Genomic DNA, 57,671 nt, shown 5'->3' with positions numbered 1-57,671 from the left:
GAGCGCGCTGCATAGCTGGCACTGTACTCCTGCGTCCACCTGGCACGCGCGGAGTGGGGAGCAAATTCACACCGAGGGTGGGGTCGGCGTGGTCGACTGTGCGCATGACAGCACAGCTCGACGCGGCCCGTTCGTACGTCGCCGCCCTGCTCAGCCACGACGGCGACTCGGTGCCGTACGCGCCGAACGCGGTGCGCCACGAGGTGGGTATCAAGACCGGCTTCTCGGGAAACCACCTGCGCCGCAGCCTTTCGCGTGGCCCGCAGTTCCGGGTGATCCGCGCCATCCGCGACGAGCAGTACCGGGTCGAGGGTGACGAAGTGGTGGCCGACTACCTGATCGACGCCGGCCTGTTCGGTCGCACGCTCGTCACCGCGCGCGTGCACGAGACGTTCGTCATCCCCGCCGAGGACCCGCGCATCCACCGGATCGACGCCAAGATCCGGCTGGTCGGCAAGGACAACCTCATCCGTCGGGAGTGAGGACGCCGCGCGTCGGGCACCGCAGACTGCCCCGCATGGGCCGAGTGAGTGAGGCGGTACGGGGCTGGGCGCGGGCCAGGCTCCCGGACAAGCGATCGTTCAAGGCCGACTTCGTCGCGGGGATCCCCGGCGCCATCAGCAGCGTGCCGGACGGTATGGCGTCCGGCGTGCTCGCCGGCGTGAGCCCCGTCCACGGGCTCTACGCGAGCTTCGCGGGCCCACTCTTCGGTGGGATGCAGACCAGCACCAAGCTGATGGTGATCACCACCACCAGCGCGGCCGCCCTGGCAGCGGGGTCGGCGGTGGCCGACGTCCCCGAGGCGGACCGTTCCGGTGCACTGATCCTGCTGACATTGATGGCCGGGCTGGTCATGGTCGCGGCGGCGCTGCTGCGGTTGGGTCGCTACACCCGCTTCGTCTCGCACTCGGTCATGACCGGTTTCCTCACCGGCATCGCGGTCAACATCGTCCTCGGCCAGGTCCCGGACCTGACGGGCGCCGACGCGAGTGGTTCGATCGCGCTCACCAAGTTCGTCGACGTGGTGTCGAACCCGTCGAGCATCGGCTGGCAATCGCTGGTGACCGGTGCGACGGCGCTGCTGCTGTCGGTGGTCCTGGCTCGCACGCGGCTCGCACTCTTCGGCTCGCTGGTTGCACTGGTGGTGCCGAGCGCCGTGGTCATCGGCTTCGGCTGGGACAGCGTGGCCCGCGTGTCCGACGTCGGGACCATTCCGACGGGGCTGCCGCTCCCGGGGCTGCCGGACTTCGGGGCGTTCACCCCGGAGCTGGTGACCGGCGCGCTCGCGGTTGCGGTGATCGTGCTGGTACAGGGGGCGGGGGTGGCGGAGGCGGCGCCCAACCGGGACGGCAGTCGCTCCGCGCCGAACACCGACTTCTCGGCGCAGGGCATCGGCAACATCGGCTCCGCGCTGTTCGGGGGGATGCCGGTCGGCGGCTCGGTGGGGCAGACGGCGCTGAACGACGCGGCGGGGGCGCGCACTCGATGGGGTGCGGTGTGGTCGGGCATCTGGATGCTGATCATTCTCGTGGTGTTCTCCGGGCTGGTCGGCAAGGTGCCGATGCCGACGCTGTCGGCGGTGCTCGTGTTCGCGGCGGTCGGATCGATCCGGCCGGGCCGCATCCGGACGATCCTGCAGAGCGGACCGAGCTCGCAGATCGCACTGGTGACCACTTTCGTTGCCACACTGCTGCTTCCGGTGACCGCTGCCGTCGGGATCGGCGTCGCGCTGTCGCTGCTGCTGCAGCTCAACCAGGAGGCGATCGACCTCTCGGTGGTCGAACTCGTTCCCGGCGAGGACGGCACCCTCCGCGAGCAGCCCGCGCCGCGAACCCTCACCGACGGACAGATCGTCGTGCTCGACGTCTACGGCAGCCTGTTCTATGCGGGCGCCCGAACCCTCCAGGCGAGGCTCCCGGATCCGAACGGCGCCTCGGGCGCCGAAGTGATTCTGCGGTTGCGCGGCCGCACCACCCTGGGGGCCACGTTCTTCTCCGTCGTCCGCGACTACGCGAAGCGCCTCGATGCGATCGATGGAAGGTTGTTTCTGAGCGGCGTCGGTGAGACGGCCTCGCAATACTGGGACGACGAGCGCCTGGCGGGTCAGGGCGTCGCGCTCGAGGTTTTCCCGGCGACCGACACCCTCGGCGAATCGACCCGCAGCGCTTTCGACGCGGCGGAGCGGCGTCTGGTGAAAGTGACCGACCGGGCGGACAGCTGAGTAGTCGTGAGCCGGGCGAGCGTCAGTCCGGAAGCCGCCTCATCTCGATCAGCGTCAGCCCCAGCGAGTCGAAACGTGCGAGCATCCCCCGGAGCTCGGTCGGGTTCCGGACCGGGCCGTACAGCGTGGTGTGCGCGCGGGCGGTCTCGGACACCCTGAGTTCGGGGAACGCCGCCAACACCCGCTCGGACAGTTCGCCGCCGACCAGGAAGGCGTAGCGCACGGACGCCGGCCAGCCCGCGTCGGAAGTGGCCATCACGCCTCCTCGGCGTCTAGTCGGGTGTCGAGCACCGGGGCACATTCCACGGTGCTGTCGAGCATTCCGGGCCGCGAACGCCTCCGCCTCACCCGTCGATGGTGAATCCGGAAATCAGAGGAGCCCGTGGGTGTGCGCGGCGGTGACCGCGTCGCGCCGCGTGGTGACACCCAGCTTGCGGTAGATGCCGCGCAGGTGTGTCTTGACGGTGTTGATCGAGACGCACAGGTCGGCGGCGATCTCCTCGGCAGTGCGCCACGTGGGAAGTTCGGCGAGCAACTCGAGTTCGCGGCGCGTCAGCTTCTCGGCGGTGGTGGGCGCACTGGTCGGAAACGATGCCCAGATCTGCTCTGCAAAGGTACTTTGCGAACCGAAGCGCCCGTAGTTGGCGGACAACAGCTCTCGCGTCGCCGGTGCCATGTCGTGGAAGGGGCGAACCACCTTCTCCGGCTCTGCGAGCCGGAGCGCCTCGACGAGGGCGTCGTGGGCCCGGGCATCGTGCGCACGCCGGCGCGCGATCTCGGCTTCGACGAGCCACGCCGTCACCAGGTTGGTGGCCGCCGCGCAGGGCACCTCCCCGTCGAGGACGGGACGGAGGACTGCCCGGCCCTGCTCGAGGTGGTTGGAGCACAGACACAGAATCGCCTCGAGCAGCACAGTGTCGCCGATCGGGCCGAGAGTGGCCGATGCCGTGGTGACAAGTTCGCGCGCCCAAGTCGTCTCACCGATGTGCAGGTATGCGAACTGGACGGACGGGAGGCCGATGGCGAGCAGTCCGGGCGGGCGCGGGACCTGGGTCCCGGTGGTGGACGCGGCATGCAGTGCGGAGACGGCGCCGCGGCGATCCTCGGCAAGGTCGATGCCGAACAGCGCCGCGGCGATTGCGCTTTCACGGGCCAACGGGGAGGGCGATTCACGCAGCGCCGCGGCCGAGGTGGAAGCGAGCTCGACGGCGGTTGCGACGTCGTTGCGGAGGTAGTGGCACATCGCCTCCACCTGGAGTGCGCGGTGGTGATCGAGTGACCCGGTGACGGGACCTCCCGCGGTCGCGGACCGAGTCTCGGCGACCAGCGTCCGGGCTTCGGTGATCAGGCCCTGGCACAGGGCCACCACCGCCAGTGCATTCGACGTCGGAGTCAGCGTGCGGACCGAATCGATCTGCCGGGCACACTCGCGGGCGTACCTGAGGTGCTCGTCCGCGGGATCGAGCAGCCCGAGATACAGGTGACCGCGTCCGCGTTGCAGTGACAGGAACGAGTCCAGGAACGGGTCACCCGAGAGCGGTGCGTCCACGGCGGGTGTCGGCTCGAGAACGGACTCGACGCGGCCGGTGTGGATGGCGACCTGGAGGCGGATCGCATCCGCGAGAAGGGCTGTGCGGTCGGGTGACTCGGTGGACGCCGATCGACCGTAGAGTCCGGCCAGCATGGACGCGGCGACGGCCGGGTTGTCGTCGTGCAGGTGGGCGGCGGCGCGGACGAGTCGACTGATCGGCTCGTCCCGGACAGCGGCCGGTGCGCCGGAGAGCAGGCGCTCGACAGCTTGCCCGTGACCGTCCAGCACCAGCGCCAGGCCTGACTCGGACAGCACCGCGACGACGTCGGGTGCGTTGCCGGCGGCGATGCCGTGCTCGAGCGCGAGCAGGGCGTCGCCGAACTCGGCGTACCAGCGGGCAGCGACACGTTCGAGTTCGGCAACCGCGCGGTTGCCGAGCAGTTCGATCTCGGCGCGCAGGTAGCTGCGCAGCAGTGGATGGTATCGGAATCGATTGGGAGATCCCTCGATTCGTGTGATGAGGAAGTTTCGGTGTTCGAGCGCGTCGATGATGCTGTGGGCGTCGGCGCAGCCGGTGAGTTGTTCCGCGAGCGCTGCCGTGAAGATCGACGGGACGGACGTCCTGATCAGGAACTGCCGGACGTCCGCGGTCTGTCCTGCGAGGACCTGCTCGATCAGATAGTCGGCGACCGCCCGCCGGCAGCCGGTGAAGTTCTGGATCAGTGACGTCGGATCGGGGTGCCCGGACAACGACATGCCCGCGAGTCGGAGGCCGGCGGCCCAGCCCTCGGTTCGTTCCATCAGTGACGACAGGTCCTCCGGGCCGAGGTGAACGTCGTGTTCGGCAAGCATGGTTGCAGCTTCTTCGGCCGTGAACGCCAGGTCCTCGAACGTGAGGTCGAGGACGCGACCGTCGAGTCGCAGCTTCTGGAACGCGAGCGGGGGTTCGAAGCGTCCGCACACGACGACGCGCAGATCACGTGGGCGGGTTCGCAGGAAGGTCTCGAGATCGGCCAGTGCGTTCGGGTCGTGGAGGAGGTGAGCGTCGTCGAGGACGAGGCACAGTGGTCCGTTCAGGCGGGAAGGCGCGCTTACCACCGGAAGAGGATGCGTTGGTGAGGGATTCGTGAGATCGTTGCAAACCCGTTGCATGTCCGGAAGCCCAGTTGCGGTGAGTGCCTTCACCAGGGTGTCGTGCAGCGCATGCGGAGCGTTGTCCCGTTCCAGGACGGTCGCCCAGGCAACTGCCGGTGGAGCCGGCCTCCTCCCGGATCCGTGCGCCCACTCGGCCAGCAGTGTCGTCTTTCCCGATCCCGCGGGTGCGCACACGAGCGCGACCGACGCCGCATCGGCCGAACCGCCCAACGCGGTGTCGAGTAGGTTCAGCAATCGGTTGCGGGACACGACCCGATCGCTGCGAAGAAACGGAAGTGATTCTTCTGCAGAGGTATTCGATGCTTCCGTTGACGTCACCAGACATGCCTCCCCGCATACGAGAGCCCGCCCCCCGACGGAACGGACAAACCGCCTGACGCGTCCGAATTCTAACGCGTGCAGGCGGTTCGCGCTCCGTAACCGGCTCAGTCGCGAGCCATCGCGGCCTCCATGTGCTTCTCGAGGTCGACGTACGCGTCGTCGGCGATGTCGAAGACGACCTTCCGGATCTCACCTCCGCGGAACTCGAAGCGTGGCTCCGGGTAGGCGCTCGAGACGGGGTCGGCGCTGTCGTACCCGATGCACAGCCCCTCGCCGCACAGCGAGAAGTGGCCGAGCACCGTGCGGATCTTCTGCTCGCCGACCTGCCTGTCGTCGATGTAGAGCTTCAGCGGCCCCAGGCCCTCCCGATTCGGCCCCAAACCCTCTTTCGTGAACTCGACGCCGATGATGTGTCTGCCGGACGTCGGCACCGGGGCCGAGATGCGGTCCTCGGGCGGGATGCCGAGGAAGTTGTACGCGTAGGTGACTGTTCCGTCCTTGATGAACAACGCATGCCCGCCGAACCGGGAGCCGTGCGCGAAGATCACGCCCTGCGAGTCCGGGGTGAGGTCGACCTCGGCGAGGATCTTGTACGACACGCCGTGCACGTTCGCTGCGGAGCGCTCGGGCACCTCGGACGTGCCCGGGTAGTACACGTACTGCCCGCTCGGCGGGACCGGCTGGTGGAACTCCATCGCAACGAAGGTCTCGAAGTCCTTGGGGTTGCCGATGATCTGGAGGTCGTTGAGCGGCAGGACGTTGTTGGCCTTCGCCTCGTCCATCCACAGCGCCTGAAGTTCCGCGAGCTTCTCGGGGTGCTGGGTCGCCAGGTTGTGTGCCTCGGCGCGATCGACGTCGGCGTGGAAGAGCTCCCATTCGTCCTTGTCGAAGTTGCCCATGCCCGAGACCGGGCCGTGCACGGAGACGGCCTTCCAGCCCTTGTGCCACAGTCCGCGCTGACCGAACATCTCGTAGTACTGGGTCTCCTTCGCCGTCTGTCCGTCGGCCGGCGCGTCGAACGAGTACTTCATCGACACGCCCGACGGCGGGGTCTGCGGGACGCCGTTGTACGTGTCGGGGAACTCGACGCCGCAGGCCTCGAGGATGGTCGGCACGATGTCTGTGGAGTGGTGGTACTGGTGGCGCACCTCTCCGCGTGCCTTCATTCCGGCCGGCCAGTGGATCACCAACGGGTCGCAGACGCCACCCTGGTAGGTGTAGCGCTTGAACATCTTGTAAGGCGTCGAGAACGCGGCAGCCCAGCCCGTCGGGTAGTGGTTGTAGGTATCGGGGCTGCCGAGCTTGTCGACCATCGTGAGGTTCTGCGCCTCGTCGTCGGGGTAGCCGCCGAAGATCTTGCCCTCGTTCACCGAACCGTTGGGGCTGCCCTCGCCGGAGGCTCCGTTGTCGGCGCAGTAGACGATCAGCGTGTTGTCGAGCTGGCCCGACTCCTCGAGGTAGTCGACGATCCGACCGACCTGCGCGTCGGTGTACTCGGAGAAGCCGGCGAACACCTCGGCCATCCGGGAGAACATGTGCTTCTCCTCGTCGTTCAGCTCGGCCCATGGCCGCACCTCGTCGGTGGGGGAGAACGTGCCCTCGGGCATCGGGTTCAGCGGCGTCAGGTCGGTGTCGGAGGGGAGGATGCCCTTCTCGATCATGCGGGCGAGCACCCACTCGCGGTAGGCCTCGTAGCCGTCGTCGAACATGCCCTTGTACTTGTCGATGTACTCCTGCGGCGCGTGGTGCGGCGCGTGGTTGGCGCCCGGGCAGAACCACAGGTACCAGGGCTTCTCGGGCTCGGTCTGCTTGACGTCGCGGATCATGCGCAGTGCCTGGTCGGCGAGATCCTTCGAGAGGTGGTAGCCCTCCTCTGGGGTGTAGGGCTGGTCGATGTAGCGGTTGTCCTCGGCCAGCGAGGGGTACCAGTTGTTGGTCTCGCCACCGATGAAGCCGTAGAAACGGTCGTAGCCCTGTGCGAGCGGCCAGTTCTTCTTCGACGCCCCCGCGGTCCACTCGTCGATCGGCACATTGTGGTTCTTACCGACCCAGAACGTCGACCACCCGGCGTCGCGCAGCACGTTCGCCATCGTGGCGTTCGACGGTGGGATGTGTGAGTTGTAGCCGGGGAACCCGGTGGAGGACTCGGAGATCGACGCGAAGCCGTTGAGGTGGTGGTTGCGCCCGGTGAGGAACGTCGAGCGGGTCGGCGAACACAACGCCGTCGTGTGCCACTGGGTGTAGGTCAGGCCGTCGTTCGCGAGCCGGTCCATCGTCGGCATGTTGATTCGTCCGCCGTACGGCGACCACGCGGCCATTCCGGTGTCGTCGTACAACACGACCAGCACGTTCGGTGCGCCCACGGGTGCCTTGTCGGGCAGGAACGCGTCCCAGTCCGAGACCGAATCGCGGACATCGAGCTTGATCTCGCCCTTGAACTCCCTGGCCATTACGTACTCCCGTTCCGTCGGTGGGTGGGTGACACCGAGAGTGCGCGGGGTGCGCGTCTCCCGCATCGTCCACTCCGGGTGAAGTCGTCCGGATCCGGCTTCACCCTCAGGGTGTGATGAGCACTGCGGCCCGGACGGTCACGATGACCGGGTGAGACACGAGACGACGACGTGGCCCGTGTTCGCCTCGCTGCAGCACTATCGGCGTGGCTGGATCCGACCCGATGTGATTGCCGGACTGACGGTGTGGGCGGTGTTGGTGCCCGAGGCGCTCGCGTATGCGACCATCGCCGGCGTGCCGCCCGTGGTGGGCCTGTACGCGGCGATCCCGTCCCTGATTCTGTATGCGGCCGTGGGCAGTTCGCGGCACCTGGTGGTGGGTCCGATGTCGGCGACCGCGGCGCTGTCAGCGGCGATCATCGCGCCGTTGGCGGGCGCGGACAACGGCCGGTTCGTGGCACTGTCCGCCGTGCTCGCGATCGCGACGGGCATCGTCGGGCTGCTCGCGGGTCTGCTCCGTCTCGGGTTCATCGCGTCGTTCATCTCCGAGCCGGTGCTCAAGGGATTCATCGTCGGTCTCGCGCTGACCATCATCATCGGTCAGGTGCCGAAGCTGTTCGGGGTGGAGAAGTCCGACGGGAACTTCTTCGAACAGGCGTGGGGGGTGATCCGGCAGCTCGGCGACACCGATTGGCGCACGCTGCTCGTCGGCTTCCTGAGCCTGGTCGTGGTCCTCGGCTTCAAACGTTGGTTGCCGCTGATTCCGGGATCGCTGCTGGCGGTGCTGCTCGGGATCGTCGCGGTCGCGGTGTTCGGACTCGACGACAAGGGGGTGTCGATCGTCGGGCACATCGATTCGGGCCTCCCGTCGCTCGGGTTGCCCGACGACATCGGATTCGACGACTACGTCGACCTGCTCGGGCCGGCAGTGGGTGTGCTGCTCATCGGCTTCGCCGAGGGACTCGGCGCCGCGAAAACCTATGCCGCGAAAGCCGGCTACGAAGTGGACGCGAACCGCGAACTCGCCGGTCTCGGTGCAGCGAACCTCGGTGCCGGACTGGCGTCGGGGATGGTCGTCAACGGCAGCCTGTCCAAGACCGCGGTGAACGGGGGAGCGGGCGCCAGGACACAGATGAGCGGTCTGGTCGTCGCGGGTCTGACCGTCCTGACCCTGTTGTTCCTCACGGGACTGTTCGAGAAACTGCCGGAGGCGACTCTGGCAGCCGTCGTGATCGCCGCCGTCGTCGAACTCGTCGACATCGGGGCACTGCGCCGCCTGTACGGCGTGTGGACGGAACGGCTCGGCAGCATCTACGGACACGCAGCGCGCGCCGACTTCGCCGCCGCGGTCGCCGCCATGGCCGGAGTCCTGATCTTCGACACGCTTCCCGGCCTGGTGATCGGCATCGGGGTCTCGATGTTGCTGTTGCTGTATCGCGCGTCCCGGCCGCAGGTGGCGGCGCTCGCGAAGCAGGGCGACCTGTGGGTGGACGCCGCCCGCCACCCGGACCTGCCGACAACCGACGACATCCTGGTGGTGCGGGTCGAGGCCGGCCTGTTCTTCGCGAACTGCGACCACGTGAAGGAGCGGATCGAGGACATGTGCACCGACAGCACCCGGGTCGTCGTGCTCGACGCGGAAACCTCTCCCTACGTGGACGTCACAGCCGCCGAGATGCTGATGCAGTTGCGGGACACGCTCGCCCGAAAGGGAATCGAGCTGCGGGTGGCACGCGACATCGGGCAGTTCCGGGACACGCTCAGACGGGCTGCGGCCGAAGGAAGATCCGTGGGCATCTATCCCACCGTGGCCGAAGCGCTGGCAGGGATGGATGCGGACACCTGAGCACCTGAGCCCCCCGTCACCGAGGTGGGCACTCACCCGCGGCGGATGAGGCGTGCCGACGGCCGGTGTGCCTACCTTCGAATGGCCGCTGCGTACGAACCGAAGGAGATCATCGCCATGAGCTTCGATCCGAACGATATTCAGCGAGGGACGCTTCCGATTCCGGATCTCGCGTACACCGGCACGGTCACGTACGACGCCACGGATCCGGACACGGAGTTTCCGCCGATTCGCCGGTTGCTGCCTCCGGAGGGTGCCCCGAACGTGCTCGTCGTGCTGCTCGACGATGTCGGGTTCGGCGCATCGAGCGCCTTCGGCGGTCCGGTCGAGACCCCGAACTTCGAGCGGGTGGCCGCGCAGGGCCTGAAGTACACCCGTTTCCACACCACTGCGCTGTGTTCCCCGACCCGCGCGGCGCTGCTGTCCGGGCGCAACCACCACACCGTCGGGATGGGCGGGATCACCGAGATCGCCACCAGCGCGCCGGGTTACAACTCGATGCGACCCAATGACTGCGCTCCGCTCGCAGAGACCCTGAAGCTGAACGGGTACAACACCGCTCAGTTCGGCAAGTGCCACGAGGTGCCGGTGTGGGAGGCCTCGGCGGTGGGGCCGTTCGACCACTGGCCGCACCCCGGTGGTGGATTCGAGTACTTCTACGGGTTCATCGGCGGCGAGACGAACCAGTGGTACCCGGCGATCTACGAGAACACCTCGCCGGTCGAGCCTTGGGGCACCCCCGAGGACGGATACCACTTCATGGCCGACATGACCGACAAGGCCATCGACTGGACCCGCCAGCAGAAGTCTCTCGCGCCCGACAAACCGTTCTTCACCTACTTCGCACCCGGTGCCACGCACGCGCCGCACCACGTCCCGAAGGAGTGGGCGGACAAGTATCGGGGCAAGTTCGACCAGGGCTGGGACACGCTGCGCGAGGAGACCTTCGCCCGGCAGAAGGCGCTCGGTGTCATCCCTCGGGACGCTGTGCTCACCGCGCGCAGCCCCGGCATCCCCGCGTGGGACGAGATGAGCGAGAAGCTCAAGCCGGCCCTGGCCCGCCAGATGGAGGTCTACGCGGGTTTCCTCGAGTACACCGACCACCACGTCGGCCGCCTGCTCGACGCGCTCGAAGGACTCGGTGCGCTCGACGACACGCTCGTATACGTGATCATCGGCGACAACGGTGCCTCCGCCGAGGGATCGATGCACGGCACGACCAACGAGGGCTTCACGATCAACCACATGAACGACATCGAGACCGAGGACTACGTCGCGGCGCACATCGATGATCTCGGTACACCGCGTTCGTACAACCACTATGCGGTCGGTTGGGCGCATGCGATGGACACTCCGTACCAGTGGACCAAGCAGGTGGCGTCGCACTGGGGCGGCACCCGCAACGGCACTATCGTCAGTTGGCCCAACGAGATCTCGGCGCGCGGCGAGATCCGTGACCAGTTCGCACATGTCATCGACGTCGCCCCGACGGTTTTGCAGGCCGCGGGGATTCCGGAGCCGACGACAGTGCACGGTGTGACACAGCGGCCCTACGAGGGGACGCCGATGAACTACACGTTCGGTGATGCAGATGCCGAGGAACGTCACACCACGCAGTACTTCGAGATGGTCGGCAACCGCGCGATCTACCACAAGGGCTGGACCGCAGTTGCCAAGCACAAGGATCCGTGGCTCGGCTCGGACCACGGTCTGGACGAGGACGTGTGGGAGTTGTACGACGTGGAGCACGACTGGACACAGTCGAACGACCTGGCGGCCGAGTACCCGGACAAGCTCGCGCACCTGCAGCGACTCTTTCTCATCCAGGCTGCCCGGTTCAACGTGTTGCCGATGGATATTCGGACGGCGGAGCGGTTCAACCCTGATCTCGCGGGTCGGCCGACGCTGATCACGGCGCAGAGCCAGACGCTCTATCGGGGTATGCGGCGCCTCAGTGAGAACTCGGCCATCAACATCAAGAACAAGTCGTTCACGGTGACTGCCGACGTCGACGTCCCGGACGGTCGCGTGAACGGGGTGATCATCGCGCAGGGAGGCGCCTACGGCGGTTGGTCGTTCTACGCTATCGACGGCAAGCTCGCCTTCGCATACAACCTGCTCGGCATCAAGACGGACGTCGTGCGATCGGAGGCGTCGGTTCCGTCCGGACCGCAGGCGCTGCGTATGCATTTCGCCTACGACGGTGGTGGGTTGGGCAAGGGCGGCACGGCATCGATCTTCACTGGTGACGAGAAGATCGGCGAGGGGCGCGTCGAGCGGACCATTCCGTTCCAGTTCACGTTCGACGAGACCGTCGATGTCGGTGCGGATCTGGCCTCGCCGGTGTCGCCCGACTACGGGGCAACCGGAAACGAGTTCACCGGAACCATCGATCGGGTGCGCATCGATCTCGGTGATGATGATCATGCGCACCTAGCCGACCCGGCGCACCTCATGAACATCGCGATGATGAAGCAGTAGGGGTACGCCGGTGACCGTGCTCGCGCCGACATTGGTCGGCTACCGCAAGAGCTGGCTGCGCGCGGATGTGGTCGCGGGGTTGAGTGCCGGTGCCGTCGTGATTCCGCAGGCAATGGCGTACGCGACGATTGCGGACATGCCGGTGCAGATCGGCCTGTACACGTGCATGGTGCCGATGGTCGTGTATGCCCTTCTCGGCGGTTCGCGTACCGCGAGCGTGAGCACGACATCGACCATCGCGACGCTCACGGCATCGACGCTGATCGGTGCCGGCATCGCCGCCGGATCGGACGACGCTCAGACTTCGCTGATGACGCTGACCCTGATGGTCGGCGTGATCCTGATCGCGGCTCGGGTCCTCAAACTCGGGGCGATCATCGAGAACATCAGCGAGGCAACGCTGTCCGGGATCAAGGTCGGCGTCGGACTGACGGTGGCCGCAAGCCAGTTGCCGAAACTGCTGGGCGTGCCGGGCGACCCCGATGCCACCGGCTTCTTCCACGTGCTCGGTGGTGTGATGCGTCAACTGGGCGATGCGAACGGCGCCACCGTCGTGCTGTCGGTCGTGTCGATCGTGGCACTTCTCGTGCTGGGGCGCGTGGTGCCGCGCGTGCCCGGACCACTCGTCGTGGTGGCCGTGGGGATCGCACTGATTGCGTTCACGAGCCTGCGAGAGAGTGGGGTCGCGGTGATCGCCGCGGTGCCCCGGGGCGTTCCATTGCCCGGAATTCCCTCGCTGCACGACATCGGCGCACTGTTCCCCGGCGCGCTGGCCATCTCGGTGATGGCCTTCCTCGAGACGGTGGCCGTGGGACGAGGTGTCCGGCGCACGAGCGAGCCGCAGATCGACAGCGACCGTGAGCTTCTCGCCAACGGCGCAGCGTCGGTGGCCGGCGCCTTCTTCCACACCTTGCCGCCGGCGGCCGGCTTCTCGCAAACGGCGGTGGCCTTGCGGTCCGGCGCCCGAACACAGTTGAGCGGCATCGTCACCGCGGCACTCGCGGTTCTCGTCGCGCTGTTCTTGGCTCCGGTGCTGAGCGACCTGCCGCAGGCCACTCTCGGCGCGATGGTGGTGGTTGCCACTCTCGGCCTGGTGGATCCGGGAGCGTTCGTGCGGCTCTGGCGGGTGAGTCGGATCGAGTTCTGGGTGGCCGCGGCGACCGCGGTGATCGGCCTGACCGCCGGGCTGCTGCCGGCTGTGCTGGTCGGTGTGCTGTTCACGCTGTACCTCGTCCTGCGTGAACTCGACCGGCCGCACGTTTCGCAGTTGGTGCGGGACCTGGACGGCACCTGGGCCCCCGTCGATCCGAATGTGCCACCGATCGCCACGGATCCGCTGGTCCTCCGCGTAGATTCGGGGCTCTACACCGCGAACGTACGTGCCAACACACGCGAGATCAGCAGGCGGGTGACCGGTGCAGGGACCGCACCACACGCGGTCGTCATCGATTGCTCGCGGCTGACCCAGGTGACCACGACGGTGCTGAACAACTTCCTGGATCTCACCCGGGAGTTGTCCGACGTCGGCGTCACCGTCTACTTCGCGGCACTGCCCCATCGGAACCTGGCGACGGTCCGACGAACCGCGCTGGGACGCGACTACGAGGCGCAGGGCCGATTGTTCGACAGCGTCGAGGCGGCCGCGCGCACGTTGAGCGGCTGACCGCGGGCGCGCCACGCGCGGGCTGTTCGGTGTCGATGTCACAACCATTCGGCTCGAACCCCGCGATACCGGCCGTTCGGAAATCTACCGTCCGCATATGGCGTTCCGATCATCGGTGATGCGGGTGCAGTCGTGGTGACGCGGGTTCTGGTCGTCGCGGCCGTGATCGCGGCGCTGTGCGGGTTCGGGTTCGCGTTCTACCGGGTCGTGTCCGATTTGCCGCAGACGTCCACCAGCCGTCCGGTCGTGAAGGAGACGTACACGATCGGCGGGCAGCCGACCACGTGCGAGGGCCTGTTCGGGTCGTGCGACTACAACCTGCAAACCGCGTTCAACCAGTGGGGACAGCACCTGGATGTGTTCCGGGACGACCCGACGCTCGAGCCGTACGGTCGCGACATCGGCTTCCCGGCGTCGGCCAGGCTGGGCTTGCAGGCGTGTGAGGTCGCGAGGTCGCCGGGGCGGACGTATCTCGAGTTCCTCGACATCGCGAATGTCGCGCACCCCGAGGCGACCAGTCCCCAGCTCTTTCCGTTCTGGGACCTGGCCACCCGGGAGCTGTGCCCGATACCGCGCTGACAGGTCTACTGGTGCTTGAGCACCGCCGCGAGCGCGTCCTCGGGGTCGATGAGATGGCTGTGGTCGTCGTCGCCGAGTTCGATCTCGGCCCAGTCGATCCGTCCGGTGAACTTGCCCCGCGGTGACTTGTAGCCCTCGTACACCGGCATCCCGGTGTCGATTCCGACGTCGAGTCCCTCGTCGAACGAGAAGTAGAGTGGATGCGTGCGTGGCACCTGAGCGCTGCCGTCCTCGGCGCCGTCTATGTACAGCGTTGCCGTCCCGCCCTTGCCGATTCCGCCACCGTCGTAGACGAATTCGACCCGCACCTGATGCCGGCCCGGAGTGAGCGGGCTGTCCGACAGCGCGGTTGTGCGCTGCAGACCGCAGTAGTTGTAGTGGTAGCCGAGCTTGCCGCCCTGGGTGAACAGGCACCAGCCGCCGGTCCGTCCGCCCTGCGTGACGATCACACCGTCGGCGCCGGTCTCGGGGACCTGGACCTGGGCGGTCAGCGAGAAGCTCCGGTTCTTGATGTTGATCGCGACGTTCTCACCGAGCCGGGTCATGCCCTCGAACAGCCGTAGCTTGTCACCCTGCACGAGGGTCGGGCGGCCGGCGATGGCCGGGTTCATTCGTTCCGCGGCGCGATCGTCGAGCGGCAGCACGTTGTACCGAGCCGCCTCGATGAGGAACAGCTGTTGCAGCTGCGCCAACTTGTCCGGATGCTCCGCGGCCACGTCGTGGGCCTGCGTCCAGTCGGTGGTCGTGTCGTAGAGCTCCCACACGTCGAGGGAGAAGTCGGGCGCCTGCGCGACGACGTCCCACGGGGTGCGATGCTTCGTGACCGCCGTCCAGCCGTCGTGGTAGATCCCGCGGTTGCCCATCAACTCGAAGTACTGTGTGCGACGCCGCTCGTCGGCGTCGGAGTCGTTGAACGAGTACGCGAACGACGTGCCGTGCATCGGTACCTGGGTGACACCGTTGACGGTGTGCGGCTGTGCCAGTCCGGCCAGCTCCAGGATCGTCGGGGCCACGTCGATGACGTGGTGCCACTGGTGCCTGATCTCGCCCTTCGCCGCGATGCCGCCGGGCCAGTGCATGATCGTGCCGTTGCGGGTGCCGCCGTAGTGCGACGCCACCTGTTTGGTCCATTGGTACGGCGTGCACATCGCGTGTGCCCAGCCCACGGCGTAGTGGTTGTAGGCCTCGGGCCCGCCGATCTTGTCGAGGTGCTCGTTCCAGAACTCGACCGTCTCGAATTCGCCGCCGCCGTTGGATGCGGTGGTGATCATGTAGGTGCCCTCGAGGCCGCCCTCGGCAGAGGCGCCGTTGTCTCCGATGATGTAGAGGATCAGCGTGTTCTCGAGCTCACCGATCTCCTCGACCGCGTCCACGACTCTGCCGACGTGGAAGTCCGCGTACTCCAGGAACGCCGCGTACACCTCCATCTGGTGCGCCAGGATCGGTTTACGTTCGGCCGGAACGTCGTCCCAGGCCATGATGCCGTCGGGGCGCGCGGTGAGGTCCGAATCGGGTCCGATCACGCCGAGCTTCAACTGCTTCGCGAATGTCTCGTCCCGGACCGCGTCCCATCCCTGATCGAACTTGCCCTTGTACTTGGCGATCCAGTCCTGCGGGACGTGATGCGGGGTGTGGGTGGCTCCGGGCGCGAAATAGGTGAAGAACGGCTTGTCCGGTGTGAGGGCCTTCTGCTGCTTGATGTAGTCGATGGCCTTGTCTGCCAAGTCCGGCATCAGGTGGTAGTCGGGATCGTCGGGCGGCAGGATCGCCGACACGCCGTCCACGAGGGCCGGTTGCCACTGGTTGGTCTCGCCGCCGATGAAGCCGTAGAACCGTTCGAACCCGCTGAACGCGGGCCAGTGGTCGAACGGTCCGGTGGGGCCCGACTCCCAGGTCGGCACCTCGTGGCACTTGCCGAACTGCGCTGTGTTGTAGCCGTTCTGGCGCAGGATCTCGGCCAGCGGTGTGCACGAGTTCGGCCGGGTGGAGCGGTAGCCCGGCGCGGGCGTGGCGGTCTCGGTGATGTGGCCCATGCCGACCGCGTGGTGGTTGCGGCCGGTCAGCATGGCGGCCCGGGTCGGCGAGCACAGCGACGTCGTGTGGAAACGCGTGTACTTCAGCCCACCCGCGGCCAGGCGCTCGGCGGTGGGGGTGTGCACCGGCCCGCCGAACGCGCTCGAGGCCCCGAACCCGACGTCGTCGAGCAGCACCAGAAGCACGTTCGGCGCCTGTGCAGGAGGCCGTTTCATCTCGATCGGCGGCAGCTTCGCGTCGGGATGCTTGGCGTCGAAGAACACCGGACCCTGGTAGGGCTGATCCGGGATGGGCAATACGGTTCCGGGCAGTTCGTCGCGCATGGGCGTCCCTTCGGTCATGACACGTCGTCCACAGTCGATTCGGACGTTAGGGGCGCGTAGGGCCTGCCACCTCACCCGCAGCGGGCGAGACTGCTCTTCATGCGCCACGGGTGAGGTGGCGCGCCACCCGTCGGAGTTGGCTTCGCTCATGGGAGAGCTGATTCTGCAATTGCTACCGGAGTTTGCAGGCATGGCCATCACGCCCGCCGCGATCGCGGGTTGCGTGCTGTTGTTGCAGACGAAACGTCCGTTGGCGAATGCGTTCGCATTCTTCGCGGCTTTCATGATCGCCTACACGGCGATCGGTGTCGCGGCACTGCTCGGCGGCGCCACGGATCAGGCAGCTCGATCCGGCACCGTCAGTCACTGGGCCGGACTCACAGTCGGCATCATCTTCCTGACATTCGGTGTGGTGCAGATGGTCCGGAAGCGGACGCCGTCCGACACCGGTCCCGAATGGATGCAGCAGCTTGCCGAGGCCAAGCCGCGTGGTGCGTTCCTCATGGGGGCTGCGTTGTCGGTGGTGAACCCGAACCTGGCGATCATGATCTCGGGGATGAGCGTGATCGCCGCGTCCGACACCACGGTCGCGGCGGCGGTGACGGGCACAGTGCTGCTGCTGGCGGCGGCTGCGCTGGACTTCCTGGTGCCGATCGGGATCTTCGTGGCCCTCGGTGATCGCGCGAAGTCGGGTCTGGCGAATGTCAAGCGGTGGATGATCGCCCACGACCGCGCCATCGGCATCGCGGTGTTCTTCGGTTTCGGTGGCCTGTTCGTTGGGCGGGCACTGGCGGCGCTGCTCTAGCGAGCCCGACGGGGAGCTACCGTCCGATCTCCAGTTCGCCCATGCGGGACCAGTCGATTCCGGGAATCTCGGTGTTGATGATGCGTGGGGTCTCCCGCAGCATTGGGCGCATCGCGTCCAAGCCGTTCCGGAAGTGCGCGGAACCGACGTGTTCGGCGCCGGCCTGTCCGTCGCGGAACGCCTCGATCAGGACGTACCGAGTGGGGCTGTCCACGCTGCGACTCCATTCGAACCAGAGGTTGCCCGGTTCGGCTCTCGTCGCGTCGGTGAACTCCCGCGTGGTCTCGAGCCAGTTGTCCTTGTACTCGTCGAGGACGTCGAACTGCACCACGATGAAGATCACGATGACTCCAGTCTGTTCGGCACACGGATGGCGGACCGGCGACACACGGTCACGACATCAGTATCGGCCGTGAGCGACGGCGCAATCAATGCTGTGCGCGCGAAGGCGGCGGTCGGGGGCGTCAGCGCGAGCGAACTTCCCGCCGGGGCTCGGCGAATCGGAAGAACTCGAACACGATGAGCGCGAGGAGTACCGCGGTGAGGACACCCAGTGTCGCGAGGGCCGGCAGATGCCACACGACGGGGACGAGCGCGATCAGCGCGATCACCGTGACGATGCGGGGGACGCTCACCAGACCCGTTCCGTACCTCTTGAAGAAGACCAGCGCCGCGAGGTACAGCGCGGCGCCACCGAACAGTGCCACCAATGGCCACCCGGTGAGCGGGTCCGTCAACCGGTGATGGTTGCCGTCGCCGACGTAGTAGAGGATCTTCTTCAGCCCCAGCGAGAGCATCACGATCCCGATCACCATCGGCAGGTGTGCGTAGGTGTAGCAGCCCTGCGCAATGAGGATGCGTCGTCGTCCGGTGGACTCCTGGAAGGAGTGCTCCACCATGAGCGAGGTGACGTCGAAGTACGCCCACCACAGCAGCGACGACACCGCGAGCCCGAGCAGCGAGGCGACGATGATGGCCCACGTGATCGGCAGGCTCGCGACCCCGATGCCGATCGACACGATGGATTCGCCGAGCGCGACGATGATGATCAGTCCGTGTCGTTCGGCGAAGTGACTCACCGAGCGCAACCGCCAGTCGGTGCCGCCGAGCAGGGTGCCGAGGTAGTCGCCGGCGAGCGCGAGGAGCCACATCGCCGTCTGCCACGGGCCGGTCACCTGCGACGCGATCAGCAGGAACATCGTCCCGGTGAGCATCGACGGCACGAACCGCTTCACCTGCCCGCGCAGCTGTGGGTCCTCGCGGCTGATCACCAGGAACATCAGGATGTGCAGTAGCCGCACCGCGAAATAGCCGAGCGCGAACACCACCGGCCCGTCGAGCCCACCGGGCAGATCGTCGAACGCCTCCGGGATCGTGAGCGCGACGATGAACATCGCGCTCATCGCGGCCAGCATCACCACCCGCACGACGCCCTCGTCGGCGCGCACCAGATTCGCCAGCCACGAGTAGCCCACCCAGCTCCACCACAGCACCGCCATCACCAGCACGCCGTGCAGCAGGGTGATGCCGCGGGGGTCGTCGGCCATGAGGTCGGTGACCCGGGTGAGCGCGAACACGAACACCAGGTCGAAGAACAGCTCGAGCGGGGAGACCGACGCGCGCTCCTCGGTGGGGCGGGTGGTCAACCGTCGGGTGAGGTCCACAGCGACGATGCTGCCACCGGCGGAGGCGAATCGCGTCACGAATCCATTGGTCAGGACGGCCCTGCACCGGATCGGACAAGCGTCGGTAAGCTCGACAGCTGGACTTGCACCAATTCCATCTACCCGGAGGTACACACGCGTGGCTCTCGTCGTCCAGAAGTACGGGGGATCCTCGGTCTCGAGCGCCGAGCGCATCCGACGCGTCGCTGAACGGATCGTCGAGACGAAGAAGGCGGGCAATGACGTCGTCGTGGTCGTCTCGGCGATGGGCGACACGACCGACGAACTGCTCGACCTCGCGCAGCAGGTGTGCCCGGTGCCGCCCGCTCGCGAGATGGACATGCTGCTCACCTCGGGTGAGCGCATCTCCAATGCTCTCGTCGCGATGGCGATCCACTCCCTCGGCGCACAGGCACGGTCGTTCACCGGCTCGCAGGCCGGCGTCATCACGACCGGCAGCCACGGCAACGCGAAGATCATCGACGTCACCCCGGGCCGCGTCCGCGCCGCGCTGGACGAGGGCTCGATCGTGCTGGTGGCCGGCTTCCAGGGCGTCAGCCAGGACAGCAAGGACGTCACCACCCTCGGCCGCGGCGGCTCCGACACCACCGCAGTCGCCCTCGCCGCGGCGCTGAAGGCCGACGTGTGCGAGATCTACACCGACGTCGACGGTGTCTTCACCGCCGACCCGCGCATCGTGCCCGACGCGCAGCGCCTCGACACCGTCTCCTTCGAGGAGATGCTGGAGATGGCCGCGTGCGGCGCCAAGGTGCTCATGCTGCGCTGCGTCGAGTACGCCCGCCGCTACAACGTGCCCGTGCACGTCCGTTCGTCATACACGACCAAGCCCGGAACGATCGTGTCCGGATCGATGGAGGACATTCCCGTGGAAGAAGCCCTGATCACCGGTGTTGCCCACGACCGCGGCGAGGCCAAGGTCACCGTCGTCGGCCTGCCCGATACCCCGGGTCACGCCGCCAAGCTGTTCCGGGCCGTCGCGGACGCCGAGATCAACATCGACATGGTGCTGCAGAACATCTCGAAGGTGGAGACCGGCAAGACCGACATCACCTTCACGCTGCCCAAGTCCGACGGCCCGCGTGCGGTGGAGAAGCTGACGGCGCTGCAGTCGGAGATCGGCTTCACCCAGATTCTGTTCGACGACCTCATCGGCAAGGTGTCGCTCGTCGGCGCCGGCATGAAGAGCCATCCCGGCGTCACCGCCAAGTTCTGCGAGGCGCTCGCCGAAGCGGACGTCAACATCGACCTGATCTCGACCTCCGAGATCCGCATCTCGGTGCTCGTCAAGGACACCGACCTGGACGACGCCGTGCGCGCGATCCACGCAGCATTCGAACTCGGCGGCGAGGAAGCGGCCGTCGTCCACGCAGGAACGGGACGGTAGATATTCATGACCACCATTGCTGTCGTCGGTGCCACCGGCCAGGTCGGCATCGTCATGCGCACCCTGCTCGAGGAGCGCAACTTCCCCGCCGACAAGGTCCGGTTCTTCGCGTCCGCGCGCTCGGCAGGCAAGACGCTGCCGTTCCGCGGTGAGGACATCGTCGTGGAGGACGCCTCCGCGACCTCCGACGAGGACCTGAAGGGCATCGACATCGCGCTGTTCTCGGCCGGTGCGACGCTGTCGCGCGCGCAGGCCCCGCGCTTCGCCGCCGCCGGTGCGATCGTCGTCGACAACTCGTCGGCGTGGCGTAAGGATCCCGAGGTTCCCCTCGTCGTCAGCGAGGTCAACCCGGAGGAGACGAAGAACCCGCCCAAGGGCATCATCGCCAACCCCAACTGCACCACGATGGCCGCGATGCCGGTCCTCAAGGTGCTGCACGACGAGGCGGGCCTGCAGCGCCTGATCGTCAGCAGCTACCAGGCGGTCTCCGGCAGTGGCATCGCCGGTGTCGAGGAGCTCGTCGGCCAGGTGCGCGCCGTTGCCGCCGACGCCGAGAAGCTGGTGCACTCCGGTGCAGCCGTCGACTTCCCGGCCCCCGACAAGTACGTCGCACCCATCGCCTTCAACGTGGTGCCGCTCGCCGGCGCGCTCGTCGACGACGGCAGTGGCGAGACCGACGAGGACCAGAAGCTCCGCAACGAGAGCCGCAAGATCCTCGGCCTGCCGGACCTGCTGGTGTCGGGCACGTGCGTGCGCGTCCCGGTCGTCACCGGTCACTCGCTCGCGATCAACGCCGAGTTCGAGCGCCCGCTGTCGGTGGAGCGTGCCAAGGAACTGCTCGCCGACGCCCCCGGCGTCGAGCTGGTGGACGTGCCGAACCCGCTCGCGGCCGCCGGTGGCGACGTGTCGCTCGTGGGCCGGATCCGTCAGGATCCGGGTGCCCCCGAGGGTCGGGGTCTGGCGCTGTTCGTCTCGGGCGACAACCTGCGTAAGGGCGCGGCGCTCAACACGATCCAGATCGCCGAGCTGCTGGTCCGCTGACCGCACAGCCGCTTTCGACGATGCCCTGTACCGGATTCGGTACAGGGCATCGCCCGTTTCGGGGGGTCCTCAGTCGAGTTCGGCGATCGCGACCAGCCCGCCCAGATACTCGGAATCGGAGTATGCCCTGGCGAGGATCGCGCCCAGCTCGGCCAATGCCTCGTGGTCGGGGCCGTACGCGACGAACATCCCCGCCTCCGGATCGGTGCGGAAGCGGTCCAGCAGATGCGGCGCGTCGCGTTCGGTGACGGCGTGCGCGACGGACGCCCAGTCGTATCCGGAGCCGTCGAACCCCTCCACCTGCTCGAACACGGCCGCCACCTTGCCGAAGTGCTGGTCCGTCAGCATCAACGACCAGTTGCCCGGCGTCGTCTCGAAAAGTTGCAGTGGCTCGATCGAAGGCGATGTCATGCGTGCATTGAAGCAGAACGGACCGACAAGTCCGCGTCCGGAGGTCGTGCACGCGGCGTGCGGGCCCCAGTGAGTCCTGTTGCTGCCGAGTGCGATTCGCCGTAGGTTGACCTCGACGGTGGCCGACGTGATCCGGCTCACTCGCGGGATCGGGAAGGACATCGACGATGGATGTTGGGAATTGCCGGGACTGGGCGCCGCTGCTGGAACGGCTGGCCGACCGGAAGTCGGCGGCGCGGACGATGGGCGGTGACGAGAAGGTGGCCCGGTACCGGGCATCGGGGCGACTCGATGCGCGGGCCCGGATCGAGCACCTGCTGGACCCGCAGTCGTTCGACGAACTCGGCCTGCTCGCGGGCGAGGGCATCCCCGCCGACGCGTTCGTTGCCGGATCGGGCCTGGTCGACGGGCGACCGATCATGGTCGGTGCCGAGGACTTCACCGTCGCCGGCGGGTCCATCGGTACCGCCGCCGCGACCAAGCGGACACGCGCAGCGCAACTGGCGCTGCGCAACCGGATCCCGCTGGTGATGATGCTCGAGGGGGCCGGGCATCGTGCGACCAACGCGCTCGAACGGAACCGGCCCGCGCCCAACGACCTCCAGGCGATGGCGGACCTCTCGGGGTTGGTGCCGACGGTCGCGATCGTGACCGGGCCGTCGGCTGGTCACGGAGCCCTCGCCGCGCCGCTGTCCGACTTCGTGATCATGGTCGCCGGGCACGGTGCGCTGTTCACGGCCGGCCCCCCGTTGGTGGCGGCGTCCACCGGCGAACAGATCGACAAACAAACACTCGGTGGCCCGCAGGTCGCGATCGACGCCTCCGGGGTCGCCCACAATCTCGCGGATTCCGACGAGGCGGCGCTGGCTCTCGCCGGTCGGTACCTGTCGTACTTCCCGAGCAGTGCTTGGCAGCGGCCGCCGTGGGTCGGGCCCGAGCAGGGCAACCGCGACGTGGGGGAGCGGGCGCTGCCGGAGCTACTGGAGCTGATTCCGGTCAACCAGAAGCGTCCCTACGACATGCGCGCCGTCATCGACCGACTGGCCGACGCCGGCACGGTCACCGAGATCCAGCCCACCTACGGGAAATCGATCATCACGGCGCTGGCGCGCATCGGCGGTCACTCGGTCGCGGTGGTCGCGAACCAGCCGAGTGTGATGGCGGGTTCGGTGACGGTGGAGGCCGCCGACAAGGCCGCCGGCTTCCTGCAGTTGGTGGGGGCGTTCCACCTGCCGGTGGTGTTCCTCGCGGACAATCCGGGCGTGATGGCGGGCAGCACGTCCGAGAAGGCGGGCATCCTCAAGGCCAGTGCCCGGATGTTCGCCGCGCAGCACCGGTTGCGGACCCCCAAGTTCCACATCACCGTCCGCAAGGCCTTCGGGTTCGGTAGTTCGGTGATGGGGATGAATCCGTACGACGACCAGTCCATGACGCTCGCGTTCCCCGCGGTCACTCTCGGCGGCATCCCGGCCGATGTCGGGGGCCGGACGGCGAAGGAGGACGACGAGACGCGGCGTGCACTGGTCGAGAACGAGGCCTCCGGACCGTGGGCGCTGGCGCAGACACTGTTCTACGACGACGTCATCGATCCGCGCGAGCTCCGCAACATCCTGATTCGGGGTCTGCGTACGAGCAGCCGTGCCGAGGGTCCGGTCGAACCCGTCGCGCATCACGGCTACCTGCGGTAGCGGCGGCTCACGGGTGGGTCGGCGCCGCCGTCCGCGCGGTGGCGGCCACCCCGGACAGCAGTGTCACGATGGCGAGCCCGACAACGAGGTAGATCAGCGAACTGCCGATCTCGGACTCGAGAGTGGCGTCGACGGTGAACGGCCACAACGCGACCGCGATCGTCGCGAGCATGCAGATCCATCCGAAGAAAGTGGGTGCGCGCGGTGTGGAGATCATCAGCAGGTGCAGCAGCGCCGTCGCGAGCAGTGCGGAGGCCGCCGCGTACCCGGCCAGTGTGGTGACCTGTGAATCGCCGAGAGAGGTGGCGGGGCTGATCACCGCGATGTCGAGCAGGCCGCGAACGACCAGTGTTCCCACCACCGCGGTGAGGGCCGCGACGATCGCGGTGGCGGCGCCCCCGGCCCACAGGCGTTTCGCGTTCAGGGCGGGTGCCGCCGTAGGGCCGGGCGGGTATGCGCTCATCGAGTGTTCCTTCCGGTCGCCGGTCGGGGAACCGTCCTGCCGACACGGTAGGTCGACACGAACCCGAGGCCGTCACCCGCGGCGGGTGAAACGGCGTACCGCGCCCGCGGTCGTGTGCAGTGCACTCGGACGGAGCGGCGCCGGCATCCCCGACGGATGCCGGCGCCGGTACTGGCGGGGCGGGTTACGCAGCCGGCATGGCCGAGCCGTTGAGGAGGTTCTGGACGAACTCGGTGACGCCGTCCAGGATGCCGTCGTCGATGCTGCCCAGGTCGATGCTGCCGAGCAGTCCGCCGTCGGGAACGGCCACGATCTTCGGATCACTCACCGCTGGGGCCTCGCTGTTCGGCGAAACACATTCGCCCACAACGGCATAGAGACCGTTCGCGAGTTCGGCGCTGAAGGTGTCCTCGGCTCCGGGGCCCACGCGTTCGGCCACATCGGTACGCCACGACAGGAACCCGGGATCGTCGATCTTGCCGGGATCGGCCTCGAGTTCGGCCAGCTTGGAGGCCTCGAGCGCGAACGCGCCGCACGTGCTGGTGGCCTCACTGTTGGTGTTCTTCACCGTGACGTTCAGCGTGTTCGCTTCCACGTCCGTCGTGATCGTCGGGCCGGTGAGTTCGACCGGTTCGGCGGACGCGAGGGCGGGTGCCGCGAACGCCGACGCGGCGACGATGGCGGCTCCGCCGACCGTGCGGGAGAACACTTTCCGATTTCGCAACTGCATGTAGAACCCCTTCCGAAGGTGGGTTACCGGACATGATCGGGGTGCCGGGACCGCGCCGGGATCTCCGTGTCGAGATCTCGAAACCAAGATCACCACTCCACCATCGGGGCTCGGTGTGGAGGTCGCAACAGATGGGCCGGACAAATGCGACATCGACGCCGCCCGTACCGGCGTGGCGGCGGTGCGGCGGTTCGCCCGATTCGCGGATGGCCAGCGCCGATCCGGGATCCGCACCCCGAAGGTAACGATACGGTAACGGTATGGTGCTCGGGGGGATCAGGCGTTGCGACTCTTGGTGTTTCGAGTGCGTGTCGCGAACTCCTCGCGGAGCCGCGAGAGTGCACGATGCTGCGCGACCCGAACGGCGCCCGGAGTCGTGCCGAGCACGTCCGCGGTATCGGTTGCGGTGCGGCCGTCGATGATCCTCAGGTGCAGAATGGTCCGCTGCTGCGCGCTCAGCACGTCGAGCATCTGCTCGGCGAGCTGCCGTTGTTCCGAGCGCAGCACATGCTCCTCCGGGCTGTCGTCCGACGTCTGGAGATCGGGGACGGTCTCGACCGGGATGCTCCGGTCCTTGCCCACCGCGCGTACCGCATCCACCACCTTGTGGGAGGCGATGCCGTAGACGAAGGCCAGGAACCGTCCACGATGCTCGTAGCGCGGCATCGCGCGGAGCACCGCGACACACACTTCCTGGGTGACGTCCTCGGCGGACGGGTAGTCCACACCTTGCATCCGCGATCGGCAGAATCTCAGCACCATCGGGCGAATCCGTACCAGGACGGCGGACATCGCCGCGCGGTCTCCGAGGGCGGCGGCCGCCGCGACGGCGTTCAGGTCGGTGGGGGACGGGGCGTAGCTGATACTCACCCTGCACAGCTAACCGCTGCCGGCTGGGGCCTTGCTCTCGACGACCGGTGAACTTCCTGGGAGTTCCACGGAGGGGCCTCGCAGGAACCGTCCGATCGGTCCCTCGTCCAGCGCGAGTGCCTTGGTGGCCACGGTGGCGCCGACGATGATGCCGCACGCGAAGAACATCCAGCCGATCGCGGTGAACACGAGACCCAGATCGCCGAACTTGGACTCGGCCGAGGCCGCGATTCGGGGAAGGGCGACGTTTCCGGCGATCCGCAGCACCGCGAGGCCCACCGCCGTGATCGCCCCGGTCGCCCACAGCACCCGGGCCGACAGGCGACGTTCGGTGAGCAGGTACGGCACCAGGGACCACAGTCCCGTCCACACCACGAACTGCGCGATCAGCGCGAGCGGTCCGCCGACGTACGCGAGGTCCCGCAGAATCCGGGTGGCGCCGATCCCGGCCGCGGCCGCCGCCACCGCCAGCAGCACCGCGACCCAGCGCCACCAGCTCGCGAGGCGGAGCGTCGGGACGTGCCACACCCGGCCGTACAACCGGCCCAGCGCGCGGGCGAAGGACGTGCCGCTCAGGATCACCATCAGGATCCCGACGATCCCGAATGCGGCGAGCGACTGTTGGTCGGAGGAGAAGCTGTCGGCCGAGAAAGCCGAGAAGTCGACGGCATCCACGTCGACACCGAACTGGTCGAAGAATCCCTTGGTGAAGGTGTCGTGGTGGCCGATCGTGGACGCGACGATGACGACGGGCAGCACCGACGTGAACGACTGGGCGGCCAGCGTCATCGAGCGGTCGACCAACTCGATGTCGACGAGCCCCGACAACATGCGTTGAACGGTGCGGCCCGGCGCGGTGCCGCGTAGCCAGCCCCGCGCCGTCTCCGAGCGGGCCTCGAGGGCTTCCCTGGCCAGTGCGACATTGAACCTCGACGACTTCACAGCACCCCGCTCACGACCGAACAGAAACCCGGCGGTGCCGGTCTCGATGATTCCGACAGCGTAGGCGAAACGCGCGGCGAAACCGACGATCGCGACCGCATCCGGGTACGCGGAGCGATTCGTCCGGCTCGCCCGGAACCGTCGTCGGAATCGGGATGGATCCGAGGAAATCGGCGGGGCGGCAGGAGTCCCCGGCGTACCGTCGGGCGGGCGTGCTCCGGTAGGGCGACCACAGGGAGTGTGACGGTGACATGAGCGGACGGATCTCGCGGCGTGCCTTCAACCGCGGCCTCGCCTGGACAGCGGGCGCCGTGGGCGTCGGGGCGGTCACCGCAGGAATGTCGGCGGTGCGGGCGCAGGATCTGGGCGACCTCGGCAACATCGACCCGTCCCGCCCCCAGTTGTTCGCGTCGCCGCGGATCACGCCGTTCGTCGACGCATTGCCTCGCATCCCGGTCCTGTCCGGCTCACAGTTGGAGTTGCGCGCCCGAAGCACGACACATCGGTTCCACCGGGATCTCGACCCGTCGCCGGCCCTCGCGTACGGAGGGATGGACTATCTCGGCCCCACCATCGAGGCGCGGAGCGGCGACGCGCTGACGGTCTCCTACCTCAACGAGATCGGGGTGCACCCGCTGGCCGCCGACTTCGACACCACGTTGCACGGCGTCACCGAGCAGGATCGGACGTCGGTGCCCACGTCGATGCACCTGCACGGGGCAGTCACACCACCCGAGCACGACGGGCACCCCGCGTTCCTGCAGCGGCCCGGACAGGGGCACGTGCACCACTACCCGAACGGTCACGAGGCCACCCAATTCTGGTATCACGACCACGCAATGGGGATCACCCGCCTCAACGTGTACGCCGGACTCGCCGGCATGTTCCTGTTGCGGGACCAATTCGACACGGGCACAGCGGGTAACGCGTGGGGTCTGCCGTCGGGCGAGTTCGAGATTCCGCTGGTCCTGCAGGAGAAGATCTTCACGGCGGACGGACGGCAGAGCATCCGGGCCACTCCGCTGGTGCCGCAGGGGCGGTGGGACGGCGGCACCCCGGGCGACGTCGGAGTGGTCAACGGCAAGATCTGGCCCGAACTCGAGGTGGCACGGGGCTTCTACCGTCTGCGGATCGTCAACGCGGCGTCGTTCAGCGTGTGGAATCTGTTCTTCGGCAACCGGATGCGGTTCTGGATTCTCGGCATGGAAGGTGGGCTACTGCAAGCGCCGGTAGCGTCCGACCGGGTCCGTCTCGCGCCCGGCGAGCGGGTGGATCTGCTCGTCGACTTCGGGATGCTGGAAACCGGCGCGACAGTGGAACTGTGCAACGACGAGCCCCCGCCGCTCGCGGCCTCACAGCGCGGTGCCCGGCCGATGCCACTGTTCTGCCGGTTCCGGACATCGGCGGGCACGGGATTCGCCGGTGGGGTGCCGCAGACCCTGCGCGGTGGGTCTGGGCAGCCGGCGGACCTCGAACCGGTGCCGCCGCCGCAGGTGCAGCGAACCGTCACGGTGATGCAGTTGCCGGACCCGTCCACCGGCGGGGTGCTCATGTCGCTCAACAATCTCCGGTTCGGCGATGCCGACATCGAGATGCCCCGGCAGGGCACCGTCGAGCAGTGGAACATCGTCAACGTCACCCCCGAACCGCATCCGATCCATCTGCACCTGGTCAGCTTTCGGGTTCTCGGGCGCCAGGAGTTCGACCTGCCCCGCTACACCCGCGAGAATCCGACGCCACCCGTCGGTGCCCGGTGGGCGCCGCCGGTCGACAACTTCGTGACCTCCCCGCTGGTCCCGCCCGAACCGTGGGAGTCGGGGCCCAAGGACACCGTCGTCGCGAATCCGGGCACCGTCACGCGGATCATCGCGGTGTTCCCGACAGCAGACCGGTTGGGATTCGATCCGGACGCGACGTTCGGTGTGGGCGAGCTCGCGGCACCGGCGCCCGATCATTCCGGCCACGGCACGCCCGCGCACGCCGGTCACGACCCCGCCCCGGCGGCGGCCGGACCCCTGCAGGGATACGTGTGGCACTGCCACATGCTCGACCACGAGGACCACGACATGATGCTCGGTTTCCGCACCGTCGCGCCGTGACCGATCATCCGCGGCGGTGCGGTTGAAACCCCGACGGCCGGGGTGGTCGAGCCGCCGGCGAGCCCGGCGGCTCGTACCGAGGTGGTATCGCTTCGGGCACGCGGGTCTGATCACTGGTAGACCGGACAGGGAGGATTCTGGATGAACCCGACGCCGTCGCGGCGCGCGAGGTAGATCACTGTGCAGACCGGGCAAGTACGCAAGCTGGGCGTCGAAGAGGAGTTCCATCTCATCGACGCGAAGACCCGTCGGCTCGTCACGCGCGCGCCCGAACTGCTCGAGCGTTTGCCGGGGGACGTCTACGTCGAGGAACTGCAGCGCTGCGTCGTCGAGGTCAACAGCGGGGTGTTCCCGGATCTCGTCGGTCTCCGTGCCGACCTGACCCACCGGAGGCAAGTCCTCGTCGAGACCGCCGCCGAACTGGGCGTCGGGGTGGTGGCGGCGGGGGCGGTGCCCCTCTCGGTGCCCGCCGAGATGGCGGTCACCGAGACCCCACGGTATCGGCGCATGCTTGCCGACTATCAACTCCTCGCCCGCGAGCAGCTGATCTGCGGGACCCAGGTGCACGTGGACGTGGCGGACCGCGACGAGGCCGTGCAGATCGCCAATCGCGCCGCCCCCTACCTGCCGGTGTTCCTCGCTCTCAGCGCGAGTTCGCCGTTCTGGGCCGACGGCACCGACACCGGATACGCCAGCATGCGTTCCCTGGTGTGGAGCCGCTGGCCCACCACCGGGCCCGCGGCGCCGGTGCAATCCGCCGCGGAGTACGACCGGCTGATCGCCGACCTCGTCCGCAGCGGCGTGATCAGCGGCCCCGGGATGGTCTACTTCGATCTGCGCCCATCCGATCGGTACTCGACGCTCGAGCTGCGGGTGTGCGACAGCTGCCCGTCGGTGGGCACCATCGCGCTCGTCGCCGGGCTGTTCCGCGCCCTCGTCGAACGCGAGACCGCAGCCCTCCACGAGGGTAGGCCGCCACTGCAGGTCTCACCCACGCTGGTTCGGGCGGCCATGTGGCGGGCAGCGCGCTCGGGTCTCGAGGGTGACCTCGTGGACGTGGAGGCTACGGCGCCGCGCCCCGCGTCGCAGGTCGTCGAGGGTCTGATCCGGTCGCTGCGACCCCACCTCGAGTCCACCGGCGATTGGGACGTGGTCTCCGAGCTGGCGGACGTCACCCTGCGTGTGGGGAGCTCGTCGGCCCGGCAGCGCAGGATCCTGCGTCGGAGGGGACGCCTGACCGACGTCGTGGACCTGCTGGCGGCCGAGACGGCCGGCGGTGAGTACACCCGGATCGCGGCCGGGCCGGGCGCCGCGGTCACCGATCGGACGAACGGCGCCGACGCGCCGGGAGGAGATGCCGAACATGTGTGGCATATGCGGTGAGGTTCGCTTCGACGGGACGACGCCCGATGTGGCCGCGGTGGCCCGGATGACCGACGCGATGGTGACTCGAGGGCCGGATTCGTCCGGAGCGTACGCCCGGCAATCCGTGGCGTTCGGGCATCGCCGCTTGTGCATCATCGACCTGTCGGCGCGGGGCGGTCAGCCCATGGTCGACAGCGAACTGCGGTTGTCGCTGGTGTTCAACGGCTGCATCTACAACTACAGGGAGCTGCGTCGGGAACTGCAGCAGTCCGGATACCGGTTCTTCTCGACGGCGGACAGCGAGGTGGTACTGAAGAGTTTCCACCGCTGGGGCGCGGAGTGCGTCCACCGGTTCAAGGGCATGTTCGCATTCGCTGTCCACGAGATCGATTCGGGTGTCGTGACCTTCGCCCGCGACCGTCTGGGGATCAAACCGCTGTACTTCGCCGAGCAGCCAGGGCGACTGCGGTTCGCGTCGACCCTGCAGGCGCTGTTGCGCGGTGGCGGCATCGACACCACTGTCGATCGTGTGGCTCTGCATCACTATCTGAGCTTCGCTGCGGCGGTGCCGGCGCCGCACACCATGTTCGAGGGAGTCCGCAAGCTGCCGCCGGCCACGATCCGGGTGCTGCTGCCGGACGGAACCGCAACCGAAAAGCAGTACTGGGAGCCGCGATTCGAACCGTCGCCCGAACGGGCGTCGTGGACTCCGCGGCAATGGCAACAAGCCTTGATGGATTCGCTGCGCACGGCAGTGTCACGGCGGATGGTCGCCGACGTTCCCGTGGGGGTGCTGCTCTCGGGCGGCATCGATTCCAGTCTGCTCGTGGCCCTGCTGGCCGAGCAGGGCCAGCGGGACCTCGCCACGTTCAGTATCGGATTCGACTCGGCCGGAGGGGAATCCGGGAACGAGTACTACTACTCCGACCTGGTGGCGCGAACGTTCGGCACCGACCACCAGCAGATCCACATCGATCCGTCACGGCTGCCGGCGGCGGTGCCGAAGACCGTCGAGGCGATGAGTGAGCCGATGCTCAGTCACGACTGCGTGGCGTTCTTCCTCCTGTCGGAAGAGGTCAGCAAGTCCGTCAAGGTAGTCCAGTCCGGCCAGGGTGCGGACGAGATCCTCGGCGGCTACCACTGGTATCCCCCGTTGGTAGGGGTGGCACGGGAACAGTCGGCCGAGGCCTACGCCAAGGTGTACTTCGACCGCACCCACGAGGACATCGCGGCTCTGCTCGACCCCGAATACTGCCTCGACCGCGACGTCAGTTCGGAATTCGTCGTCCGGCACCACAGTGCGCCGGGTGCCGACACCTCCGTCGATGCCGCACTGCGACTCGACACGACGGTGATGCTCGTCGAGGATCCGGTCAAGCGGGTCGACACGATGACGATGGCGTGGGGGCTCGAGGCCCGGGTGCCGTTCCTCGACCACGAGTTCGTGGAGTTGGCGGCCACCTGCCCGCCGGGGCTCAAACTGGCGGGCGACGGCAAGGGCGTGCTGAAGGAGGCCAGCCGCGGGTTGCTGCCGAACGAGGTGATCGACCGCACCAAGGGATACTTCCCGGTGCCCGGAATCCGGCACCTCGAGGGCGACGTTCTCGCGCTGGTGCAGGACTCGCTGCGGAGCCGAAGTGCCCGCGAGCGCCGATTGTTCCGGCCGGAGGCGCTCGATGCGCTGTTCGCGGCCCCCAACGAGATCCGTACCGCCCGCGGCGTCAACACCCTGTGGCAGGTCGGGCTGCTGGAGATGTGGCTGCAGGCGATGGAGCGGCTGTGACCGTCCGTGAGTCGACGGAAGGAGAAGGCCGACAGCACATCCGATTCACGTCGGGCGCTTCGGTGTCGCCGGACGCGACAGGCTTCGCCCACCTCGTCGACGACGGGGGATACCCCTGGGCCGTGCAACGATTCCTGTCGGGCAGGCACAGCAGCACGGACCGTCGCGTCGAGCTCCCCGTGCCCGGTCCGGTCACCAGGATCGTGCATTCGGCGGACAGTCGGTGGCTCGCATGCCAGGTCGCGCCCCACGGTGGCAACCGCACCCAGGTGTGGGTCGTGCAAACCGATCCCCAGGACCGCTCGGCGCGCCTCGTCGGGTCGCAGCACGCGTGCTCGACCGAGCTGATCGGATGGGACGGGAACCGGTTGGCGCTCACCGCAACCGACGAGGACGGAGTGGCGGAGGCGCGGTTGGTGGACCCGCAGAGTCAGGACACCGTCGTGCTCGACCGCCGTGTCGGCAGCTTCCTCGTCGACGCGTGGGCTGGATCGGCGCTGCTGCGGGTGGGCCCACGCGGGCACCGCGAACTGCTGTTGCGCCGCGAAGACGGCAGCCGGATCCCGCTCCTGCCGTCGGATTTCGGGTCGACCACCGACGCGGGCGTCATCCTCGACGACCATCGCCTCCTGGGTGTGCTCGGCCAGCACCGGTCGCCCTGGGCGTCGGCCGAGGGCGAGCCCGACAAGTACGTCCGTGCGCTCGTGCGCAGTGACAACGGTGCCGAATTCGCGCGACTGCTCGGTGTGGCCGTCTCCGAGCGCGGCGTGTCCTACCGAGTTCTGGCCGAGCGGGACGAGTTCCAACTCGACGAGTTCGTCGTCAGCGACGACCACAGCACCGTGGCCCTGCTGTGGAACTACAAGGGTCTGAGCGAGTTACAGATGCTTCATCTCGCGGACGGCACGCTCGATTCGCCGATCCGGTTGCCGGGGCTGGTGGCGTCGGAGCTGAGTATCAGTGCCGACGGCTCGTTGCTGGCGGTCACGGTGCAGGGCCCGGGGATGCCGCCGTCGGTGGAGATCGTGGACCCGCGAACGAGTGAATGGGGTCCGGTGGAACCGGCCCGGACCCGGATCGCCCGGGCCGACGCCCCGATACTCGCCGAGTTCACCGCGCGCGACGGGGTGCCGCTCACCGGGTGGCTGTATCGCGCGCCGGGGGAGGGGCCCGGTCCGGTGATGCTGTGGTTCCACGGCGGACCGGAGCTTCAGGAGCGCCCGGGGTACAGCGACTACTTTCCCGCACTGGTCGAGGCCGGGATCACCGTCTTCGCGCCGAATGTGCGCGGCTCGGGGGGATTCGGCCGCACCTTCATGCACGCCGACGAGCGGTACGGCCGATTCGCCGGGATCGACGACGTCTCGGACTGTGTGCGCTACGTCGTCGACAACGGACTCGGCGACCCTGCGCAGATTGCCTGCGCCGGCCACTCGTACGGCGGCTACCTGACGCTGGCCGCACTGACGTTCCATCCCGATCTGTTCGCGACGGGCATCGCGATCTGCGGCATGAGCAACCTCGAGACTTTCTATGCGAACACCGAACCGTGGATCGCGGCCGCCGCGTATCCCAAGTACGGGCACCCGGAGCACGACAGGGAACTGCTGGCCGAACTGTCGCCGATCCACCGCATCGACGCCCTCGAGGCACCGGTGCTCGTGGTGCACGGCGCCAATGACACGAACGTGCCGGTCAGTGAGTCCGAGCAGGTGGTGGCGTCCGTGCGGGCCCGAGGTGGTGTCGCCGAACTCCTGCTGTTCGACGACGAGGGCCACGACATCGTCAAGCGTGAGAACCGGGACACGCTCGCGAGAACCATGGTGAACTGGCTGACGAGTCGTCCGGCACGGGCCGGCGCCCCGGTGTCGGCGATCTGACGGGGGTGTTCGAAGGATGCGTATCGATCACGACCGGCTCGTCGCGTGGCGGCGGGATCTGCACGCCCACCCCGAACTGTCCTTCGCCGAGTACCGGACCACGGTGCTTGTGCACGATCACTTGCGCTCGCTGGGGCTCGATCCGGTGGTCTTGCCGAGCGGAACCGGACTGTGGTGCGACGTCGGCCCGCCCGCCCCGACGTGCGTGGCGCTGCGCGCCGACCTCGACGCGCTACCACTCACGGAGATCACCGGGGCGCCGTACGCATCCACGGTCGAGGGGGTGTGTCATGCGTGCGGGCACGACGCGCACACCGCGATGCTCCTCGAGGCCGCGACCGTGCTCGCGGCCGAGCCGCCCCGGCAACGCGTGCGGTTGATCTTCCAGCCCGGTGAGGAGACGACGCCCGGAGGTTCTCTCGGGGTCGTCGCCGCCGGCGCGCTCGAGGGCGTCTCGCGAATCTTCACGCTGCACTGCGCGCCGCAACTCGAGGTCGGCAAGCTCGCCACGCGGGCGGGCCCGATCACGTCGTCCGGTGCCATGCTCACGGTGCGGTTGTTCTCTCCGGGTGGGCATTCGGCGCGTCCGCACCTGACGGGCGATCTGATCTACGCGGCCGCCGTGCTGGTGACCGGGCTCGCGGCGGTGCTCGATCGCCGCGTCGACGCGCGCACCGCCACCGTCCTGACGTGGGGGCGCATCCGGGCCGGCCGGGTCCACAACGCCATACCGGAGTCAGGGGAGTTGGTGGGCACGCTGCGCAGCGCGTCGCACCGGACGTGGGCCACGGTGGAGCCGCTGGTGCGGCGCAGCGTCGCAGAGTTGCTGGCGCCCTTCGGTGTCGACCACGAACTGGACTACGTGCAGGGCGTGCCGCCGGTGGTCAACGACCCGGAGGCAACGGCCGAGATGATCTCGGCGATCCAGTCCGTCGTCGGTCTCGAGAATCTGGCCGAGGCCAAGCAGTCGAGTGGCGGCGAGGACTTCGCGTGGTATCTCGAGCACGTCCCCGGCGCGATGGCGCGCCTGGGCGTCTGGGACGGGGTCGGTCCCCGCCGCGACCTGCACATGCCGGACTTCGATCTGGACGAGCGCGCCCTCGTGGACGGGGTGCGTACCTTCCTCGCCCTCGCCTACGGTGGAGACGCCGGCGAAATGCCGGGGGAGTGAAGGAACGGATCAGGGGGTAGCCATGGGGTTCTACACGGAGCGGATCGTCCCGCACCTGGTGGAGATGTCGTGCGGGATGTCGTTGACCGAGGCGTCCCGGAGGAGGGTGTGCGCGGGCCTCCACGGACGCGTGCTCGAGATCGGGTTCGGGTCGGGGCTCAACGTTCCCTTCTACCCGGACGCGGTCGACACCGTCAGCGCGGTCGAACCTGCCGACGAAGCCTGGAAGCTCGCCGGTAAGCGTCTGGCCCGATCCCGCGTTCCGGTCGAACGATCCGGGCTCGACGGTCAAGCACTGCCGTTCCCCGACAACACCTTCGACACCGCCCTGTCCACCTGGACGATGTGCACCATTCCCGATGCCCACGCCGCGCTGCACGAGGTGCGGCGAGTCCTGAAACCCGGGGGAACCCTGCATTTCGTCGAACACGGGCTCGCGCCCCATCCGAAGGTGCAGCGCTGGCAGCGCAGATTCGAGCCGATTCAGAAGACCGTCGCGGGCGGGTGTCATCTCACACGTGACATCCCCGCCCTCGTCCGTGCTGCCGGCTTCGAGATTCGTGATCTCGACCGCTTCTACGAGAAGGGCGCGCCGAAGGTCATGGGCGCCCTCTCGCTCGGTGTCACGGCACCCGTCGAAGGCTGATTCATCCGGTGGGTGTGAGGTTCCGACGCGATTGGCTTCGTACGGTGCGTGAGAGGCCGCAGTGGCTCGATCCCACCATCTCGAGGAGTTTCCCATGGCAGGAACGCTGACCGTCTGGAAGTTCGATTCGCCGACCGGCGCCGACACCGCCGTCGCGACGCTGGAAGACCTGCAGAAGCAGGCGCTGATCACGGTTCACGATGCGGCGGTGGTGAGTTGGCCGGAGGGGAAGAAGAAGCCGAAGACACACCAGCTCGCCGATCTGGCCGGTGCAGGCGCCCTCGGCGGCGCCTTCTGGGGGCTGCTGTTCGGCATTCTCTTCTTCATCCCCCTCATCGGGGCTGCTGTCGGCGCGGCCGTCGGCGCACTCACGGGGTCGCTGACCGACGTCGGCATCGACGACGATTTCATCAAGCGACTCAAGGCGCAGATCACCCCCGGCACCTCGGCACTGTTCGTGTTGACGTCGGACGCGACGCTGGATCGCGTGCACGACGAATTCCACGGTCAGCACGCCGAACTGATCTCCACGAACCTGTCTCACGAGCAGGAAGCGCACCTTCGAGAGGTGTTCGCGGACTGACCGGTAGACGGATCCTCGGTCCGGGAGGGACGATGACGGGTTCACGCAGATCGCGATCCGACCGGGCTGTGCCCACGGTGCCGGCGCCCACGTTGACGCCGGTGCCGTGGGCGATCCCCCGCGGCCTGATCGTTTTGCTCGCCGGCGCGGGCGCAGTGGTTTCGATCGCCGGGATCAAGACGTTCGCCGGAATCCTCGGTCCGGTGTTCCTGGCTCTCATGCTCACGATCGCGGTGCAGCCGATCCAGACCTGGGTGCAACGCCGGAGGCTCCCCGCATGGGTCGGGATGCTCACCGCACTGATCACGGTGAACCTGATCCTGATCGGCCTGGTCGGGGCGTTGGCGCTGTCGGCCGCGCAACTCGCGACCCAGCTGCCTCAGTATGCGGACGCCGTCGACGATCTCCTGGACGGCCTCCGGTCGGCGCTGGCGAGCGCCGGCGTGAGTTCCGAGCAGATCCACAATGCGCTGAGCAGTATCGACATGGGCAAGGTCGTCGGTCTGATCGAATCGGCGCTGCAGAGTCTGCTCGGGGTGTTCTCCAACCTCTTCTTCGTCCTGGCTCTGCTGCTGTTCATGGCGTTCGACGGGATGAGCATCGGGAAGAAGATGCAGATCATTGCCCGCAGCAGGCCCGAGATCGCCTATGCCCTGACGACTTTTGCTGCGGGAACCCGCAAGTACCTGGTCGTCTCCACCGTGTTCGGCCTCATCGTCGCGGTTCTCGACGGTGGCGCGCTGTGGTTGATGGGGGTGCCGCTGCCGGTGCTGTGGGCGCTGCTGTCGTTCATCACGAACTACATACCCAACATCGGCTTCGTGATCGGCGTGATCCCACCTGCGCTGCTCGCGCTGCTCGACGGCGGACCGGTCCTCATGATGTGGGTGATCGTGGTCTACTGCGTCATCAACTTCGTCATCCAATCGATCATCCAGCCGAAGTTCGTCGGTGACGCCGTCGGAATCAGCGTGACGATGACCTTCCTGGCGCTGGTGTTCTGGGCCTGGGTGCTCGGCCCGCTGGGTGCGCTGCTCGCGATTCCGATGACCCTGCTGGTCAAGGCGATGCTGCTCGACATCGACCCGGCGACCCGTTGGGTGAACGTCCTGATCGGTGAGAAGGCGGAGGACGTGCCGGATCTACCGGAGGTCGACATTCCTCCTCCCACAACGGAAACCGATGACCGGGGTTCGGTGCCGGAGCCCGTCGTGCCGGCCACGTGACACGGATGCCTTCGCAGGAGTCCGGGTCTCATCCTGCACGGGTGATGTGGAGGGCAGACACAGGTCGCAGCCTGATCTGAGACGGGCCGAACACCATACGGAGCGAACGAGGAGGTTCGTGATGCCGGACTCGAAGCCGAACATTCTGGTCATCTGGGGAGACGATATCGGGATCACCAACCTCAGCTGCTACAGCGACGGGATCATGGGGTACCGGACGCCCAACATCGACCGCCTGGCCGACGAGGGCATGAAGTTCACCGACTCCTACGGGGAACAGAGTTGCACCGCGGGCCGTGCCTCGTTCATCACCGGGCAGAGCGTGTATCGGACCGGGATGAGCAAGGTCGGAATGCCGGGCGCCGACATCGGACTGTCCGCGGAGGACCCGACCATCGCGGAACTGATCAAGCCCCTCGGGTATGCGACCGGACAGTTCGGCAAGAACCATCTTGGTGACCTCAACAAGTATCTGCCGACCGTGCACGGGTTCGACGAGTTCTTCGGCAACCTCTATCACCTCAACGCCGAAGAAGAGCCGGAACTCCCGGACTATCCCGACGCGGAGCTGTACCCCCGCCTGTACAACCTGCAACGGCCTAGGGGCGTTCTCCGCTCGTGGGCCACCGAAGAGGACGATCCCACCGAGGATCCGCGGTTCGGCCGGGTCGGAAGGCAGAGGATCGAGGACACGGGGCCGTTGACGAAGAAGCGGATGGAGACCATCGACGACGAGATCGCCGATGCGGCTGTCGACTTCATCCGGCGCCAGCACGAAGCTGACACACCGTTCTTCATGTGGGTGAACTTCACCCACATGCACCTGCGAACCCACACCAAGCCGGAAAGCGTGGGGCAGTCGGGCATCTGGCAGTCGCCGTACCACGACACCATGATCGACCACGACAAGAACGTCGGTCAGGTCCTCGACGTCCTCGACGAACTGGGTCTGGCCGAGGACACGATCGTCATCTACAGCACCGACAACGGCCCGCACGCCAACACGTGGCCGGACGGCGCGACCACACCCTTCCGCAGTGAGAAGGACACCAACTGGGAAGGCGCCTTCCGGGTACCGCAGGTGATCCGGTGGCCCGGCAGGATCCCGGCCGGGGCGGTCTCCAACGACATCGTCCAGCATCACGACTGGCTGCCCACATTCCTCGCGGCGGCCGGCGACGCGGGCATCGTCGACGAACTGAAGGCCGGGCACACAGTCGACGACAAGACGTTCAAGGTCCACATCGACGGCTACAACCTGCTGCCGTACCTCACCGGGGAGGTGGAGCGGAGCCCGCGCCGCGGGATGGTCTACTTCTCCGACGACTGCGACGTGCTGGGTGTGCGGTTCGAGAACTGGAAGATCGTCTTCATGGAGCAGCGGGCGACGGGCACGCTGGGGATCTGGGCGGAGCCGTTCACCGAACTGCGGGTCCCGAAGCTGTTCAACCTCCGCACCGATCCGTTCGAGCGCGCGGATTCGACGTCGAACACGTACTGGGACTGGTTCCTCGACCACGACTACATCGTCTTCTACGGCACGGCGATCGGAACCGCCTTCCTCGACACGTTCAAGGAGTTCCCGCCGCGGCAGGAGCCTGCCACCTTCACGATCGATCATGCAGTGAAGAAGCTGCATGCCTTCCTGGCACGGGACTGATCGGGATGGTCGAGGGACTCGAGTCGTGGACGGGCGGGGAAACTGTCTCCGCCATCGTGAATTTCGTCGAGCGGGTCACCGCGGAAGGGGGTCCGGACTTCGTCGAACCTGCGGACAGGGTGGCCGTGTTCGACAACGACGGCACACTCTGGTGCGAGAAGCCGATGCCCATCCAGCTCGACTTCACCGTGCGGCGTTTCGCGGAGATGGCCGCCGGCGATCCCGATCTGCGAAAGAAACAGCCGTGGAAAGCGGCCCACGAGAACGACCTCCAGTGGCTGGGTGCGGCGATGGTCAAGCACTATCAGGGCGACGACAACGACCTGAAGGTGCTGATGGCCGCGGTCACCGAGGCCTTCGATTCGGTCACCGTCGAGAACTACGACACGCGGGTCCGAGCCTTCTTCGCCGACGCGGACCACCCGACGCTCGGCCGTCCCTACTACGGCTGCGGCTACGTGCCGATGGTCGAGTTGTTGCGGTACCTGGAGGCGAACGGGTTCACGACCTACATCGCGTCCGGCGGCGATCGTGACTTCATGCGTCCGGTCGCCGGGCAGCTGTACGGGGTGCCACCCGAACGCATCATCGGCAGCGCGCTGGGGATTTCCTACCGTGAGGGCGAGGGGCAATCGGATCTGCTCTACAAGGCGGCGATGGACTTCTTCGACGACGGGCCGGAGAAACCGGTGCGCATCTGGAGCAGGATCGGGCGGCGCCCGATCCTGTCGGTGGGCAACTCCAACGGCGATCTGCCCATGCTCGCCTTTTCCGGCGCGTCCGACTCGCGGGCACTCCGGTTGGTGATCCTGCACGACGACGGCGATCGCGAGTTCGACTACGTCGCCGGGGCGGAGGACCTCCTCGACCACGCGCGTCGCAACGACTGGATCGTGGTCAGCATGAAGGATGACTGGCGTGAGGTGTTCGAGCCAGGCACTTCCTGAGCAGAGGGGATCTCGTGACGACCGGTACCGCCACCCTGACCGAACTCCGGGAGATTCCCGCTCAGGCCTTCACGATGGGATCCGACGCCCACTACCCGGAGGAGCGCCCGGCGCACCGGGTCGAGGTCGAGGCGTTCCCCATCGAGGTTCGGCAGGTCACCAATGCTCAGTACGCGTCCTTCGTCGCCGGCACCGGGTATCGGACGGTCGCCGAGCGTCCGCTGGACCCCGCCGAGTTTCCGGGAGCACCCGCGGAGAATCTGCAGCCGGGGTCGATGGTTTTCGTGGGGACACCCGGTCCGGTGGACCTGCGCCACATCGACCAGTGGTGGCGGTGGACTCCGGGGGCGTCGTGGCGTCGGCCGGAGGGGCCGCGGTCCACGCTCGCCGGCCGCAGCGATCACCCCGTCGTGCATATCGCTTACGAGGACGCGCAGGCTTACGCCGAGTGGGCCGGACGGGCACTGCCCACCGAGGCGCAGTGGGAGGCGGCGGCGCGGGGTGGATTCGATGGCGCCGAATTCACGTGGGGTGACGGGGCCGAGTCGGCCGGCCGACGCCTCGCGAACTTCTGGCACGGCGACTTCCCCTGGCGTGCGGACCCGGGATACGGCAGCACGTCGCCGGTCGCGTCGTACCCGCCGAATCCGTACGGGCTGTACGACATGGCCGGCAACGTCTGGGAATGGACCGACGACTGGTACGCCGATGGGCACGGCACCGAACACTCGTGCTGCGCGCCCCGGAACCCGCGCGGGCCGGGAGTGGAAGGCAGCTACGACCCGCGACAACCCCAGTTCCGGGTTCCTCGCAAGGTGATCAAGGGAGGGTCCTTCCTGTGCGCGGACAGCTACTGTCGCCGCTACCGGCCTGCCGCCCGTCGGCCGCACATGATCGATACGGGCATGAGCCACATCGGGTTCCGCTGCACAGGTGCGTGACCCGACCCACGAGCCGCGGGGCTCCGTGCCGGGCGGGTCGCCTGGTGCGTACTGTGTCGTGTCGTTGAATCGACACAGAGGAGGAGACCCACGATGGGATTGATGGACGGTTTGATGGGCAACGCGGGGGTCATGGATCCCGGTACCGCCAATAACGAGTTCGGCAGGCTGCTGGGGCACGGTGAACAGATCCACGCGGCGTACCAGTTGGTGCGTGACTCGTTCCTCTTCACCAATCGGCGGTTGATCCTCGTCGACAAGCAGGGCATCACCGGCCGCAAGACCGAGTACCACAGCGTGCTCTACAAGTCGATCACACACTTCTCCGTCGAGACGGCCGGATCGTTCGATCTCGATGCGGAACTGAAGATCTGGATCTCGGGCAACCCGATGCCCATCCAGAAGCAGTTCTCCAAGGGCGTGAACATCTACGAGGTGCAGGCGATGCTCACGCATTTCGTCGCGTCGTAGCGGGCCAGATCAGGTGACCGTCGAAGCGATGGTCACCTGATGGCGGCGAATCCCATGTCCATCCAGTGAATCCAATTGCCGGACGCGTCCTGGCGCTCCCAACGCCGAGCACTGATCGCGCGCGACCACGGCTGCGCATTCCCTGGCTGCGGAGCACAACCCGCTCACTGCGAAGGCCATCACGTGGTGCACAGGGCCGACGGCGGACCCACCGACCTCGACAACCTCGTGCTGCTCTGCCGCTACCACCACACGCTGCTGCACCACTCCCACTGGGAAGTGCAGGTCGGCACCGACAGAAAGCCCTGGTTCACCCCGCCCAGCACCGTCGACCCCTACAAGAAACCCATCCCCGCCCACAATCGGGCGGGACCACACGCCGCATGACGCTGCAGCCGGCACCCGAACGGGGTGCCGGCCATCGCGGGATGGTCGACCGTGCCGAAGTACCCGGCCTTTGCGACGAAAATTACGCCGAGAGCAGTCGTACCGAAGCGGTGAGGGACGATGCGACCGCCCGAGACGCGTCGAGTACCAGCGGCGCGCACCGCTCGAGCCGGGCGGCGTCGGCGGACTTTCCGCAAAGGGACACTGCGGCGACGGTTCCGCCGTCGACGCGGATCGGTGCGCCTACGCACATCACCCCGGTGGCCGATTCGTCGCGGGCGAAGGCCACGCCGTGCCGGGCCCGGGCGCGACCCAGATTCCGGTGCAGCGCCGGCAGGTCCGCGATTGTCCGATCGGTGCAGCGGCGCGGCGACGTCCCGGCATACACGCGGTCCACCTGTTCCGGGGCGAGGCTCGCGAGGATCGCCTTCCCCGCCGCGGTGGCATGTGCCGGAACCCGTCCGCCGACACGGGCGTTCGACGGTGAACCGGGCCGCACCCCGATCCGGTCGAGGTACAGCAGATCGGTGCCGTCGAGCACCCCGAGATGCACGACCAGCCCCGTCCTCTGGTGCAGGTCGTTGAGGAAGGGCGCCGCGGCCGCCCGGATCTCCCCGTGGTGTCCCTCGCCACCGCCGAGACGATGCAGGCGCGGGCCCAGGTGGTAGCCGCCGGGGGAGTGCTCGACCCATCCCAGGCGCAGCAGCGAATCGAGGATGCGATGGACCGTCGATCGTGGCAACCGTGTGCGTCGTGCGAGTTCCTCGAGCGGGACGCGGGAGGAGAACCCGCCGAACGCGTCGAGGATGACCGTCATCCGGTCGACCATCGACGGCGGCACCCGCTCCGCCGGTGAGATGCGAGACCCTTGATCGTATGTCGGCACTATCGCTCCTTCCGCGTGACCCGGACCGAATGGTGTTGCGTTCTACCAGGTCCGGTCGCCGCGGAGAACGGCGTCGGCGCCGCCGTCGACGAACACCACCTGGCCGGTGACGTGCGAGTTCTCGGGGGAGGTGAGCCAGGCCAGCAGCGGCGCGACCTGCTCCGGGCGGGCGTGGCCGTGCAGCGGCATCGGGACGGCGCCGTCGATCGCGGCACGGCCCTCGGGGCTGTCGAGCATCGCCTGGATCATCGGGGTGACGATGGTGCCCGGTGCGATCGCGTTCAGCGGGATGCCCGCACCCGCCCACTCCGGGGTGATCGCGGCGCGGCGCACCCAGCGTGCGATCGCGGCCTTCGACGACCCGTAGACCAGGGCACCAGCCCCGCTGTCGACGGCTGACTGTGCCGCGTCGACCGCGGCCGCCTCGTCGCCGGCCAGGGCGGCGTCGACGATCGCGGGATCGGACGGGTGCAGCGATGCAACCGACGAGATGACCACCGCGCGGGGATCGGTACCGCCGGCGAGCAGCGGGCGCAGACCCTCGAGCGTCGCCACCGCGCCGAAGTAGTTGACCTTGACGGTGAGTGGGTCGAACAGCGCGACACCCGCGCACGCGACGACGCCGTCGAGGCGTCCGCCGGTCAGCTCGCGGGCCTGCTCGACGAGTGCCACACGACCCTCCGCGGTGGCGAGGTCGGCGGTGAGGTCGGCGTCGCGCAGATCGGCGCCGATCACGTGGGCGCCCTCCTCGCGCAGGTGGGCGGTGGTCGCGGCGCCGATTCCGGAGGCGCTGCCGGTGACGAGGAATGTGCGGGGCATGTCCTGCCCTTTCGGTTCGAGGGGCTGCTTGGGTTACCGGCACCACTTCCCGGATGCCAATCTGTGCCAGAACGCCAGTTTGTGCCACCCTGCTACTGTGTGTCAAGACACATTCGGAGGTAGATCGTGGAACGCGACCAGCGTGGATTGGCCGAACGGCGACGCGATGCCGTGCGCATGGACATTGCGGCGGCCGCCGCGAAACTGTTCACCGCCGCCGGGTTCGATTCCACGTCGGTCGACGACATCGCCCACGCTGCCGGTATCTCGGTGCGCACGTTCTATCGGCACTGCAAGGCCAAGGAGGACACGCTCACACCGGTCCTCACCTCCGGAATCCGGGACTTCGCACAGTATCTCGCGGACCGCCCGATGACGGAGTCCGTAGCGACGTCCGTGCACGAGGCCTTCGTCGAGTGCCTGCGGCAGGACCGGTACGCCTCCCTCGTCTCCACCCGCGATCTCTTCGTCATCCTGACGTCCGTGCCCGGGATCCGGGCACGGTGGATGGTCGCGGCCCACGGCCTCGCCGACGACATGCGCGGCCGCCTCGCCGAGCGGGCGGGGCTGGATCCGTCGGGCATCGAGGCAAGGCTGTTGGCGCACACGCTCATCGGTGCGCTCACCGTCGCGCTCGAGTACTGGGTGACGTGCGATCCGGACGACCCCGCTGGGCCCGCCGACGTCGGTGAGCTGGCGGCGTCCGCGCTGTCGGTGCTGCGCCTGGACGTCGACCGGTCGCACCGAAACGTTTGACCCCCAACCCCATCGGAAGAAGCTCGACAGCAGAAACGGAGATTCACATGGCTCGGTCACTCGTACGTAGCATCGTCGTCGCAGCCGACGCGGACAGCGTCTGGTCCCACATCGGCGACTTCGACGGTCTCGGCGCGTGGCATCCCAGCGTTCCGCCGGCCGAACTCGAGGGCGATCCGACGCAGGTCGGCTCGCTTCGTATCTTCTCGGTCGACGGCCGCGTCGTCGCCCGGGAACAGCTCGTCGCCCGTGATCCGGCGGCGCGCAGCTACAGCTACGAGGTGCTCGAACCGATGCTCCCGATCAGCGACTACGTCGCCACGCTGACGGTCACCCCGCAGGGTGACAAGTCCGAGATCCGTTGGAGCGCAGAGTACAAGTCCGACGACGACGCGGTCGCCACCGTGGAGCAGATCTTCGGTGACGGCGTCTACGTCGCGGGTCTGCAGGCGGTGCAGGCGCACTTCGCCTGATCGGCGCCGGGAACCAGCTGAAAGGTCCCTTCACGCGCTGACAGCGCATGAAGGGACCCTTCGGCTCTACTCGGGGTTCGGATCGGCATCGGGAATCGGCATACACAGGAACGGGACGAGGGCCCGGTTCGCCGGATCGGCGTACGGGTCGGGCGGAATCCAGCGGACGTGGCCGTGGGTGCGGGCATCGAGGTCCACCGATTCGACTGTGCCGCTCGGAGATCGAGCGGTCAGTCCGCCGTGGGCGATCCACTCCGTGCCGTCGGCGTCGCGGGCGATGTCGGCCCGGGCGGCGGCGGCCCGCACCCGCGCGACGGTGTCCGGGTCGTCGACCGCGATCAGTCGGCGCGCGCCGTCGAGCACTCGGACGGGATGGGGCGGTGGGTCCACGCGTACCGTTCCGTACCGGCGGTCGAGTCGCATGTGCGGCTCGGTCGTGTCGAGGAGGTACAGGAGTCCGTCGTCGACGACACTTCGCCCGCCCTCGGTGCACATGCGCTCGACGGTCAACGATTCGTCTCCGTGGCGATCGCAGCGGAACACGTCGTACTCGGACGTGATCCAGCAGCCGTTCTCGTCGGCGTGGACGGCGCGGGACCAGTACTCACGCGGCCGCTCGGCGGTCATCGGCAGTAGGTACTCGACGACCCGCGTCGGCGCCGCTGCGGTATCGGCATGCAGCAGAACGGGATCGGCTCGGTCCATCACCACACATCGGTCCCGGAGATCGACACCGCACCCGCCACGAACCGGCAGTCGGTCACGGGTACGTCGTCGAGGTTCAGATCGAGCAGCACTCCCGTCGGGACGTACGGGTCGCCCTCCGTTGCGGGCTCCTGGCTCGACCAAAAGATGCGCGGCGTCGCCTCGACGTCGGTCAGGCGCTCGCTGCCGTGGACGAGGCGGGTGCCGGTCGGTGTCCGTTCCAGTAGATGGTTCACCACGCGCACCCGTCGAACTCGTCCGCGCACCGGCGGGGGATTGTCGGGTTCCATTGCGAGGCCGGCATAGAGGGTCCCGTGGACCTCGACCCGTCCGGTGGTCGCCCACCGCGGCGGGGCGAGGGAACGGTCGTCGAAGATCCATCCGGGAACGAAGACGGTGAGCATGCGATCGGCCGGTGCGGTGATCATCATCGAACCCCACGCACTCGGAAAACCGACGGGCGACGCCGTCGGGCGCGGGGCTACCTTGCGTGCGAGCGTAGCGGAACCTCGCCGCCTCCGACACCCGTCACGGGCGGCGAGCCGAGCAGTCGATGCACGTCGTGGCGGCGGGCAGTGCGTCCAGTCGTGCCTCGGCGATCGGTGATCCGCATCGAACGCACACGCCGTAGGTGCCGTTCTCGAGGCGCTGCGCAGCTTCCGTCAGGTCGTCCAGGTCTTGGCGAGCCTCGGCGAGCAGTGCCGAGACCTGGGCCCGCTCGAAGGCGATGGTCGACCCTTCCGGATCGTGCTCGTCGTCGTTCGTGGTGAACTCCGACCCCTCCACGATTTCGGCGAAACGCTCGGTGAGCGACGCGATCCGGCGCTGCGTGTCGGCGCGTTCCCGGTCGATCCTGGCGCGATGCCGGGCGGTGTCCGAGCCGGCGTCCGCCCCGGTGGTGCTGTCGTCCTCCATGCGTCATCCTCCATCGAAGCGTCGTCGATCCGAAGGCTGTGGCGGTGTGCGGGAAATCGTCCGAATGTTACTGCGAGGACGGTGAGGAGGTCTGCCCCGCGCACCTCCTTAACCTGGAAATTATCGTTCTTTTGACTTATTCCAGAAAAGGGGCATACTGGGGACCATGCAACACGGAGAGCACGGCATCGAACCCCGCACACTGCTGCGGGAAGCGGGCCTGCGCGTCACAGCTCCCCGGGTCGCGGTTCTGAATGCTGTTGCCGCAAATCCTCATTCGGATGCGGAGGAGATTGCTGCCGAGGTGCGATGCCAGCTCGGAGCCGTCTCCACCCAGGGCGTCTACGACGTGCTCGGGGCCTGCGTCCGTGCGGGTCTGTTGCGCCGCATCGAACCTGCGGGTTCGCCGGCGCGCTACGAGACCCGCACCGCGGACAACCATCACCATCTGGTGTGCCGCTCGTGCGGCACGGTCGTCGACGTGGACTGCGTCCTCGGCCACGCTCCCTGCCTGGAGCCCTCGAACGACCACGGCTTCGAGATCGACGAGGCCGAGGTGGTGTTCTGGGGTCTGTGCGCCGGTTGCCGGAGCGATTCGGCGAAAACCACAGCAGAGACCGCTACCAGCTCACAGAATCAAGACGATGTGCCCGGATCGGGCGGGTCGAGCCATTCGAAGACAGCCACAGCCCATCAGCGCCAAGGAGGCTTCTCACAATGACGTCCGCACAGTCACGTCCCACCACGAACAACTTCGGAATCCCGGTCAACAGTGACGACGAGTCGCTGACCGCGGGTACGCAGGGGCCGATCCTGCTGCACGACCACTACCTGATCGAGAAGCTCGCGCAGTTCAACCGCGAGCGGGTGCCGGAGCGTATCGTGCATGCCAAGGGCGGCGGTGCATTCGGCGAACTCGTCATCACCGGTGACGTCAGCAAGTACACCAAGGCGAAGTTCCTGCAGCCCGGCAAGAAGACCGAGTCGCTGGTGCGGTTCTCCACCGTTGCCGGCGAGCAGGGCAGTCCCGACACCTGGCGCGATCCGCGCGGGTTCGCGATGAAGTTCTACACCGAGGAGGGCAACTACGACCTCGTCGGCAACAACACGCCGATCTTCTTCATCAAGGACCCCATCAAGTTCCCCGACTTCATCCGCTCGCAGAAGCGTCTTCCGGGCTCGGGTCTGCGCGACCACGACATGCAGTGGGACTTCTGGACGCTGCGTCCGGAGACCGCGCATCAGGTGACGTGGCTGATGGGTGATCGCGGCATCCCGAAGTCGTGGCGGCACATGGACGGATTCGGCTCGCACACCTACCAGTGGGTCAACGCCGCCGGTGAGCGGTTCTGGGTGAAATACCACTTCAAGACCGACCAGGGCATCGAGTTCCTCACGCAGGCCGAGGCCGACACTCTCGCCGGCTCCGACCCGGACTACCACCGCGCCGACCTGTACAACGCGATCGAGCGGGGCGAGTTCCCCAGCTGGACCATGAAGGTTCAGGTCATGCCGGTCGCGGAGGCGGAGGGCTACCGCTTCAACCCGTTCGACCTGACGAAGGTGTGGTCGCAGAAGGACTACCCGCTGATCGAGGTCGGCAAGTGGACTCTCAACCGCAACCCGGAGAACTTCTTCGCGCAGATCGAGCAGGCGTCGTTCGAGCCGTCGAACGTGGTGCCCGGCATCGGATTCAGCCCGGACAAGATGCTGCTCGGCCGGGTGTTCTCGTACGCGGACGCCCACCGCTACCGCATCGGCACCAACTACGCCGATCTGCCGGTGAACGCGCCGAAGTGCCCCGTGAACTCCTACTCCAAGGAGGGTGCGATGCGCTACAGCTTCAACTCCGCCGACACCCCGGTGTACGCGCCCAACTCGTACGGCGGTCCGCACGCGGATCCGTCGGCCGCCGGTGACGAGGGCCTGTGGGCGTTCGACGGTCAGGCGGTGCGCGCCGGCTACATCCAGCATCCGGAGGACGGCGACTTCACGCAGGCCGGAACCCTGGTCCGTGAGGTGCTCGACGACGCGGCCCGTGAACGGCTGGTGAGCAACATCGTCGGCCACGCGCTCGGCGGTGTCAGCGAACCCGTGCTGCAGCGGGTATTCGAGTACTGGAAGAACGTGGACGCCGAACTCGGCAAGAAGGTCGAGGAAGGCGTGCGCGCCGGCCAGAAGTAGACCGCTGAGCCCGATGGGCCCGTTCCGGAATTGAACAATTCCGGAACGGGCCCATCGGCTTTCACGAACCTGGCGGCCTCATCGACTCGTCAGGGGAGCAGGCCCCACCAGTAGATGAGGGTTGCTGCCAGCCACAGAATCACAGTGTCCATAACCGCCTCCCGAGCACTCGAGGACTGTCTCCATCATGCCCCTCGACGTCGGCTCTGAACAAACACGGCAATTCCGTACACGAGTACCGCTCCGATTATCCAGGCCTCCAGCACCGCGATCGCGGTGGCGAGCCCGTCGTTGTCGAAGTACGCGGCGCCGCGCAGCGCCCGAACGGTGACGCCGACCGGCAGGATGTCGGTCAGTGGCTCCAGCCATCCCGGGAGGAACTGTGCGGGCAGGATGCCGGTGCTGGTCGCATTCCCGAATACCAGCAGGACGACGGCCGCGACGAAGATCCCGGGCGGCCCGCAGAGTTTCAGCAGGGCCGCGGTCGACAGGGCGACGGCCAGGGCGAGCAGCCCGACGAGGGTGGCGGTCATGAGGAACGACGCCGGCAGCGCCCCGAAAACGGGCTGGACCAGCCAGGCGACGACGAGGCTCACCAGGATCGAGAATGCCACCGCGCTGAGGGCACGCCAGCCCGCGGGCAGGCGCGGACCGGCCTGCATGCTGGTGAGGCCGAACAGGAACCCCGCGAGAACCACCCCGAAGGCGGCGTAGAACACCGACAGTCCGCGGGAATCGCCCGGGGACAGGGGCGCGACATCGGTCACCGTCAGCGGAGCGCCGGTCGCACCGGCGGCGGCCCCGAACGCATGCGTCAGGAGCTCGGTGACCGCCGGCCCGTTCGCGCCGGCGACGAACAGTTCCGTGGTGGGAGCGCCGGCCACGAACGCGCCGAACACGTCGTGCGACTCGACGGCCTGCCGAGCCGTGTCCGCGGACTCGTAGACACGCACGTCGAAGGCGTCGCCTGCGGCCGTCGACTGCGCCTCGACGGCGGCCACGACGGGTTGTGGTGCAACGACCGCGACGGGCAGATTGTGCGGTTTCGGATCATGGAAGGCGGCCAGGAACACCGCGACGAAGATGCCGCCGATAAGCAACCCGACCATCGTCGGGACCACGGTGCCCCGCACGATCGTGTCGCGCTCCGGCTCCGAGACCTCCGCTGACCGCGTCGACGTCGCTGCCATACATCGAGTGTGCCCACATCACCGGGCCGTGGTGGGCGTTCTTCACGTCACGGTTCGAGAAACCGTGCCAGGAACTCGATCAACAGACGCTCGGCGACCGGTGCGGGCAACGCCTCGATCAGGGCGAGGACGTCGGCCTGGGGGCCGGTCAGTCCGGCCTTCGGGTCGAGCCCGGCGAGCCCGAGCACGGCGGCGCCGACCTCGGCGGTGAGCTCGGCAGGATCGATCTGTGCGGCGGCCGCGACAAGGTCGGCGGGGGCGCTCGCACCCGGGACCCCGCGGGTACGGTCCGCTGCCTTCTGCAGTGCCTCGATCAGGTCGTCGACGACACGTTCGGTGACCGGCGTGATCGTCAGGTGCGTGGTGCGCGGCAGGACCGTGCCGTCCGCCTGAGCGAACTCGGGCTGCGGCTGTAGCGCCCACCCGTCGTCGCTCGCGGCGTCGGACCACCGGTGCGGATCGACGCGGCGCTCCGCCGGCAGCGCCTCGTCCGCGGCGATCGCGAGCAGCGGGCCGACGGGATCGCCGACGAGCCGCAGGCCCTCGATTCCCGTGATCGCGACGCGGAGTCGCTCGGTCGCACGTGCGATCGGTGCGACCAGGTCCGCGAACCCTTCCGCACCGAGGGCCTGCGTCACCGCCCATCCGGCCGCGATCGGCATGACGCTGCGCGATCCGAGCAGCGTCGGATTCACCACCGAGTAGCCGGGCCACGACGTGGTGGCGAACCAGTGCGCGCGGTGCCGATCGCGGTCGCGGTAGAGCAACAGTGACACGCCCTTGGGGGCGTACCCGTACTTGTGCAGGTCCACCGACAGGCTGGCCACACCCGGCACCGTCAGATCCCACTGCTGTGTCAGGCCCGGCCACCACGGCAGTACCCAGCCGCCGATGCAGCCGTCCACGTGCAGCGGGACATCCTGGGCTGCACACAGTTCCGCGATCTCTGCGACGGGATCGAGAGCGCCGTGCGCATACGACGGTGTGCTCGCGACGACCAGGGCGATGTCGGGTGACAGCGCCGCCGCGACGTCCGACGGCCGCAGCCGCGCGGTGACGGGATCCACCGGCAGCACCTCGAGCCGCAGATCCAGGTGCTGCGCCGCCTTGTGGAAGGCCGCGTGCGCCGTCGCGCCGATCAGCAGTGTCGGACGGTGCTCGGCCCCTGTCCGCCGGCGCCACGTGTCCCGCGCGGATTTCACGGCGAGCATGCAGCTTTCGGTGCCACCGCTCGTGACGGAGCCGACGACGTCCGGGTCACCGCCCGCGAGAATGCCGCGGCCCAGCTCGACGAGATCGCGCTCCATCGCCGCGATCGACGGAAACGTGGTGGGGTCGAGGCCGTTCAGCGACTGCACGCGCAACGCCGCGGTCCCGGCCAGCTCGGTGAGTTCGGCGACGCCCGGGTCGTACACGTACGAGAGCAGGCGTCCGCCCGACGTCGGGGCATCCGCCGCGCGGAGGGCGTCGAGGCGGGCTAGGACGTCGGCGGGATCGCTGCGGAACTGCATCAGTGGCTTCCGTTCTGGGAGTGGGTGGTCTCGGCGGCGAGACGGTAACGTGCGAGCGCGACGATGCTGAGCGCGGTGAGTATCGCCGGAGCCGCGGAGATCGCCAGCGCGATGCCGTCGATCGCCGTCTGGGACTGTTCGGCTTGCTGGTCGTCGGTGGACGAGACGAACCCGGTGATCGCGAGGATCGCGAGGACGAGAGCGGGACCGAGGGCCAGGCCGATGGTCTCGACGGCCGTCCACACGCCGCTGAACGCCCCGGCGCGGACCGTGCCACCCTCGCGCTTCTCGTGGTCGCTGATGACGTCGGGCAGCATCGACATGCCCAGCATCTGCATGCCCGCGTACCCGACACCCGCGACGGCGACCACCGCGTACACCCACCATCCGGTGCTCACCAGCAGACCCAGCAGCGCCACGTTGGCGGCGAGGAACAGACTCGACGCCAGCAGGTAGGCACGACGCTTGCCCCACGCCCGGACCGAGCGCGACCACAGCGGCATCACCGCGACCGCCGGACCGACCAGCGCGGCGAACAGGATCGACACCGCCCCCTCGTTGCCGAGCACGTACGTGGCTGCATACTGCGCGGCGGCCAGCATGGTGCCGGTCGCGAAGGCCTGGAGTGCGGAGGCCGTCAACAGCATCCGGAACGGCCGGCTCGATCGGACGACGCGCAACGACGCCGAGAACGAGGCGTCCTCGCCGAGCGAGGGTTCCGAAGCGGGCCGGCGCGGCGCCACCCGAGACGCCGCGAACATGCCCAGCCCGAGCACCGCGCCGGCGACGATGCCCATGACGAGATAGCCCCAGCGGCCCCCGCCGCCCGCGTCGCGGAGCACGGGACCGCCCGCCCCGAAGAGGAGGATCGCGATGCCGAGAACCGCAACGCGCCACGCCATCAGGCGCGCACGCTCGTGGTAGTCGTCGGTGAGTTCTGCGGGCATCGCGATGTACGGAACCTGGAACATGCTGAACGCCACCGCGGACGCGATGAAGGCGAGGGCGACCCACACCGCGCCGCCGGCGGCGCCGACACCGTCGGGCACCGCGAAGGTGAGCGCGAAGAAGACCGGCAGCAGCACGGCGCCGATCGTGAGGAACCGCCGTCGGCTCCCGGTCCGCCGGGCCCACGAGTCGCTCCACGACCCGATCGCCGGATTGAGGACCACGTCGAGTGCCTTCGGCGCGAACACCACGACGGTGGCGACGGCCGCCGCGACACCCAGCGTGTCGGTGAGGTAATAGGCGAGCACCAGGCCCGGGAGGGTGGAGAAGCCGCCGGTGCCGACCGATCCCAGTGCGTAGCCACGGATGGTGGCGGCGCTGAGCCGACCCGGCGCGGTGGACGAGACATTCGTGGCCGTCATGCGCGTCAATCTAGGCCAGCCCTCGGCGCGGCGGGGCCGGTCGCGGCCGTCGGAGGGGCGTGTCGGAGGTCGTTGCTAGCGTTCCCGACCAGGGGTCCGAGGCTGCCGCGTCGGACCCCTTCGCTGTCGGTGATCTGCTGTAATGCTCGAAAGGTGCTGTCTCCCATGGTTATGGGTGCTACCCATGCAATGTCCGGTGCCGTCGTCGGCCTAGCCGTCGCGGACCTGCTGCCGACCGACTGGGGTGGACCCACGTCCACCGCGGAAACCTTCGCGTTCGCGGGCGTGTGTGCCGGGGCCGCGCTGCTGCCGGATCTGGACACCACCCAGTCCACCGTCGCACGATCGTTCGGCCCGATCAGTCGAACCGTCGCTGCGGGCGTCGACGCCCTGTCTCTCGGGGTGTACCGGGTGACGAAGGGGCGGAAGGACCCCAACCGTCGCGGTGGGCACCGCACCTTCACCCACACGGCGTTGTTCGCGGTGGGGCTGGGTGCCGGGATCTCGGCGCTGGTCGGACAGTTCGGCCGGCCCGCCATCATCGTCACGTTGTTCTTCACACTCGGGTTGGCGCTGCGTGGCCTGGTGGGGGACTGGGCGCGGGACAAGGGGTGGCTCGTCGTCACCGGTGTCGCGGCCTTCCTGTCGATCCTGACGTGGCAGTGGTTCCCGGACCAGGTGGGCTCGACCGGGCTCGGTGTCGCGGTCGCCCTCGGCTGCGCCACGCACTGTCTCGGCGACATGATCACCAAGGAGGGGGTGCCGTTCCTCGCGCCGTTCGTCCCGTTCGGGGGACGACGGTGGTGGGAGCTGCGGCTGCCCTCTTTCCTCGCGATTCGCGCGGGCGGCGGCTTCGAGAAGGCGGTGCTGGGTCCGGCACTGACGATCCTGGCCATCGGTCTCGCGGTCTGGTCGGTGGACGGGGCGCCGGAAGCGATCACCGATGCACTGCGGACCTCGGTGCAGGTGACCGAGCAGTAGGGGCGCCTCCGAGGTTCCTTCGACCAGGATTACGGAACCACTGGCATCGGAACGAAACTTGTTCTAGTTTGGCTCGAGGTCATGCGCGGCGGGATCGACGGTGCCGCCACCCCGACGAGTGGATCGGAGTCGAACCGGTGAGTGTGGACGGCAGTGAGACGGCGACAGGTGGATCCCGCAACGGGATGTCGCGCAGAGGATTCCTCGGACGAGCGGCTGGGGCCGCGGCGGGCGCCGCGGCCCTGACGGGCATGGGCTGGTCTCCGGCCTTCGCGCTACCGGCGGCGGGCTCGACCGGTTCGGGCGGTGGCCCGGTGTCCAACCTGCCGGTGCCGCCCGCGTTCCCCCAGGACATTCCGCTGTCGCAGCAGGGCTACGTCAACTGGGCCAAGGACATCCGATTCGACGCCGTGTGGACCGCGACCGCGCGGACCCCCGACGACGTGCTCCGGATCGCGAACTGGGCCAAGGACAACGGTTTCCGGGTGCGGGCGAAGGGCACGATGCACGGGTGGAGTCCGCTCACCGTCGTGCCCGGCGAGAACGTCGAGAAGACCCTGCTGGTCGATACGATGACCCACCTGAACTGGGTGAACGTCGCCCCTGCCGGGTCGCCGGCGACCGTCACCGCCGGTGGCGGTGCCAGCCTCGAGGCCATCCTCACTGCGCTGCAGCAGCACGGCCTCGGATGGGCCAACTCGCCCGCCATCGGCGACCTGTCGATCGCCGGGATCCTGGCGGTCGGCGCGCACGGTGCCACGTATCCGGCCGCGGGGGAGACGGTGACTCCCGGTCAGTCGTTCGGCTCGCTGTCGAACCTGGTGACCGCCATGACCGCGGTGGTGTGGGACGACACCGCCGATCGCTTCGTGCTGCGCGACTTCACCCGCGCCGACCCCGAGATCACCGCGCTGCTCACCCATCTGGGCCGCAGCTTCGTCATCTCGGTGACCCTGCAGGCCGGCGTCAACGCCCGCCTACGCTGCCGGAGCATCATGGACATCCCCTGGCAGGAAATGTTCGCGCCCACGGGATCCCCGGGCCGGACGTACGAACGGTTCGTCGAGCAGTCGGGGCGGGTCGAGGCGATCTGGTTCCCGTTCACCGACAAGCCGTGGCTCAAGATCTGGACGCCGACGCCGGTGAAGCCGCCGGAGTCCCGGGAGGTCTTCGGGCCCTACAACTACTTCTTCACCGACAACCTGCCCGAGCCGCTCACCGATATACTGGGGCAGGTCGCCTCGGGCATCCAGGCTGCCACCCCGGCTTTCGGGGTCGGTCAACTGGCGGCCGTGCAGGCCGGTCTCGCGCTCACCGACACCGACGACCTGTGGGGCTGGTCCAAGGACGTGCTGTTCTACCTGCGGCACACCACGATGCGGGTCACCGCGGGCGGCGGCGTGGTCGTCACCGAGCGCGCGAGCATCCAGCGGGTGATCAACGAGTTCACGACGTGGCACAACGGCCGGATGAGTGCACTTGCGGCGCAGGGCAAGTACCCGATCAACGGCCCCTTCGAGGTTCGCATGTGCAAGGTCGACGACCAGGCCGAGGTGCTGGTGGAATCGGCAGGGCCGCCGAACCTGTCGGCCGTGCGTCCGCGCCCCGACCACCCCGAGTGGGACACCTGCATCTGGATGAACGTCGTCACGCTACCCGGCACGCCGGGCGCCGCCGAGTACTTCCGAGAGATGGAACGCTGGATGGTGCAGAACTATTCGGGCGACTACGCGACGTTTCGGTCCGAGTGGGCCAAGGGCTGGGGCTTCGACAGTCAGGGCGGCTACCGCGATCCCGAGTGGCTCGACCAGACCCTCCCTGCCGCCTACACCACCGGCATCCCGGCGTCGGGCAACTGGGAGTCCGCGCGGAAATCGCTCAACGCGCACGATCCGCACCGCGTCTTCGCCAACACTTTCCACGACCGGCTGCTGCCGTAGAGCTTCCGGTTCGGAAGGCGTGGTGGCTTGTGTTCGAACTGCAGTCGACGGCCCGGTCGAAGCAGTGGTCGGACCGAATACGGTTCGTAGAGAACAGTTCCGGACTCGGCCACCGCCTCACGCAGTCAGGGAAGTACGGCCGTTGCCTCGACTTCGACCATGAGATCTGGTTCTCCCAGTGAGGCGACTCCGAGTAGCGTGATCGGCTTGACCGGGTCGACGCCAAGTTTCTCGGCGGCCCGGGCGACGCCCTCGCCCAGGAGCGCCATCTTATCCGGCGTCCAGTCCACAACGTAGATGGTCAGCTTTGCCACATCGTCGAAAGACCCGCCGATCTCGGTGAGAGCTGTTCCGATGTTGAGGTAGGCCTGCTCGACCTGCGCGGCGAAGTCGCCTTCGCCGACTGGGCGGCCGTCCGCATCGCGGGCGACCTGGCCTGCAAGGAAGACGATCCTCGAGCCGGTAGAGATCGACAGTTGCCGATAGACGCGCACTCGACCACGGTGCGGCCATGTTGACGGCCCTACTCATCAGCGCCGGCGATGAGCCTGGCCAGTGTGCACGTTCGGTGGCGGGTGGATGGGGGACGCATCTGCCCACTGCCGGCTGTAACGGCCGCGAGGGTAAAACCGACTCATCGGTATGAGATTCCCCCGACTCTCCCGATCAGCATTCCTGCCGGTGGCACTCTTCGCGGCTGCTGCGGTCTGGGGTGCACCGTCGGCTGCGGCCGACGTCGTCGATGTCACGATCCTGCCGGGGTTGAGCGGTGGACCCACCACTGCATACGGGGCCGGTTGCACCTACCTTGTGGTGGCCAGGACCGCCGACTCGGAGTGGACCCCGAGCGAGAAGGGTGTGTCCATCGTCGACTACAACCACGCGTCCACGTTCTTTCCGCAGAACTTCGCGTGGGATTTCATCTCCCCCTATTGGGTGAACCCCGTCGTGTTCGATCACGCTTTCACGCTCTGGACCCCGACTGCCCCTGGCGAACACTCCGTCATGGCGTACCAGACCTCGGCAGGCGGACCTGTCGAGACGTCACCGTGAACCCTGCGACACCGATCGGCCCGGCCTGCCTCGTTGCACCCTGAGCGGCCGAGTGTGCGCCGTCAGGTAGCTTCGGGCGGGGTCGAGTTCGCTTGGAGTTGTTGTGGTTTCTGGTGTGGTCCACCCGGATGTGGCTCTCGTGACGGGGCTTTTCAGTGGTCTCGGCGTCGAGTGTTCACCGGCCGTGCCCGAGCTCGACAACGCCGAGTACGGTGCCGCGGTGTCCGACGTCGGCCGGTCGACCATCCGGTTCCGGGTCGGCAAGCTGACCCCGACGAAGGTGGGGCTGTTCGTCTCGGTGTGGCGTCGCGCGGCCGGTGGGTCGACGGAACCGTTCCCGGCCGAGGATGACGTGGACGGGCTGGTCGTCACCGCCCGCGAGGGGGACCGCTTCGGCGCGTTCGTCTTCCCGACGGAGGTGCTGGCCACCCGCGGCATCGTGTCGGCACGGGGTGCCGGTGGGAAGCGGGGATTCCGAGTGTATCCGCCGTGGTCGGCGACCAGCAACCCGCAGGCGAAGCGGTCCCAGGGTTGGCAGTGCGACCGGTTCCTCGACCTGAGTGACCGAGGGGCCGTCGATCTGCGGCGGGCCGGTCGGCTCCTCGCCGCGGTCTGAGCGGCGGAGCGGAAGAAGGTGGACCGGCGGCTCGGTCGCCTCACGGCGAAAGGCGCAACGCAGCTCCAGCCGAACGGAACTCTGCGGAGGCGGTGAAATTGAGCCCGGGGGACACGGAACCGCCGATCCGAACCATTCAACCACGACCCCGCCGAGGTTATTCCAGGGTCATCCCAAGAGGTCCTCGGCCCGTTCCAGCTCCATGTCGAGCAGGTCGTCGACATCGAGATCTGAGGCTTCCCGCACCGCGGACTCGAGGAGCGCGGTCGCCTCGTCCGCCCGTCCGAGCTGGTGCAGAAGGTCGCCGTAGACGACGAGCGCGCGGACCCGGAACACGCCGGGCTGCGAGCGATCGAGCAGCTCACGCAGCGTGACCTCCGCCTTCTCGACCCGACCGTAGTCGAGCTGGAGCAGTGCCTTCTGCAGGGTCAGCGACTCGTCCATGCGGCCACGATAACGGCGAGGCCCGGCACCGAATCGGTGCCGGGCC

General features: G+C 67.9%; 51 protein-coding genes and 1 pseudogene. 31 read left to right on the top strand and 21 right to left on the bottom strand.

The features are described from left to right. Positions 1–104: 104 nt before the first annotated feature. Positions 105–482 (top strand): DUF8021 domain-containing protein, encoded by a 378-nt coding sequence (locus AC1RIF_RS16795; protein WP_492602496.1) that lies wholly within the window; start codon positions 105–107, stop codon positions 480–482. 35 nt (positions 483–517) lie between these two features. Continuing rightward, positions 518–2,221 (top strand): SulP family inorganic anion transporter, encoded by a 1,704-nt coding sequence (locus AC1RIF_RS16790; protein ID WP_492602495.1) that lies wholly within the window; start codon positions 518–520, stop codon positions 2,219–2,221. A 22-nt stretch (positions 2,222–2,243) separates the two neighbouring features. Here the strand turns inward: AC1RIF_RS16790 and AC1RIF_RS16785 are convergent, their stop codons facing one another. The 3 genes from AC1RIF_RS16785 to AC1RIF_RS16775 all read right to left on the bottom strand — a co-directional run bounded on the left by AC1RIF_RS16785 (position 2,244) and on the right by AC1RIF_RS16775 (position 7,678). Beyond that, positions 2,244–2,477, bottom strand: coding sequence for a DUF8691 family protein (locus AC1RIF_RS16785; protein ID WP_492602494.1), 234 nt, complete (start codon positions 2,475–2,477; stop codon positions 2,244–2,246). Between the two features lie 114 nt (positions 2,478–2,591). Next, entirely contained in the window at positions 2,592–4,850 is a 2,259-nt protein-coding gene (locus AC1RIF_RS16780) for a winged helix-turn-helix domain-containing protein (protein WP_492602493.1), read from the bottom strand. A gap of 482 nt (positions 4,851–5,332) precedes the next feature. Next, the gene (locus AC1RIF_RS16775) at positions 5,333–7,678 is read right to left on the bottom strand and encodes an arylsulfatase (protein ID WP_492602492.1); all 2,346 of its coding nucleotides are present in this window, start codon (positions 7,676–7,678) and stop codon (positions 5,333–5,335) included. A 151-nt stretch (positions 7,679–7,829) separates the two neighbouring features. Between AC1RIF_RS16775 and AC1RIF_RS16770 the strand changes: the two genes are divergently transcribed. The 4 genes from AC1RIF_RS16770 to AC1RIF_RS16755 all read left to right on the top strand — a co-directional run bounded on the left by AC1RIF_RS16770 (position 7,830) and on the right by AC1RIF_RS16755 (position 14,247). Continuing rightward, positions 7,830–9,524, top strand: coding sequence for a SulP family inorganic anion transporter (locus AC1RIF_RS16770; protein ID WP_492602491.1), 1,695 nt, complete (start codon positions 7,830–7,832; stop codon positions 9,522–9,524). A 117-nt stretch (positions 9,525–9,641) separates the two neighbouring features. Next, positions 9,642–12,005 (top strand): arylsulfatase, encoded by a 2,364-nt coding sequence (locus tag AC1RIF_RS16765; RefSeq protein WP_492602490.1) that lies wholly within the window; start codon positions 9,642–9,644, stop codon positions 12,003–12,005. 10 nt (positions 12,006–12,015) lie between these two features. Then, positions 12,016–13,668: a SulP family inorganic anion transporter gene (locus tag AC1RIF_RS16760; RefSeq protein WP_492602489.1), complete on the top strand. Its 1,653-nt coding sequence runs from the start codon at positions 12,016–12,018 to the stop codon at positions 13,666–13,668. A 135-nt stretch (positions 13,669–13,803) separates the two neighbouring features. Beyond that, complete coding sequence (locus tag AC1RIF_RS16755) at positions 13,804–14,247, top strand: hypothetical protein (protein WP_492602488.1); 444 nt, start codon at positions 13,804–13,806, stop codon at positions 14,245–14,247. Positions 14,248–14,252: 5 nt separating this feature from the next. Here the strand turns inward: AC1RIF_RS16755 and AC1RIF_RS16750 are convergent, their stop codons facing one another. Then, positions 14,253–16,622, bottom strand: coding sequence for a sulfatase-like hydrolase/transferase (locus AC1RIF_RS16750; protein WP_492602487.1), 2,370 nt, complete (start codon positions 16,620–16,622; stop codon positions 14,253–14,255). Between the two features lie 130 nt (positions 16,623–16,752). On the opposite strand from AC1RIF_RS16750, the gene AC1RIF_RS16745 reads away from it, so the two are divergent. Further along, positions 16,753–17,409: a GAP family protein gene (locus AC1RIF_RS16745; RefSeq protein WP_492602486.1), complete on the top strand. Its 657-nt coding sequence runs from the start codon at positions 16,753–16,755 to the stop codon at positions 17,407–17,409. A 16-nt stretch (positions 17,410–17,425) separates the two neighbouring features. Here AC1RIF_RS16745 and AC1RIF_RS16740 read toward each other — a convergent pair whose 3' ends face one another. After that, on the bottom strand, positions 17,426–17,752 hold the full coding sequence (locus AC1RIF_RS16740; protein ID WP_492602485.1) for a putative quinol monooxygenase: 327 nt from the start codon (positions 17,750–17,752) through the stop codon (positions 17,426–17,428). A gap of 121 nt (positions 17,753–17,873) precedes the next feature. After that, complete coding sequence (locus AC1RIF_RS16735; RefSeq protein ID WP_492602766.1) at positions 17,874–19,073, bottom strand: low temperature requirement protein A; 1,200 nt, start codon at positions 19,071–19,073, stop codon at positions 17,874–17,876. A 139-nt stretch (positions 19,074–19,212) separates the two neighbouring features. Between AC1RIF_RS16735 and AC1RIF_RS16730 the strand changes: the two genes are divergently transcribed. Next, entirely contained in the window at positions 19,213–20,478 is a 1,266-nt protein-coding gene (locus AC1RIF_RS16730; protein ID WP_492602484.1) for an aspartate kinase, read from the top strand. 6 nt (positions 20,479–20,484) lie between these two features. After that, on the top strand, positions 20,485–21,519 hold the full coding sequence (locus AC1RIF_RS16725) for an aspartate-semialdehyde dehydrogenase (protein WP_492602483.1): 1,035 nt from the start codon (positions 20,485–20,487) through the stop codon (positions 21,517–21,519). 69 nt (positions 21,520–21,588) lie between these two features. Here the strand turns inward: AC1RIF_RS16725 and AC1RIF_RS16720 are convergent, their stop codons facing one another. Further along, complete coding sequence (locus tag AC1RIF_RS16720) at positions 21,589–21,930, bottom strand: Imm51 family immunity protein (RefSeq protein WP_492602482.1); 342 nt, start codon at positions 21,928–21,930, stop codon at positions 21,589–21,591. A gap of 167 nt (positions 21,931–22,097) precedes the next feature. Between AC1RIF_RS16720 and AC1RIF_RS16715 the strand changes: the two genes are divergently transcribed. After that, positions 22,098–23,618: an acyl-CoA carboxylase subunit beta gene (locus tag AC1RIF_RS16715; RefSeq protein WP_492602481.1), complete on the top strand. Its 1,521-nt coding sequence runs from the start codon at positions 22,098–22,100 to the stop codon at positions 23,616–23,618. 7 nt (positions 23,619–23,625) lie between these two features. On the opposite strand, the gene AC1RIF_RS16710 is transcribed toward AC1RIF_RS16715, so the two are convergent. From AC1RIF_RS16710 to AC1RIF_RS16695, 4 genes are all read right to left on the bottom strand, one after another. Next, positions 23,626–24,081, bottom strand: coding sequence for a DUF6069 family protein (locus tag AC1RIF_RS16710; protein ID WP_492602480.1), 456 nt, complete (start codon positions 24,079–24,081; stop codon positions 23,626–23,628). Between the two features lie 184 nt (positions 24,082–24,265). Beyond that, positions 24,266–24,811, bottom strand: coding sequence for a hypothetical protein (locus tag AC1RIF_RS16705; RefSeq protein WP_492602479.1), 546 nt, complete (start codon positions 24,809–24,811; stop codon positions 24,266–24,268). 276 nt (positions 24,812–25,087) lie between these two features. Next, positions 25,088–25,681, bottom strand: coding sequence for an RNA polymerase sigma factor ShbA (shbA, locus tag AC1RIF_RS16700; RefSeq protein WP_492602478.1), 594 nt, complete (start codon positions 25,679–25,681; stop codon positions 25,088–25,090). A gap of 9 nt (positions 25,682–25,690) precedes the next feature. Then, complete coding sequence (locus AC1RIF_RS16695; RefSeq protein ID WP_492602477.1) at positions 25,691–26,623, bottom strand: hypothetical protein; 933 nt, start codon at positions 26,621–26,623, stop codon at positions 25,691–25,693. Between the two features lie 251 nt (positions 26,624–26,874). On the opposite strand from AC1RIF_RS16695, the gene AC1RIF_RS16690 reads away from it, so the two are divergent. The 13 genes and pseudogenes from AC1RIF_RS16690 to AC1RIF_RS16630 all read left to right on the top strand — a co-directional run. Then, positions 26,875–28,722: a multicopper oxidase family protein gene (locus AC1RIF_RS16690; protein WP_492602476.1), complete on the top strand. Its 1,848-nt coding sequence runs from the start codon at positions 26,875–26,877 to the stop codon at positions 28,720–28,722. Positions 28,723–28,902: 180 nt separating this feature from the next. Further along, on the top strand, positions 28,903–30,105 hold the full coding sequence (locus tag AC1RIF_RS16685) for a carboxylate-amine ligase (RefSeq protein WP_492602475.1): 1,203 nt from the start codon (positions 28,903–28,905) through the stop codon (positions 30,103–30,105). Next, positions 30,086–31,870 (top strand): N-acetylglutaminylglutamine amidotransferase, encoded by a 1,785-nt coding sequence (locus AC1RIF_RS16680; protein ID WP_492602474.1) that lies wholly within the window; start codon positions 30,086–30,088, stop codon positions 31,868–31,870. Before AC1RIF_RS16685 ends, AC1RIF_RS16680 begins: the two co-directional genes overlap by 20 nt. Continuing rightward, positions 31,867–33,750 carry an alpha/beta hydrolase family protein gene (locus tag AC1RIF_RS16675; protein WP_492602473.1) on the top strand — a complete coding sequence of 628 codons (1,884 nt, stop codon included), beginning with the start codon at positions 31,867–31,869 and terminating at the stop codon, positions 33,748–33,750. Before AC1RIF_RS16680 ends, AC1RIF_RS16675 begins: the two co-directional genes overlap by 4 nt. 16 nt (positions 33,751–33,766) lie before the next feature. Beyond that, entirely contained in the window at positions 33,767–34,921 is a 1,155-nt protein-coding gene (locus AC1RIF_RS16670; protein WP_492602472.1) for an amidohydrolase, read from the top strand. Positions 34,922–34,943: 22 nt separating this feature from the next. Beyond that, positions 34,944–35,567 carry a class I SAM-dependent methyltransferase gene (locus tag AC1RIF_RS16665; protein WP_492602471.1) on the top strand — a complete coding sequence of 208 codons (624 nt, stop codon included), beginning with the start codon at positions 34,944–34,946 and terminating at the stop codon, positions 35,565–35,567. Between the two features lie 94 nt (positions 35,568–35,661). After that, positions 35,662–36,150 (top strand): DUF1269 domain-containing protein, encoded by a 489-nt coding sequence (locus AC1RIF_RS16660; RefSeq protein WP_492602470.1) that lies wholly within the window; start codon positions 35,662–35,664, stop codon positions 36,148–36,150. Positions 36,151–36,182: 32 nt separating this feature from the next. Further along, a complete protein-coding gene (locus AC1RIF_RS16655) occupies positions 36,183–37,376 on the top strand; it encodes an AI-2E family transporter (RefSeq protein WP_492602469.1) in 1,194 nt (397 codons plus the stop codon). Between the two features lie 121 nt (positions 37,377–37,497). Next, positions 37,498–39,036 carry an arylsulfatase gene (locus AC1RIF_RS16650; protein ID WP_492602468.1) on the top strand — a complete coding sequence of 513 codons (1,539 nt, stop codon included), beginning with the start codon at positions 37,498–37,500 and terminating at the stop codon, positions 39,034–39,036. A 5-nt stretch (positions 39,037–39,041) separates the two neighbouring features. Then, positions 39,042–39,983 carry an HAD family hydrolase gene (locus AC1RIF_RS16645; RefSeq protein WP_492602467.1) on the top strand — a complete coding sequence of 314 codons (942 nt, stop codon included), beginning with the start codon at positions 39,042–39,044 and terminating at the stop codon, positions 39,981–39,983. Positions 39,984–39,997: 14 nt separating this feature from the next. Continuing rightward, positions 39,998–40,924 carry a formylglycine-generating enzyme family protein gene (locus tag AC1RIF_RS16640; protein ID WP_492602466.1) on the top strand — a complete coding sequence of 309 codons (927 nt, stop codon included), beginning with the start codon at positions 39,998–40,000 and terminating at the stop codon, positions 40,922–40,924. A 93-nt stretch (positions 40,925–41,017) separates the two neighbouring features. Beyond that, positions 41,018–41,395 (top strand): PH domain-containing protein, encoded by a 378-nt coding sequence (locus tag AC1RIF_RS16635; protein WP_492602465.1) that lies wholly within the window; start codon positions 41,018–41,020, stop codon positions 41,393–41,395. Between the two features lie 93 nt (positions 41,396–41,488). Continuing rightward, positions 41,489–41,782: pseudogene (locus AC1RIF_RS16630) on the top strand (HNH endonuclease signature motif containing protein); the annotation flags it as partial. Between the two features lie 82 nt (positions 41,783–41,864). On the opposite strand, the gene AC1RIF_RS16625 reads toward AC1RIF_RS16630, so the two are convergent. Continuing rightward, a complete protein-coding gene (locus AC1RIF_RS16625) occupies positions 41,865–42,668 on the bottom strand; it encodes an IclR family transcriptional regulator (protein WP_492602464.1) in 804 nt (267 codons plus the stop codon). A 42-nt stretch (positions 42,669–42,710) separates the two neighbouring features. Next, complete coding sequence (locus AC1RIF_RS16620) at positions 42,711–43,487, bottom strand: SDR family oxidoreductase (RefSeq protein WP_492602463.1); 777 nt, start codon at positions 43,485–43,487, stop codon at positions 42,711–42,713. Positions 43,488–43,613: 126 nt separating this feature from the next. Here AC1RIF_RS16620 and AC1RIF_RS16615 point away from each other — a divergent pair, with 126 nt between their 5' ends. Continuing rightward, on the top strand, positions 43,614–44,243 hold the full coding sequence (locus tag AC1RIF_RS16615) for a TetR family transcriptional regulator (protein ID WP_492602462.1): 630 nt from the start codon (positions 43,614–43,616) through the stop codon (positions 44,241–44,243). 47 nt (positions 44,244–44,290) lie between these two features. Next, a complete protein-coding gene (locus AC1RIF_RS16610) occupies positions 44,291–44,716 on the top strand; it encodes an SRPBCC family protein (protein ID WP_492602461.1) in 426 nt (141 codons plus the stop codon). A 66-nt stretch (positions 44,717–44,782) separates the two neighbouring features. Here the strand turns inward: AC1RIF_RS16610 and AC1RIF_RS16605 are convergent, their stop codons facing one another. From AC1RIF_RS16605 to AC1RIF_RS16595, 3 genes are all read right to left on the bottom strand, one after another. After that, positions 44,783–45,421 (bottom strand): hypothetical protein, encoded by a 639-nt coding sequence (locus AC1RIF_RS16605; protein ID WP_492602460.1) that lies wholly within the window; start codon positions 45,419–45,421, stop codon positions 44,783–44,785. Continuing rightward, positions 45,421–45,849, bottom strand: coding sequence for a hypothetical protein (locus AC1RIF_RS16600; protein WP_492602459.1), 429 nt, complete (start codon positions 45,847–45,849; stop codon positions 45,421–45,423). The genes AC1RIF_RS16605 and AC1RIF_RS16600 overlap by 1 nt, the downstream gene beginning before the upstream one ends. A gap of 100 nt (positions 45,850–45,949) precedes the next feature. Next, positions 45,950–46,336 carry a TraR/DksA family transcriptional regulator gene (locus AC1RIF_RS16595; protein ID WP_492602458.1) on the bottom strand — a complete coding sequence of 129 codons (387 nt, stop codon included), beginning with the start codon at positions 46,334–46,336 and terminating at the stop codon, positions 45,950–45,952. Between the two features lie 166 nt (positions 46,337–46,502). On the opposite strand from AC1RIF_RS16595, the gene AC1RIF_RS16590 reads away from it, so the two are divergent. Together AC1RIF_RS16590 and AC1RIF_RS16585 are read left to right on the top strand one after the other, a co-directional pair. Continuing rightward, positions 46,503–47,057, top strand: coding sequence for a Fur family transcriptional regulator (locus AC1RIF_RS16590; RefSeq protein ID WP_492602457.1), 555 nt, complete (start codon positions 46,503–46,505; stop codon positions 47,055–47,057). Further along, positions 47,054–48,520: a catalase gene (locus tag AC1RIF_RS16585; RefSeq protein WP_492602456.1), complete on the top strand. Its 1,467-nt coding sequence runs from the start codon at positions 47,054–47,056 to the stop codon at positions 48,518–48,520. The genes AC1RIF_RS16590 and AC1RIF_RS16585 overlap by 4 nt, the downstream gene beginning before the upstream one ends. A 185-nt stretch (positions 48,521–48,705) precedes the next feature. On the opposite strand, the gene AC1RIF_RS16580 is transcribed toward AC1RIF_RS16585, so the two are convergent. The 3 genes from AC1RIF_RS16580 to AC1RIF_RS16570 are packed head-to-tail and all read right to left on the bottom strand — an operon-like array spanning position 48,706 to position 52,591. After that, complete coding sequence (locus AC1RIF_RS16580; protein ID WP_492602455.1) at positions 48,706–49,710, bottom strand: hypothetical protein; 1,005 nt, start codon at positions 49,708–49,710, stop codon at positions 48,706–48,708. Positions 49,711–49,757: 47 nt separating this feature from the next. Next, positions 49,758–51,221 (bottom strand): pyridoxal phosphate-dependent decarboxylase family protein, encoded by a 1,464-nt coding sequence (locus AC1RIF_RS16575; RefSeq protein ID WP_492602454.1) that lies wholly within the window; start codon positions 51,219–51,221, stop codon positions 49,758–49,760. Then, positions 51,221–52,591, bottom strand: a complete 1,371-nt coding sequence (locus AC1RIF_RS16570; protein ID WP_492602453.1) for an MFS transporter — start codon at positions 52,589–52,591, stop codon at positions 51,221–51,223. Before AC1RIF_RS16570 ends, AC1RIF_RS16575 begins: the two co-directional genes overlap by 1 nt. Before the next feature lie 165 nt (positions 52,592–52,756). On the opposite strand from AC1RIF_RS16570, the gene AC1RIF_RS16565 reads away from it, so the two are divergent. Together AC1RIF_RS16565 and AC1RIF_RS16560 are read left to right on the top strand one after the other, a co-directional pair. Further along, entirely contained in the window at positions 52,757–53,572 is an 816-nt protein-coding gene (locus tag AC1RIF_RS16565; protein ID WP_492602452.1) for a metal-dependent hydrolase, read from the top strand. 185 nt (positions 53,573–53,757) lie between these two features. Continuing rightward, positions 53,758–55,512 carry a cholesterol oxidase substrate-binding domain-containing protein gene (locus AC1RIF_RS16560; protein ID WP_492602451.1) on the top strand — a complete coding sequence of 585 codons (1,755 nt, stop codon included), beginning with the start codon at positions 53,758–53,760 and terminating at the stop codon, positions 55,510–55,512. A gap of 125 nt (positions 55,513–55,637) precedes the next feature. Here the strand turns inward: AC1RIF_RS16560 and AC1RIF_RS16555 are convergent, their stop codons facing one another. Continuing rightward, positions 55,638–56,006, bottom strand: coding sequence for a RidA family protein (locus tag AC1RIF_RS16555; protein ID WP_492602450.1), 369 nt, complete (start codon positions 56,004–56,006; stop codon positions 55,638–55,640). A 187-nt stretch (positions 56,007–56,193) separates the two neighbouring features. Between AC1RIF_RS16555 and AC1RIF_RS16550 the strand changes: the two genes are divergently transcribed. Together AC1RIF_RS16550 and AC1RIF_RS16545 are read left to right on the top strand one after the other, a co-directional pair. Continuing rightward, the gene (locus tag AC1RIF_RS16550) at positions 56,194–56,565 is read left to right on the top strand and encodes a hypothetical protein (RefSeq protein WP_492602449.1); all 372 of its coding nucleotides are present in this window, start codon (positions 56,194–56,196) and stop codon (positions 56,563–56,565) included. A gap of 103 nt (positions 56,566–56,668) precedes the next feature. Beyond that, a complete protein-coding gene (locus tag AC1RIF_RS16545; RefSeq protein WP_492602448.1) occupies positions 56,669–57,181 on the top strand; it encodes a MepB family protein in 513 nt (170 codons plus the stop codon). Between the two features lie 168 nt (positions 57,182–57,349). Here AC1RIF_RS16545 and AC1RIF_RS16540 read toward each other — a convergent pair whose 3' ends face one another. Continuing rightward, positions 57,350–57,625: a hypothetical protein gene (locus tag AC1RIF_RS16540; RefSeq protein WP_492602447.1), complete on the bottom strand. Its 276-nt coding sequence runs from the start codon at positions 57,623–57,625 to the stop codon at positions 57,350–57,352. Between the last annotated feature and the right edge of the window lie 46 nt (positions 57,626–57,671).

The organism is Prescottella sp. GW823-FHT02E09 (genome assembly GCF_058797375.1).
Note: the sequence above shows the minus strand (reverse complement) of the source record. Positions and strands in the feature narration are given on the sequence as shown.

Bases quoted from the DNA above. Each gene is read 5' to 3' on its own strand.
- AC1RIF_RS16795 (WP_492602496.1), top strand. From the start codon at position 105: ATGACAGCACAGCTCGACGCGGCCCGTTCGTACGTCGCCGCCCTGCTC.
- AC1RIF_RS16790 (WP_492602495.1), top strand. From the start codon at position 518: ATGGGCCGAGTGAGTGAGGCGGTACGGGGCTGGGCGCGGGCCAGGCTC.
- AC1RIF_RS16785 (WP_492602494.1), bottom strand. From the start codon at position 2,477: ATGGCCACTTCCGACGCGGGCTGGCCGGCGTCCGTGCGCTACGCCTTC.
- AC1RIF_RS16775 (WP_492602492.1), bottom strand. From the start codon at position 7,678: ATGGCCAGGGAGTTCAAGGGCGAGATCAAGCTCGATGTCCGCGATTCG.
- AC1RIF_RS16765 (WP_492602490.1), top strand. From the start codon at position 9,642: ATGAGCTTCGATCCGAACGATATTCAGCGAGGGACGCTTCCGATTCCG.
- AC1RIF_RS16750 (WP_492602487.1), bottom strand. From the start codon at position 16,622: ATGACCGAAGGGACGCCCATGCGCGACGAACTGCCCGGAACCGTATTG.
- AC1RIF_RS16745 (WP_492602486.1), top strand. From the start codon at position 16,753: ATGGGAGAGCTGATTCTGCAATTGCTACCGGAGTTTGCAGGCATGGCC.
- AC1RIF_RS16725 (WP_492602483.1), top strand. From the start codon at position 20,485: ATGACCACCATTGCTGTCGTCGGTGCCACCGGCCAGGTCGGCATCGTC.
- AC1RIF_RS16720 (WP_492602482.1), bottom strand. From the start codon at position 21,930: ATGACATCGCCTTCGATCGAGCCACTGCAACTTTTCGAGACGACGCCG.
- AC1RIF_RS16715 (WP_492602481.1), top strand. From the start codon at position 22,098: ATGGATGTTGGGAATTGCCGGGACTGGGCGCCGCTGCTGGAACGGCTG.
- AC1RIF_RS16710 (WP_492602480.1), bottom strand. From the start codon at position 24,081: ATGAGCGCATACCCGCCCGGCCCTACGGCGGCACCCGCCCTGAACGCG.
- AC1RIF_RS16705 (WP_492602479.1), bottom strand. From the start codon at position 24,811: ATGCAGTTGCGAAATCGGAAAGTGTTCTCCCGCACGGTCGGCGGAGCC.
- AC1RIF_RS16690 (WP_492602476.1), top strand. From the start codon at position 26,875: ATGAGCGGACGGATCTCGCGGCGTGCCTTCAACCGCGGCCTCGCCTGG.
- AC1RIF_RS16680 (WP_492602474.1), top strand. From the start codon at position 30,086: ATGTGTGGCATATGCGGTGAGGTTCGCTTCGACGGGACGACGCCCGAT.
- AC1RIF_RS16670 (WP_492602472.1), top strand. From the start codon at position 33,767: ATGCGTATCGATCACGACCGGCTCGTCGCGTGGCGGCGGGATCTGCAC.
- AC1RIF_RS16665 (WP_492602471.1), top strand. From the start codon at position 34,944: ATGGGGTTCTACACGGAGCGGATCGTCCCGCACCTGGTGGAGATGTCG.
- AC1RIF_RS16660 (WP_492602470.1), top strand. From the start codon at position 35,662: ATGGCAGGAACGCTGACCGTCTGGAAGTTCGATTCGCCGACCGGCGCC.
- AC1RIF_RS16655 (WP_492602469.1), top strand. From the start codon at position 36,183: ATGACGGGTTCACGCAGATCGCGATCCGACCGGGCTGTGCCCACGGTG.
- AC1RIF_RS16650 (WP_492602468.1), top strand. From the start codon at position 37,498: ATGCCGGACTCGAAGCCGAACATTCTGGTCATCTGGGGAGACGATATC.
- AC1RIF_RS16645 (WP_492602467.1), top strand. From the start codon at position 39,042: ATGGTCGAGGGACTCGAGTCGTGGACGGGCGGGGAAACTGTCTCCGCC.
- AC1RIF_RS16635 (WP_492602465.1), top strand. From the start codon at position 41,018: ATGGGATTGATGGACGGTTTGATGGGCAACGCGGGGGTCATGGATCCC.
- AC1RIF_RS16620 (WP_492602463.1), bottom strand. From the start codon at position 43,487: ATGCCCCGCACATTCCTCGTCACCGGCAGCGCCTCCGGAATCGGCGCC.
- AC1RIF_RS16610 (WP_492602461.1), top strand. From the start codon at position 44,291: ATGGCTCGGTCACTCGTACGTAGCATCGTCGTCGCAGCCGACGCGGAC.
- AC1RIF_RS16605 (WP_492602460.1), bottom strand. From the start codon at position 45,421: ATGGACCGAGCCGATCCCGTTCTGCTGCATGCCGATACCGCAGCGGCG.
- AC1RIF_RS16600 (WP_492602459.1), bottom strand. From the start codon at position 45,849: ATGATCACCGCACCGGCCGATCGCATGCTCACCGTCTTCGTTCCCGGA.
- AC1RIF_RS16595 (WP_492602458.1), bottom strand. From the start codon at position 46,336: ATGGAGGACGACAGCACCACCGGGGCGGACGCCGGCTCGGACACCGCC.
- AC1RIF_RS16590 (WP_492602457.1), top strand. From the start codon at position 46,503: ATGCAACACGGAGAGCACGGCATCGAACCCCGCACACTGCTGCGGGAA.
- AC1RIF_RS16585 (WP_492602456.1), top strand. From the start codon at position 47,054: ATGACGTCCGCACAGTCACGTCCCACCACGAACAACTTCGGAATCCCG.
- AC1RIF_RS16580 (WP_492602455.1), bottom strand. From the start codon at position 49,710: ATGGCAGCGACGTCGACGCGGTCAGCGGAGGTCTCGGAGCCGGAGCGC.
- AC1RIF_RS16575 (WP_492602454.1), bottom strand. From the start codon at position 51,221: ATGCAGTTCCGCAGCGATCCCGCCGACGTCCTAGCCCGCCTCGACGCC.
- AC1RIF_RS16570 (WP_492602453.1), bottom strand. From the start codon at position 52,591: ATGACGGCCACGAATGTCTCGTCCACCGCGCCGGGTCGGCTCAGCGCC.
- AC1RIF_RS16565 (WP_492602452.1), top strand. From the start codon at position 52,757: ATGGTTATGGGTGCTACCCATGCAATGTCCGGTGCCGTCGTCGGCCTA.
- AC1RIF_RS16560 (WP_492602451.1), top strand. From the start codon at position 53,758: ATGTCGCGCAGAGGATTCCTCGGACGAGCGGCTGGGGCCGCGGCGGGC.
- AC1RIF_RS16540 (WP_492602447.1), bottom strand. From the start codon at position 57,625: ATGGACGAGTCGCTGACCCTGCAGAAGGCACTGCTCCAGCTCGACTAC.